At 44.5% G+C, this 57671-nt stretch carries 44 protein-coding genes (1 of these 44 running past the window's edge); 21 read left to right on the plus strand and 23 right to left on the minus strand.

Annotated features, from left to right (window positions below; all coding sequences use genetic code 11):
* Positions 1-128: 128 nt before the first annotated feature.
* From WS42_RS04765 to glpA, 7 genes are all read right to left on the minus strand, one after another.
* Positions 129-1097 carry a YncE family protein gene (locus WS42_RS04765; RefSeq protein ID WP_046450797.1) on the minus strand — a complete coding sequence of 323 codons (969 nt, stop codon included), beginning with the start codon at positions 1095-1097 and terminating at the stop codon, positions 129-131.
* A gap of 40 nt (positions 1098-1137) precedes the next feature.
* Positions 1138-2289, minus strand: coding sequence for a porin (locus tag WS42_RS04770; protein WP_041557022.1), 1152 nt, complete (start codon positions 2287-2289; stop codon positions 1138-1140).
* A 53-nt stretch (positions 2290-2342) separates the two neighbouring features.
* A complete protein-coding gene (locus WS42_RS04775) occupies positions 2343-3284 on the minus strand; it encodes an HAD family hydrolase (RefSeq protein ID WP_022160624.1) in 942 nt (313 codons plus the stop codon).
* Between the two features lie 8 nt (positions 3285-3292).
* Positions 3293-4633, minus strand: a complete 1341-nt coding sequence (gene glpT, locus WS42_RS04780; protein ID WP_022160623.1) for a glycerol-3-phosphate transporter — start codon at positions 4631-4633, stop codon at positions 3293-3295.
* Between the two features lie 354 nt (positions 4634-4987).
* Positions 4988-6208 (minus strand): anaerobic glycerol-3-phosphate dehydrogenase subunit GlpC, encoded by a 1221-nt coding sequence (glpC, locus tag WS42_RS04785; RefSeq protein WP_013613475.1) that lies wholly within the window; start codon positions 6206-6208, stop codon positions 4988-4990.
* Between the two features lie 8 nt (positions 6209-6216).
* A complete protein-coding gene (glpB, locus tag WS42_RS04790) occupies positions 6217-7473 on the minus strand; it encodes a glycerol-3-phosphate dehydrogenase subunit GlpB (protein WP_046450798.1) in 1257 nt (418 codons plus the stop codon).
* 1 nt (position 7474) lies between these two features.
* Positions 7475-9106, minus strand: coding sequence for an anaerobic glycerol-3-phosphate dehydrogenase subunit A (gene glpA, locus WS42_RS04795; protein WP_022160621.1), 1632 nt, complete (start codon positions 9104-9106; stop codon positions 7475-7477).
* Positions 9107-9337: 231 nt separating this feature from the next.
* On the opposite strand from glpA, the gene WS42_RS04800 reads away from it, so the two are divergent.
* The gene (locus tag WS42_RS04800; RefSeq protein WP_046450799.1) at positions 9338-10105 is read left to right on the plus strand and encodes a YaaA family protein; all 768 of its coding nucleotides are present in this window, start codon (positions 9338-9340) and stop codon (positions 10103-10105) included.
* A 35-nt stretch (positions 10106-10140) separates the two neighbouring features.
* Here WS42_RS04800 and WS42_RS04805 read toward each other — a convergent pair whose 3' ends face one another.
* The 4 genes from WS42_RS04805 to WS42_RS04820 form a co-directional block, all read right to left on the minus strand.
* Entirely contained in the window at positions 10141-10914 is a 774-nt protein-coding gene (locus WS42_RS04805; protein ID WP_013613471.1) for a DeoR/GlpR family DNA-binding transcription regulator, read from the minus strand.
* A 110-nt stretch (positions 10915-11024) separates the two neighbouring features.
* Entirely contained in the window at positions 11025-11762 is a 738-nt protein-coding gene (locus WS42_RS04810) for an MIP/aquaporin family protein (protein WP_022160619.1), read from the minus strand.
* Between the two features lie 17 nt (positions 11763-11779).
* On the minus strand, positions 11780-13267 hold the full coding sequence (glpK, locus tag WS42_RS04815; RefSeq protein ID WP_013613469.1) for a glycerol kinase GlpK: 1488 nt from the start codon (positions 13265-13267) through the stop codon (positions 11780-11782).
* 109 nt (positions 13268-13376) lie between these two features.
* Entirely contained in the window at positions 13377-14942 is a 1566-nt protein-coding gene (locus tag WS42_RS04820; protein WP_046450800.1) for a glycerol-3-phosphate dehydrogenase/oxidase, read from the minus strand.
* 209 nt (positions 14943-15151) lie between these two features.
* On the opposite strand from WS42_RS04820, the gene WS42_RS04825 reads away from it, so the two are divergent.
* Positions 15152-16096, plus strand: coding sequence for a 2-hydroxyacid dehydrogenase (locus WS42_RS04825; RefSeq protein WP_022160615.1), 945 nt, complete (start codon positions 15152-15154; stop codon positions 16094-16096).
* A 423-nt stretch (positions 16097-16519) separates the two neighbouring features.
* Here the strand turns inward: WS42_RS04825 and WS42_RS15330 are convergent, their stop codons facing one another.
* From WS42_RS15330 to cls, 3 genes are all read right to left on the minus strand, one after another.
* Complete coding sequence (locus tag WS42_RS15330; RefSeq protein ID WP_013613453.1) at positions 16520-17509, minus strand: hypothetical protein; 990 nt, start codon at positions 17507-17509, stop codon at positions 16520-16522.
* Between the two features lie 408 nt (positions 17510-17917).
* Positions 17918-20395 (minus strand): bifunctional UDP-N-acetylmuramoyl-tripeptide:D-alanyl-D-alanine ligase/alanine racemase, encoded by a 2478-nt coding sequence (locus tag WS42_RS04835; RefSeq protein ID WP_286728280.1) that lies wholly within the window; start codon positions 20393-20395, stop codon positions 17918-17920.
* A gap of 53 nt (positions 20396-20448) precedes the next feature.
* The gene (cls, locus tag WS42_RS04840; protein WP_013613451.1) at positions 20449-21903 is read right to left on the minus strand and encodes a cardiolipin synthase; all 1455 of its coding nucleotides are present in this window, start codon (positions 21901-21903) and stop codon (positions 20449-20451) included.
* Positions 21904-21966: 63 nt separating this feature from the next.
* On the opposite strand from cls, the gene prmC reads away from it, so the two are divergent.
* The 6 genes from prmC to WS42_RS04870 all read left to right on the plus strand — a co-directional run bounded on the left by prmC (position 21967) and on the right by WS42_RS04870 (position 28586).
* Positions 21967-22839 (plus strand): peptide chain release factor N(5)-glutamine methyltransferase, encoded by an 873-nt coding sequence (gene prmC, locus WS42_RS04845; RefSeq protein WP_022159842.1) that lies wholly within the window; start codon positions 21967-21969, stop codon positions 22837-22839.
* A 12-nt stretch (positions 22840-22851) separates the two neighbouring features.
* Complete coding sequence (locus WS42_RS04850) at positions 22852-23334, plus strand: regulatory protein RecX (RefSeq protein ID WP_046402322.1); 483 nt, start codon at positions 22852-22854, stop codon at positions 23332-23334.
* Positions 23335-23598: 264 nt separating this feature from the next.
* A complete protein-coding gene (locus WS42_RS04855) occupies positions 23599-24972 on the plus strand; it encodes a glycosyltransferase family 2 protein (RefSeq protein ID WP_046402323.1) in 1374 nt (457 codons plus the stop codon).
* Positions 24973-24993: 21 nt separating this feature from the next.
* Positions 24994-25932: a DUF4922 domain-containing protein gene (locus WS42_RS04860; RefSeq protein ID WP_022159846.1), complete on the plus strand. Its 939-nt coding sequence runs from the start codon at positions 24994-24996 to the stop codon at positions 25930-25932.
* Between the two features lie 13 nt (positions 25933-25945).
* A complete protein-coding gene (locus WS42_RS04865; protein WP_046402324.1) occupies positions 25946-27268 on the plus strand; it encodes a SpoIID/LytB domain-containing protein in 1323 nt (440 codons plus the stop codon).
* Entirely contained in the window at positions 27261-28586 is a 1326-nt protein-coding gene (locus WS42_RS04870) for an MFS transporter (protein ID WP_046402325.1), read from the plus strand. Before WS42_RS04865 ends, WS42_RS04870 begins: the two co-directional genes overlap by 8 nt.
* Here WS42_RS04870 and WS42_RS04875 read toward each other — a convergent pair.
* Positions 28551-29957 carry a NupC/NupG family nucleoside CNT transporter gene (locus WS42_RS04875; RefSeq protein WP_013613444.1) on the minus strand — a complete coding sequence of 469 codons (1407 nt, stop codon included), beginning with the start codon at positions 29955-29957 and terminating at the stop codon, positions 28551-28553. The two genes, WS42_RS04870 and WS42_RS04875, sit on opposite strands and share 36 nt — an antisense overlap.
* Before the next feature lie 122 nt (positions 29958-30079).
* Between WS42_RS04875 and WS42_RS04880 the strand changes: the two genes are divergently transcribed.
* The gene (locus tag WS42_RS04880) at positions 30080-31849 is read left to right on the plus strand and encodes a bifunctional metallophosphatase/5'-nucleotidase (protein ID WP_046402359.1); all 1770 of its coding nucleotides are present in this window, start codon (positions 30080-30082) and stop codon (positions 31847-31849) included.
* A gap of 84 nt (positions 31850-31933) precedes the next feature.
* On the opposite strand, the gene WS42_RS04885 is transcribed toward WS42_RS04880, so the two are convergent.
* Together WS42_RS04885 and WS42_RS04890 are read right to left on the minus strand one after the other, a co-directional pair.
* Positions 31934-33874 (minus strand): choice-of-anchor J domain-containing protein, encoded by a 1941-nt coding sequence (locus WS42_RS04885; protein ID WP_046450804.1) that lies wholly within the window; start codon positions 33872-33874, stop codon positions 31934-31936.
* Between the two features lie 32 nt (positions 33875-33906).
* Entirely contained in the window at positions 33907-36591 is a 2685-nt protein-coding gene (locus WS42_RS04890) for a TonB-dependent receptor (RefSeq protein WP_022159851.1), read from the minus strand.
* Positions 36592-37371: 780 nt separating this feature from the next.
* On the opposite strand from WS42_RS04890, the gene WS42_RS04895 reads away from it, so the two are divergent.
* The gene (locus tag WS42_RS04895; protein WP_046450802.1) at positions 37372-37980 is read left to right on the plus strand and encodes a hypothetical protein; all 609 of its coding nucleotides are present in this window, start codon (positions 37372-37374) and stop codon (positions 37978-37980) included.
* Between the two features lie 46 nt (positions 37981-38026).
* On the opposite strand, the gene metG is transcribed toward WS42_RS04895, so the two are convergent.
* Complete coding sequence (gene metG, locus WS42_RS04900; protein ID WP_046402326.1) at positions 38027-40057, minus strand: methionine--tRNA ligase; 2031 nt, start codon at positions 40055-40057, stop codon at positions 38027-38029.
* 180 nt (positions 40058-40237) lie between these two features.
* On the opposite strand from metG, the gene WS42_RS04905 reads away from it, so the two are divergent.
* From WS42_RS04905 to mnmA, 4 genes are read left to right on the plus strand one after another with little or no spacing between them, the layout of a single operon-like run.
* Positions 40238-41134: a S66 peptidase family protein gene (locus tag WS42_RS04905; protein WP_022159854.1), complete on the plus strand. Its 897-nt coding sequence runs from the start codon at positions 40238-40240 to the stop codon at positions 41132-41134.
* A 12-nt stretch (positions 41135-41146) separates the two neighbouring features.
* Positions 41147-41608 (plus strand): gliding motility lipoprotein GldH, encoded by a 462-nt coding sequence (locus WS42_RS04910; protein WP_013613438.1) that lies wholly within the window; start codon positions 41147-41149, stop codon positions 41606-41608.
* Between the two features lie 26 nt (positions 41609-41634).
* Entirely contained in the window at positions 41635-42411 is a 777-nt protein-coding gene (gene trmB / locus WS42_RS04915) for a tRNA (guanosine(46)-N7)-methyltransferase TrmB (RefSeq protein WP_022159855.1), read from the plus strand.
* 2 nt (positions 42412-42413) lie between these two features.
* Positions 42414-43508 carry a tRNA 2-thiouridine(34) synthase MnmA gene (mnmA, locus tag WS42_RS04920; protein ID WP_013613436.1) on the plus strand — a complete coding sequence of 365 codons (1095 nt, stop codon included), beginning with the start codon at positions 42414-42416 and terminating at the stop codon, positions 43506-43508.
* Between the two features lie 17 nt (positions 43509-43525).
* Here the strand turns inward: mnmA and WS42_RS04925 are convergent, their stop codons facing one another.
* The 5 genes from WS42_RS04925 to WS42_RS04940 all read right to left on the minus strand — a co-directional run bounded on the left by WS42_RS04925 (position 43526) and on the right by WS42_RS04940 (position 49071).
* Positions 43526-44506 carry a D-alanine--D-alanine ligase gene (locus tag WS42_RS04925; RefSeq protein ID WP_046402328.1) on the minus strand — a complete coding sequence of 327 codons (981 nt, stop codon included), beginning with the start codon at positions 44504-44506 and terminating at the stop codon, positions 43526-43528.
* Positions 44507-45215: 709 nt separating this feature from the next.
* The gene (locus WS42_RS15335) at positions 45216-45392 is read right to left on the minus strand and encodes a hypothetical protein (protein WP_162609965.1); all 177 of its coding nucleotides are present in this window, start codon (positions 45390-45392) and stop codon (positions 45216-45218) included.
* A gap of 425 nt (positions 45393-45817) precedes the next feature.
* Positions 45818-46309 (minus strand): hypothetical protein, encoded by a 492-nt coding sequence (locus WS42_RS04930; protein ID WP_140398506.1) that lies wholly within the window; start codon positions 46307-46309, stop codon positions 45818-45820.
* 101 nt (positions 46310-46410) lie between these two features.
* A complete protein-coding gene (locus WS42_RS04935) occupies positions 46411-47748 on the minus strand; it encodes an MATE family efflux transporter (RefSeq protein ID WP_022160017.1) in 1338 nt (445 codons plus the stop codon).
* Positions 47749-47868: 120 nt separating this feature from the next.
* Entirely contained in the window at positions 47869-49071 is a 1203-nt protein-coding gene (locus tag WS42_RS04940) for a pyridoxal phosphate-dependent aminotransferase (RefSeq protein ID WP_022160016.1), read from the minus strand.
* 309 nt (positions 49072-49380) lie between these two features.
* Between WS42_RS04940 and mdh the strand changes: the two genes are divergently transcribed.
* The 7 genes from mdh to WS42_RS04975 form a co-directional block, all read left to right on the plus strand.
* Positions 49381-50316 carry a malate dehydrogenase gene (gene mdh, locus WS42_RS04945; protein ID WP_013613431.1) on the plus strand — a complete coding sequence of 312 codons (936 nt, stop codon included), beginning with the start codon at positions 49381-49383 and terminating at the stop codon, positions 50314-50316.
* Positions 50317-50405: 89 nt separating this feature from the next.
* A complete protein-coding gene (locus WS42_RS04950) occupies positions 50406-50891 on the plus strand; it encodes a retropepsin-like aspartic protease (protein ID WP_046402329.1) in 486 nt (161 codons plus the stop codon).
* A gap of 118 nt (positions 50892-51009) precedes the next feature.
* The gene (secDF, locus tag WS42_RS04955) at positions 51010-54012 is read left to right on the plus strand and encodes a protein translocase subunit SecDF (protein ID WP_046402330.1); all 3003 of its coding nucleotides are present in this window, start codon (positions 51010-51012) and stop codon (positions 54010-54012) included.
* A 232-nt stretch (positions 54013-54244) separates the two neighbouring features.
* Positions 54245-54487, plus strand: coding sequence for a (2Fe-2S) ferredoxin domain-containing protein (locus WS42_RS04960; protein ID WP_013613428.1), 243 nt, complete (start codon positions 54245-54247; stop codon positions 54485-54487).
* A 48-nt stretch (positions 54488-54535) separates the two neighbouring features.
* Positions 54536-56254 carry a [Fe-Fe] hydrogenase large subunit C-terminal domain-containing protein gene (locus WS42_RS04965; RefSeq protein WP_229053317.1) on the plus strand — a complete coding sequence of 573 codons (1719 nt, stop codon included), beginning with the start codon at positions 54536-54538 and terminating at the stop codon, positions 56252-56254.
* A gap of 80 nt (positions 56255-56334) precedes the next feature.
* Entirely contained in the window at positions 56335-57513 is a 1179-nt protein-coding gene (locus tag WS42_RS04970) for a SpoIIE family protein phosphatase (protein ID WP_022160012.1), read from the plus strand.
* A 56-nt stretch (positions 57514-57569) separates the two neighbouring features.
* On the plus strand, positions 57570-57671 hold the 5' end (the start) of the coding sequence (locus tag WS42_RS04975) for an NAD(P)H-dependent oxidoreductase subunit E (RefSeq protein WP_256316269.1). The gene runs 165 nt beyond the window's last position; 102 of the gene's 267 nt are visible here — the first part of the coding sequence; it begins with the start codon at positions 57570-57572; the stop codon falls past the right edge of the window.

Genomic DNA, 57671 nt, shown 5'->3' on the forward strand with positions numbered 1-57671 from the left:
TTTTGCAACGGTAAGATAATTCTTTTTACCGAAATAAACAATAGCAAAAGGGGCTATCCGACTTTTTGGACAGCCCCATCTCATTTGAAAGTAATTGTTTTCAGATCATTCAGGATCTATCCCTACAATTATTTAATTTTCTCGTAGATATAAAGTTCATGAATTTCACCGGTATACCCTTCTTCAGCGAACGGACCCTGTGACATACCGAGAACGATCAGTGTACCACGGTTGTTCAATACAACGAGGTCGTCGTTTACCGGGTCAATAGAGAGTCCTTCGATTTCACCTGCACGGCGGAAATCACTCATTTCGCGGAATAATTCAACTCTTCCGGCTTTTGCACCACCTGCAATTTTACCTTTACGCATAACAGGTTTTCCCTTTTTATCGAGTTTTACGCTGAACGGAGTTTCTTTCACCACTTCAGTTCCGTCTTGTAAACCGGTAAAGTGTACTTCAGAGATGTCAGCCACATAGATATTATCAGGAATATTGTACAAAGCTTCGCCATCATCAGAGGTGAACAGCATTTTTCCATCAGCGATGAAAATACCTTGACACCAGTACGGAGTAGGACGGCATTGCATTTTGGTATAGTACTGTCCGGTTTCCAGGCTATAGCAATATACGTAACGGCTATCTACCCAGTCAGACATCCAAACCATATTTTTCTCCCGATCAACAGCAAGACCTGAAACCTCTACTTGTCCTGATTCAGGAGACCAAGGCAGATCGCGTTTCCATTTCAAAGTCTCTGCATCGTAAATCGATACGGCGATATTATAACCACGTCCGTATTCGAATTTTTCAATACCGCAGTAAATTTCTCCATTGTAGATATCGATATCACCGAAGTGGTTGGCAATTTCGGGATTTTGGAACGGCTGATCGTTCTTCATCACCAGATTTCCCTGTTTGTCGTATTTGTACAGTACTTTGGTGTCGGAAACATAGTAGTAATTGCTATCGATAGCAATTCCCTGACGTCCGGCAACCGGAATCACTTTTTTCAACCGGTATTCTGAACCGAGATGTTGTGCATTTACTGACATGCCTACAAAAAGCAGTGCCATTGCAAAAAATAATTTATTCATAATAAAGGAATTTAGGATATTAATAAAGGTAAATCAAATCTTAGAATTTAGCCAAAAGCATGATTTGCAAACTATTTCCGTTTCCTGTCCGCGTACCTGCATCTTTCACTTTATCGGTATAGATAGAGTGGATATAGTTAACCTGGAATTTCAGGTTCTTGATCAATTCGTAAGTACAACCCACCAGGTAAGCATCTCTGTTGTTGGCAGAGGTCTTGTTGGTTTTATCGCGGTACATATCGTAACGTACTACCGGCAGGAATTTTCCGAAGCGATAAGCGGCCAAAGCATAAAAACCGTCTTCTTCTACATTAGCTTCGCTACTTTTGATATGGCCGTATTCAGCACGCAGATCGAGACCGTTCGGGTCGAAATACCAGGCACCGGCAATCACCCGATTCATCGGAAGATATTTTTTAACATCGTCTCCGACTTTACCCTGGTATTCACCGTAGTTGTACGATCCCATAATACTCAACTGTTTTACAGGACGGAAAGTCAGACGACCGACGAAATCTTTACATCTGTTGTCATCGTTCAAAGTAGGCAAATAACCGTTGGTCAAAGATAAATTATAGCTCAAATAGCTGAATCCTTTTTCCTGATTCTGCAACAGATCACCGTAAGCCATCACACCGAGATCACGTCCATAGTCGATCAGATCGGCAGAAGAAATCGCATTCCGGCATACCATACGATAACAGATATTAGAGAAATCTACAGTCTCCAAAGTAGCCGGAGAAATATCGTAGTTCTCGAAACCCAGCGGCAGATAATATTGTCCTGCCCGGAAGTTGATGGCTTTGTTAATGTGAGCACTGACAAAAGCGTCCATCACAGTAATGACTTTCTTTTTGTAAGCCCCGCCATCGGTAGAACCGGAAAAACATTCGAACTGAGCCCGGAAATCAAACGTATTGGAGATCTTTTTGTCAAGAAGTACCCGCATACGCTTCAACTGGAAAGAAGATCTGTTATCCCCGTTCTTATCTCCATAATTATAACCGGTCTGAATATAACCGGATACTTTCGGTAACTTAGAAAGAATTTTGTTCAATAATTCTTCTTCATTGGCTGACACCGGTTCGCTTTTAGCAGCAGCTTCCCCGTCTTCAGTTTTTGCCCATGCTGATGTACCTACAAATAAAGCACAGCACAACATTACCACGTTTAATAGAAAATTTTTTTTCATAGTAACATCAAATAAATTATACGTAAAATCAATTATATAATTCTATTCCTGAATTATTCTTTCGGATTAGATACATTTTCGCGGATTCCCCATTCTTCTGTATGGAAACGCAGACCGGGTTCCCTGACATCATGACATTTCACGATCAAAGCCCCTTCTTTTTCCCAATAGCCTTTTACCGTATAACCGTTCATCGGCCCGTCTTCTTTCCCACGCACTGTTTTATCGTCCGGATTCACCACAATCTTCAATCCACAAGACTGATTGAGCATATCCATATCTCCCCGGCTATTCCCTCCGACAACCAAAGGACGGGTTTTAATAAAGGTCGGGATCACATTTGCTTTACCGTCATCCTGCGGAATCGGTAAGATGATATCATCTGTCAATTTACCGTCGACAACCACCGATTTTACCCCCAGGATATTGACCTCCGGGATACCGAGTTCTTCGGCCAGAAATTTCTGATATAAAAATTCCGGAGAAGCGGTCAAAATCCAAACCTCGAATCCATATTCCTTGAGATTGGCAATCAGTTGTTTCATTTCCGGATAGAACTTGTTCCGGTAAGAAGTCTGGTAACATGCATATCCCATTTCGAGAATTTCTTCGGGCGTCAGTCCTGCCAAAAAATGCACCCGATCCTCGACATAAGGTTTCCCCACATTATTTCCATCTTTTACCATCCGGTTCAGGATCGCCATTTTCTCTTTCGAAAACTTATCCGTTTTTCCTTTAAAATGTTCGTCGGCATATTGATATAAAGCTTCATCCGCCAAATAATGAGGTACCTGTCCCATAACCGTACCGTCACCATCGAAAACCGCCACTTTCCGAATCTTCATCGTAATGGTCGAATTCAGGAAATCTTCCAGCCGATCATTGACTTCTTTTGACCATCCTTTGATCTGCCGATAGGTTTGTGCAGAGACACAGGGGGTGATCAGTAGCATCATCACCAGGATGATACTACTCGTTAAATTCTTCTTAATCATGGATTTAATTAGTTTTTGTTTTTAACCAGATATTGTTCTTCTTTATAAGTAAATGCAATAAACAGGAAGGCTAAAGCACAAGCACCCAACAAAACGATAAAGTTCCAATTCCATCCCAAATGCTGCACGATATAACCTAAACCGATATTAGCGAACAGGGCCGTTCCAAAGAAATAGCCGAAGAACCCGGTAAATCCGGCAGCCGTACCGGCAGCCTTTTTAGGAGCCAGATCCAAAGCGTGTACCCCGATCAACATCACCGGTCCGTAAATCAAGAAACCGATAGCAATCAGACAAATACTATCCATCAGCGGAGTAGCACTGAACTGCCAGTAAACAAAGATCGAAACAGCGATCAAAACCATATAGATCATGGTCGTTAAAGCACGGCGTCCCTTGAACAATTTGTCACTCAACCATCCACATACGATCGTACCGGGAATAGCAGCAAATTCATAAGCAAAATAAGCCCAACCGATTTCTGTAATATCATATCCCTTCACCTCTTTCAGATAGGTGGGGGCCCAATCCAATACACCGTAACGGATCAGATAAATAAAAGCATTGGCCAGCGCGATAAACCACAAAGTCTTATTATTCAAAACATATTTGAAAAAGATCTCTTTAGCCGTCAGTTCAACCTCCGATTTAGCACTGTAATTTTTAGGGTAATCATTCCGATACTCTTCGATAGGAGGTAAACCACAAGATTGCGGAGTATCCCGGATCAACGAATAAGCGATAACCACAATAATCAAAGCCACCACCGCCGGAAACCAGAATGTACCGGCTTGCCAGGAACCGAACCATACCAAACCACCGGCAGCCATCGGACCGATCAAAGCACCACCTACATTGTGAGCACAATTCCAGATAGACATTTTCGTTCCTCTTTCGTTTTGTGAAAACCAATGCGTCATAACGCGGCCACACGGAGGCCATCCCATCCCCTGAAACCAACCGATCAGAAATTGCAAAATAAACATAGAGACGATGGAAGAAACTCCCACTTTCGTACCTAATAAAAGAGTAGCTAAAGCCGACAATGTCAACCCCAAGGGCAAGAATTTACGGGCACTACTACGGTCTGAAACCCCACCCATAATAAACTTAGACAATCCATAGGCAATAGCATTAGCTGAAATAGCAACCCCGAGAAGCCCTTTATCGAATCCCATATCCACCAGATAAGGCATAGCAAGAGAAAAATTCTTCCGAACTAAATAGTAGCCTGCATATCCAATAAAGATACCGATGAATACTTGCCAACGCAGACGCTTATACGTCGGATCAATCTTTTCTTTTGACAACAAGGGCCGATGAGGCTCTGGTTTTAAAAAACTCCACATAGCTATTAGTTTAAGATTCAAATTGTTTCTAAGAAAAACCTATCACTTTCGTTATTACAACGTTTTCGGCGCACATTATTTTGAAATGAAATAAAACATCTTCATTTCGAAACAAAAGTAGATAAAAACTCCATATATCCAAAAAAAATTATGAAAATTTTTGGTGAATTTATTTAAAAATATCCGGTGCGAATATTTCGCTTCGAAAAACACCCTTTCGAACTCAAAGTTCATCACGCACAAGATGTTTTATAACAAACAAATCCCCGATTTTTGAACACACTCCATGGTTTTTAAACCTAACCGACCGGGAAACAAGCCTCCGGCCGGTCAACTCCCAGAAAACTATTTCTTTCAATCCTGTAACATTTCCGCCAAGACCGAGATTGGATGTTTACAACATTTAGAAGTAGACATTTCGATCTGCCATTTACAAGTTTCACAATCAGTTACGACATAATCCACACCGGATTCCTCGATCTGTTTAAACAAGGAATTACCGATATCCTGCGAAGTCTTGTAATTTTCCTTTTTGAAACCGTAAGTCCCGGCAATTCCGCAACATTGCGAATCGAGCAATACCAGTTCCACATTCGGAATCGACTTCAATAATTCGATCGAATAATAAGCCCACCCCAGCTTTTCCATATGACAAGGAGTATGATAAGCCACCCGTAGTTTCTTATCTTTTCTGAACTCCAATTGTCCGGTTTCCTGACTCAGCAAGCGGTAAATATAGCGGGTAGCCAGCTCTACCTGCTCTCTCACATCTTCATTCTTCACGCCCAACAAATGCGGATATTCATCCCGAATCGTAAAAGTACAGGTAGAAGAGGTGGCAATAACAGGAATATTTTTATCCACGACCGATTTCCGAATCGAACCGATATTGATATCAGCCTGTTTCCGAGCTTGTTTGATAAAACCATTCGAAATCAGCGCCACCCCGCAACATTTTTCTTTTTCCAACAACCTCACCCCGATCCCGAGGGCATTCATAACCTTAACGAGATCTTTCCCCAACTGCGGGTAATTGTAATTCACATAACATCCATGGAAATAACTCACCTGTTTCGGAAAAGCAAGTTGTTCTTTCACTTGTTTCTTATACCAGCTTTCGAAAGTTCCGAAAGCATATTTCGGGAAAGTACGGCGATGATCGATTTTCAACACTCCATCCAAAATCGCTTTTACCGGTTTCAATCCCAGCGTTGCATTCACAACCGGCGCCACAGGAGTGGAGAGAGTCCCGACCAAATCGGTATTCGCCAGAATAAAATCCCGTACTCCCGGTTTCTTTTTACTGAATTTAATCCTTGCCGCCTGGATGATATCTCCGATCTTCACATTAGAAGGACAGGCCACTTCACACCGCTTGCAATTGATACAATATTTCAAGGTCTCGTCATAAAAACCGAACTTCTTCAGACGCAGGCGTTCTCCGTCAGGACCTGCCTGTTTAGGACCGGGATAATCCGGATTGACAGCCGCTACCGGACAATAAACCGTACAAACCGTACATTTGATGCACTGTTCGAAATTATTGTCACTAATATTATGTTGTTGAAGATTCATAACCTCTTTTATTTACTTAAAATTTGTTCAGCTACATACAAAGCACTCAAAACAGAAACCCCACCACCACATCCTTCTTTAATCGGATTAAATCCCTCCAGAACAGCTCCCGCCACATACAAATTTTCCAATACCTGCCCGTGCACCATCCCCCGGAAATCAGTTCCCGTCTTCACACCGAAACCTTCATACGGTTGCCGGTCGAATGCATTCCGGCCATACCACTGATTCCGATCTTCCGGATAAGTGACATCCAAATCAAAAACAGGTTCATACACCCGTTCGGAAGTAGCGATCAATCCCTGACTGAAATAACTGCCACTAGCCAGGATGATATGCTTTCCGACAAAAGGAATCTCTCCGTGATTATAAGAAAAGAGCCGGCTAATCCGATTCCCTTCCTGTTCTGCCCGCAAAACGGTATCCCCTAGCATATATACACCTCCGGCTTGCTGGAAACATTTGCGTAATTGCTGCTGTGTACGGATCCCCGGGACAGAAGGAGGCAGAGTAGGCAAGAGACAAATTTCTTTTCCAACCCTCTTTTGTAAATAATCCAAGGCTGTATCCTGATTCAAACCGAATACCGCCGGCAACACGATCGCCTCAACCTCACCAGCTTCCCTTTTCAACAAAGTGGCCAGTTCGTCCAGATTTTCCTGTTTCTCAAACATCCGGGCAATATTGACAGACCTCATCTCAGTAGGATTTTTACGCAAATATTCCAAAGCAGGGAAATTAAACGAATGAATCCTACTTTCAGTACCCATTTTCCGGAACTCATCCGCGATAAACTGAGTATAGAAATCCAAAAATCCCAGGACATTGAATATTGCTATTTTCTTCCAGGGTAAACGATCGGCAGCATCACAATCCGGATGATCTTTCAAAGTAAGCCAGGTAGGCTTCAGCGTCCCCATCGGAGTCACCCGATAATGATTCTTCAAGGCGCTTCCACTCATATGGATTCCGACTTCCTCAAAAAATCGCTCAGCCTCACCGGTCAGTCTTGAAAATACCTCCATCCCCATTTTTACATAAGGATGGGCAGGCGCCTGTTCCTGCAACTGTCCGATAGCTTTCAAAGGATGAGCCACCTCTGTCCCGTCGGGCAACACATTCAGCAAATCCAAAGAACCGGAAGAAAAATGCAGGGCACTTTGTCCTGAAGATATAATGACACAACGTTGTCCGTGTTTCGACAAACAAATACCGGCAACCAATCCTGCCAGTCCACCCCCGATTATAATCGTATCGAATTTCATATTACTCTTCTTGTTTTTGAGACATTTTCAAACCGCACACACTTTCATAAATCCAGGCTGTATACTCACTTTCCCGCAAAGTATCCCCCCAGGCGATAGGCGCCATCCCCTTCCATCTCTCATTCAAGAAAGAAGCCAGATCTTCTTTCGCCCGTTTAGTACAATATTTATGCATACTGCTCATCAATCCGGCAGCCCGGCATGCACAAAGTTCTCCCTGACAGGTACCCATTCCGACACGCGTCCTTCTTCTCAAATCCACCAGATTGTGCACTTCTAATTCATTCAAAGCATACTTTACCTCTCCGACAGAAACTTCCTCACACTCACATACTAAACTATTTTCCAGCACATCATTCCCGGAAAATCTTTCCGCCAGATCTCCATGCCGGTAAATAGAAGAATTTCGCTGAGCCAAGGGTACCGAGATAATCTTTTTCTCCACTTCTTCACGATCCTCCCTCGAACCGGGCAATTTTTCACTGGCGGTCGTACACGGGACGTTCACATTCAACTTTTTACAAATTAAATCGGTAGCCCACTCAGCCATCAGCCGGTAGGTCATCAGCTTCCCGCCGGTAATCGTAATAAATCCCTCAAGTCCATCCCGGACAGCATGATCCAGCAGCACAATTCCCCGACTCACATTCCGGCCACTCGGATCGTCGTCTGCCGCAACCAAAGGCCGTACACCCGCATAAGCCCGCAAAATACGGGTTTGTGCCAGGACCGGAGCCAATTTTTCCCCTTCGCGTAACAATAAATCCACCTCACCGGGAGTCACATACATCCGGTCGACTTCATCAAACGACACCTTGCTCGAAGTGGTTCCGATCAATGAAATCGTGTCACCCGGAACCAGAATATCGGCATCCGCAGGCTTGCGGCACCGGTTCAAAACAATATTATTCACCCGATGCCCGAAAATCAGCAGGGCACCTTTAGCAGGCAGCATATTCACCGTTATTCCCGCCATCTTAGCGATGTTGTGTCCCCAGATTCCTCCGGCATTTACGACAACGTTAGCATAATAATTTTTAGTCTCTTTCGTCCTATGATCCAGGGCTTTCACTCCGACGATACGATCCTGTTCACGGATTAATTCCGTCGCCTCGTGGTAAGTGAGAATTTCAGCCCCATGATTACGGGCATCGATGATATTCGAAGTAGTCAAACGGAAAGGATCGACAGCCCCATCGGGAACCCTTACCGCCCCGATAATAGCCGGATTGGCAGATGGCTCCAGCAACAGCGCTTCTTTCGGATCGATAATATCGGCCCGGATTCCGGCACGTCGACAAGCATCGACAAATTTTGCCTGATATTGAATGTCATCCTCCGGCAAACTCAGGAACAGACCGTCGGTCTCTTCCACACAATGACTGGCAATCCGCCGAAGAATCCTGTTTTCTTTAATACATTCCTCTGCCGATTCCTGATCAGTCACTGCATAGCGGGCACCACTATGCAACAAACCGTGATTTCGTCCCGTCGCTCCCGTCGATATATCGAATCGCTCGATCAAAAGCACACGAATCCCTCTACGGGCACAGTCTCTGGCAATTCCAGCACCGGTTGCGCCACCGCCGATTACAATCACATCAAATGGCTTGGTCATATCATTTTGTTTCATTTGTGCAGAAAATTATATTTTCACCTACAAAGAAACAAACAATTCAAAACATTTCAAAAGAAAAACGAAAGTATTTTCAATCAAAACGAAAACAAATGAAACACCATATCCCAATTACTCCCCGAAACGAAAAGCCATCTACCGAATGGCCTCACGTTGAAATACCCGGAAAAACAGCCTATTGTTTCCTGATTATTTTATTACTTTTGTATAAGTTCTAAAAACAAGACCATGCAGATATTACTCGCTTGTGCCAAAAACATGACGACAAGGCCTGAGCTTTCACCGTCAATCCTGACAAAGCCGAAGTTTCTGGAAGAAGCCGAACGCCATGCACTCCAATTAGCGGCCTTCACGGAAGCGGAATTGGGGAAAGCCCTGAAATGTAATCCACGCCTGGCTATCCTGAATAAACTACGTTATCTGTCTTTTTTCGATTCCGACGACAGCGGGCCTGCCGTGTTGTCATACAACGGCATAGTCTATCGCCACCTCCGCGCCTGGGAATTTACAGAAGCCGATTATGCCTACGCCAACAACCATCTGTGGATTTGCTCCTTTTTATATGGCTTGCTCCGGCCTATGGACCGGATCAAAAACTACCGTTTAGAGGGTAACGTAAAGTTACCGAACAACAACAACCGGAACATGTTCGATTTTTGGGAACCACGTTTGACCGATGTGCTGATCGATTCAGTAAAGCAGGACGATGGCCGCCTGGTGCATCTTGCCACAGAGGAAATGACCCGTCTGTTCGACTGGAAACGGGTCAGACGGGAAGTGAAAGTCCTGGAACCTCAATTTTTCATTCGTGAAGAAGACAAATTGAAAACCATTGTCGTATATGCCAAAATGTGTCGTGGTGCCATGACCCGCTATATCCTTCAAAATCGCCTGACGACTAAAGAAGAACTAACTGCTTTTTCCTACGAAGAATTCAATTACCGGCCCGAAATCGTCCACGCGAAAGCAGAGGCATTGCCGTTTGTATTGGAATAAATCACTTGTATCTTCGACATAAAAAATAAAGCTCCTTAGACGATCGACACCTTAATCCCCAACTCCTCTAATTCCCGGACCACTTTGGGAGATACGCCGGAATCGGTGATAATCTGGTCGACAGCATCCAGTTCGCAGATCTTTCCAAACCCCCGCCGGCCGAATTTAGAAGAGTCGGTCAGGACAATAATCTTTTGCGCCGCATCGATCATCGCACGATTTACACTGGCTTCCATAAAATTCGTGGTAGTCAGTCCATATTTTAAATCGATTCCATCTACCCCCAGAAAAAGCTTCGTCCCGGAAAAATTCTCCAACATCCGCAAAGCATATTCCCCGGTAACCGACGAAGAGGTATGCCGGACAATACCGCCCAACTGAATCACTTCCACCTGCTGACAATTCAAGAGAGCCATGGCAACGTTCATCGCAGAAGTCAGTACGGTCAGCTGAGCCTCCGGAGGTATACAGCGGGCAAAAGCCAATACCGTAGTACCGGAAGCAATAATGATAGCGTCATTGGGAGTCAGCATTTCGGCAGCCTTCATACCAATCCTTTTCTTTTCTTCCGGAAACTGTTTTTCTTTTTCCTGCACATGCCGGTTGGCTATATAGGGATCGATCTGAATAGCTCCTCCGTGTGAACGATATAGTAATTTCTTTTCTTCCAGTAATCCCAAGTCTTTCCGGATCGTCACCGAAGAAACATTCAATTGCCGGCTAAGACTATTTACTGAAACGATTCCGTTTACTTTTAATAATTCTAAAATCTTTTGATGTCTTTCAGACAATGACATTATCTTTTCCATTCCAGTTTTTAAATTCGTATAAAAGGGCTGAACATTCAGACACTTCACCTTATATTACACCAAATGAGCTAACAAAGGTAAAAATAATTACTCAGAATAGGATTTGGAAGTCAAGGAAAAATTATTTTATAACACCCGGCAGCCAGACAGGCCCCCAGGATAGGACCCAAAACCGGGACCCAACTATATCCCCATCCACTACTCCCTTTACCCCGGATCGGTAAAACAAAATGAGCGAAACGGGGAGGCAAATCCCGGGCCGGATTGATAGCATAACCGGTAGCTCCTCCTAAAGACATACCGATAGCGACAATCAGGAAAGTCACCGGAAACAATCCCACAGATCCCAATCCGACCTCAGGCGTATTCCCATCGATAGCCAGACACAAAATGACAAAAACCAACACAAAAGTACCGATGACCTCACAGATCAGATTACGGGGGATATTCCTGATTGCAGGCATCGTACAGAAAGTACCTAATTTCACATCGGGATCTTCTGTTGCATCGTAATGATCTTTATAGAAAACATAGACCAGAACAGCTCCCAAAAATCCACCGGCCAATTGCGCTATAATATAGGCAGGTACATAAGCCCAGGGAAAAGTATGAGCCAACGCCAAACCGATAGACAAAGCCGGATTCAGGTGAGCTCCCGAGTAGGGAGCGGCCACAAATGCCCCGCACATGACGGCAAATCCCCAGGCAAAAGTAATCACCACCCAGCCTCCGCCGAAACCTTTGGAATGCTTCAGTAATGAACTGGCCACCACTCCGTCTCCCAGCAGGATCAGCAAAGCAGTACCGATAAATTCGAACAGACATTTTGTGAATAAAGAAATCGTCATAGCAAGCCAATATACAATTATCGTTCAAGCACCCGATCGACAGCATCTCTCCATCCCTCTTTCAGTTCTTCCATTTTCTGTTGTTCTCCGGAAGGAATAAATTCCTTTTCTTTATGCCAATGTTGACGGATTTCATGAATATCGCTCCAATAACCTACCGCCAAACCGGCCAGATAAGCAGCCCCCAGGGCTGTGGTCTCGATGATCTTGGGTCGTATGACCGTGGTATTCAAAATATCGGCCTGAAACTGCATCAACACATTATTCGCAGCAGCTCCTCCATCCACCCGCAATTCTTTCAATTCGATACCGGCATCCCGGATCATGGCATTGACCACATCCATGGTTTGAAAAGCGATTCCCTCCAAGGCAGCCCTGGCAATATGGGCGGCTGTCGTTCCACGGCTAATACCCGAAATAGCTCCCCGGACATCCTGATTCCAATAGGGAGCGGCCAAGCCTGTCAATGCCGGTACAAAATAAACCCCACCGGCATCCGGTACACTATGTGCCAAAGTCTCCACCTCGCCCGAAGAGCGGATAATCCCTAAACCATCCCTCAACCACTGAACGATCGCCCCGCCGACAAAAATGCTTCCTTCGAGGGCATAAGTCACTTCTTCTCCGATTTTCCAGGCAATGGTCGCCAGCAGATTATTCTTCGAGACAACCGGTTTATCACCACTATTCATCAAGAGGAAACACCCCGTTCCATAAGTATTCTTTACCATTCCGGGTTCGGTACACATCTGACCGAACAAGGCTGCCTGCTGATCCCCGGCAATGCCTGCAATCGGTATTTTATGGGCAAAGAGGGTCGTTTTCGTGTGTCCATATATTTCGCTGGAAGTCTTGACTTCAGGTAACATCGCGGCAGGAATACCGAACAGTTCCAATAATTCCGGATCCCAGGCCAGCCGATGGATATTATAAAGCATCGTACGGGAAGCATTGGTGACGTCCGTAATATGCACTTCCCCACGGGTCAATTTCCAGACCAGCCAGGAATCCACCGTTCCAAAAATAAGCTTTCCGGCTTCGGCTTTTTCCCTTGCCCCCTCGACATGATCCAGAATCCATTTGACTTTAGTGGCACTGAAATAAGCGTCTATGATCAATCCGGTCTTCTCCCGGATAAATTCGGTTTTCCCCTCAGCCTTCAAAGCATCACAGTATGAAGCCGTACGGCGGTCTTGCCAGACGATAGCATTATAAACCGGTTGTCCGGTCTCCCGATCCCATACAATCGTCGTCTCCCGCTGATTTGTAATCCCGATGGCAGCGATGTCCAATCCGTTAATACCGGCCGAAGCAATAGCCCCGGCAATCACAGAAGCCTGGGAGGTCCAGATTTCCTGCGGATGATGTTCCACCCATCCCGGCTGAGGAAATATCTGCCGGAATTCTTGCTGAGCCACAGCTTTGATTTCACCATCGTGGTCGAAAACAATTGCCCGGGAACTACTGGTTCCCTGATCGAGCGATAAAATATACTGTTCTGACATTCCTGAATAATTAAAATATACTTTTTTCAGTTACAAGGGTTACAGCGGTTAACTTAACTCCTGAACCCCTTGCCGCCTTTAAAACCGCTGTAACTTTTAAATATACGTTTTACTCTAAAATATAGCGTCCGGCCAAATCGGTAAACTCTTTTACCTGCCCATCGATCCAGGCCTGATCGTATCCCAATTCTTTGGCAACGATCCGGGCCACTTTAGGGGCAACTTCGGCAGCCACCCGGGCATCCAGGAACAATAACCTGACACGCCTGGCCAGTATATCCTCAACATTCAATGCCATCTCTTCCCGAACCGCCCATACCACCTCGGCCACAGTGTAATCATATTTGGGATGCAGTTTTTCGGCCATAGCCGGATCGGACTGCATCAAGGTTTTGATCGCCTGAATATCCGAGCCATAAATATACAAATGATTATTGAGATCCGGATTTAATTGATAACCATGAATCCGGAATTTTTTTGTCACACATGCTTTCTTTTCCAGCAGATTCAATTCGATCGCCTTATCCACCGTATCTTCTGCCATTCTCCGATAGGTGGTCCATTTCCCTCCGGTGATGGTAATCAGCTTATTTTCAGAAACAAAAATCTTATGACTCCGGGAAATTTCTTTCGTACTTTTACCTTCCTTTTTGGGAGCCGCTAATGGACGTAATCCGGCAAATACCGAAAGGACATCGCTCCGTTGAGGTTTACGAGTCAGGTAACGTCCGGCCGTATTCAGGATAAATTCGATTTCCGACTCCAGAGCTTGTGGCTCCAATTCCGGATGTTCCCGTAAAGTATCGGTCGTTCCGACAACCACTTTGTCATGCCAGGGCACGGCAAACAATACCCGGCCATCGTCGGTCTTGGGGATCATGATAGCGTAATCACTTTGCAGAAACGACTTATCCAGGACCAAATGTACCCCTTGGCTCGGTTTCACCATATGCTCGTGAGTCGGCACATCCATTTCCATAATGCTATCCACAAAGATGCCGGTCGCATTAATCACCGCTTTGGCTTTCACTTCATATTCCTGCCCGTTCATCAAATCCTGAACCTTCACCCCTCTTGCCCGGCCATCGGATCCGTGTAATATCGCCGTTACTTTCATACGGTTGATCGGACATCCGCCATTTTCGACACAGGACTGAGCCAGATTGACTGCCAGGCGGGAATCGTCGAATTGACCGTCATGATAGACTACCCCTCCCTTCAAACCATCCACCCGGACCGTCGGTAAATAAGACGTAGTCTTCTTTTTGGATACATATTTAGAACGCCCCAGACTAAGACGGCCGGCGAGGATATCGTATATCGTCAGTCCGACTGTATAAAGAAAGTTATCCCAATAACGATAATTCGGAATCAGAAAAGATTGATTTTTTACCAGATGCGGAGCATTCTGTTGGAGTAATCCCCTTTCGTACAAAGCCTCCAATACCAATGAAACATCTCCCTGAGCCAAATACCGGACTCCTCCATGCACCAACTTGGTACTACGACTGGAAGTTGCTTTTGCAAAATCTTCCCATTCGAATAAAGCGACACTATACCCTCTTGTAACTGCATCTACGGCAACTCCCAAACCGGTTGCACCTCCTCCGATAACGACAACATCCCAGACTTTGGACGGATCAGAGATTTTGGATAATAAATCTTCTCGTTTCATAGTTATTTTATCTGATTTATAACCTTGTACGAAAAATAAATTAAAAAGTATCTCTTTCTGTCAGAAAAATACAGGGTCTTCCTGGTTTTCAAAATAAAACGATCCGTGTACTTTATCAAAATATTCACTATTTTAGAGGCTCCAAAACACCTGGGATAAACACGTTGTAGTTTTACCCGGAAAGAACACAGCATTAAAAGTATGTAAGTATGAATATCGTATTTGTCGAATCGTTAGGAATGTGCGAATGCACGATAAACAAAAGTCTGGCTACTCTGAAAAACCAGGGACATACAGTCACTTTTTATCACGACCGGAATGAGAATGAAGAGGTATTGATCGAAAGGGCCCAAAATGCCGAAGTTGTCGTAGTCAGCAATATTCCGTTGCGGAAACATTTCTTTGAAAATTGTCCGAAGCTCCGGATGCTCTCTGTAGCCTTTACCGGAGTGGACCATATCGATCTGGAAGAATGTAAAAAACGGGGTATCACGGTTTGTAATGCCGCCGGTTACTCTACAGAAGCAGTAGCCGAATTAACGATCGGAATGATGATCGCCGTGTACCGAAAAATGGTAGGCGGAGATGCCATTCTCCGTATCGGCGGAGACCGGCAGGGAGTCCTGGGAAGCGAACTTCACGGAAAAACAGTAGGTATCGTCGGGCTCGGAGCCATTGGCCAACGGGTAGCTCTGTTAGCCAACGCTTTCGGATGCAAGGTTTTAGGCTATAACCGCAGCCCCAAGGCCCTTCCTCATATCACCCAGGTGGACAAAGATACCCTTCTGCGTCAATCGGATATCATTACGGTACATCTTCCCTTGAACCCGGAAACCAAAGCATTTATCGGGACAAACGAATTTGCACTCATGCAACCACATGCTGTCCTGATCAACACTGCCCGGGGCCCCATCGTCAGCCAGGAAGCGCTTTACAATGCCCTGAAAAAAGGACAAATAGCCGGAGCAGCCGTCGATGTCTACGATCAGGAACCTCCGCTTCCTCTGAACCTGGAATTATTTAATGCACCTAATCTACTGATGTTGCCGCATATGGGCTACGCCACCCGGGAAGCTTTTGAAACCCGGCTGAATATCGTAATCAGGAATATCGAAATGTGGCTGAACAATACCCCACAAAATCAGGTTCTTTAAATCGATAAGTGTATGTTAAAATTATTTATCGTCTTTTTTTGTCTTTTGCCATTTACCGGATGGAGCAAAGATTATCGGGTCAGATTAAAGTGAACGGTTCTATAACGGAACACTATCGGCCTTAGATATCTTAGCTATACGCTCACAAAATACATTTGGAATGGGTAAATATCACAGAAGGCAGTTTTGACAGTGGAATTGCAACCGACTATAATCTTTTTCACTACTCCTTCGATGTTTTTGATTGACGAAAATCACAAAATGACAACAACCGGGGGGAAACCGGAAAAATATAAGGGAACTGAAGGAAAAAGAGGGTGTCCAAAAAGGCAAAATACCCCCTTGTAGAATCGGATATTTGATTTCAGTCTCCAATAGGGATACGAATAAATCGAGGGTGCCAAATACTTTTTGGACACCCTCCTAAGGAACAAACTTATAGGCGATGTCATCAAATAAAACATAGCCGGCATTGTCCTTGGTGAATGTTATTACGTGAGGACGGGATCTTGGCATGGGAGGAGTTTCTTCCCACTCATCTTTCAGGTAATTGTACCGGCAGCAATACCAATAGGGCGGAGCAACACTTAGTCCTAATTCGCCTCCTGCAATGTAAGCGTACTCCTGTCCGTCGACAGTTAAAACGAACGAAGATGCATACGAACGTGTAATTCCCGGATACTTATCAGGTAAAAGAGAATTTAACGGTATAAAACGAAACTCTTCCGGATTGAATTTATAAACGTCCCGGCTATCTTCGTGGCTGTTGTGTCCGAAACAAAGATAAACGGTTCCGTCGAGTTGAAATGTAGTGGCTCCTGCTTTCGGCAATACCATATTGGCTTTCCCTCCCCAACCGTATTGAGGATCGAATTGATAAAATTCACCGGAATATAGTCCATTGGCTTTTAAACCGGTTCCGACATATCCCATGCCGTTTAAAGAGAAAGCCACAGCATCCACCACAGCATCTCCCGGAAATTCAAATGTCAGGGAATCCCAACTATTGCTTATGGCATCATACACCCAAAAATCTTTATAGTATGTCTTTTCATCAGTGATAGACTTGCCCAGACCGATATATGCCTTGTCTTTTATTGTAAATGCAACTGCCCCGGTCCGGGGAGTACCCGGAAAATCTTTCATTGCCTCCCAACCGACAAAATTTATTGTTTCCATATACCGCCATAACTTGGTGGGCGAACTATAGGAAGATGGAAAGGGAATTCCTAAGCCCATATACAAAGAATCTCCTATGGTAAAACTGATACCTTTGTCACTAGTGTAGCATGGGAAAAGATGAAAGTTTGTCAATTCCCATTCCCCGTCCAAAGAAGGAATTACCTTCTCTTCATCGTCGTCGCACGAGATCAAGAAAAGACAAAAAATCAAAATATAGAAAATTACTTTCATTTAGGTAGTATTTCGGTTAATCTAAGTGCTCCATCAAGGGGAGTATAGTAAAATGTACCTGAAAGGGGTTGTTGTCTTTTTCCTTTGAAATTAGTTTTATTTTTTGCAGAAAGTTTTATGTAATGAAAAAAATTGATTTCATTTTGCAAAAATGAATAATATATTACATATTTGTCAAATAATATTTAGTACATGTGATATGAGAATAAAAATCATTAAAAATGGTCAGACATTAACAACAGCTTTTAATAGCGGAATTCAAACCTAAATAATTAGAGTCCATATAATTTTACCATGAACCATTTTTACCGGACAACAATAAAAGACAGTATACTAATCAGATACAGCAAATGAATCAGCCATTCCTAGAATCAATATCTAACCCTGGGGACGGTTGATTCGTTTGCTTTAATCTTTAAAATAGATTCGTTTCACGCGGAGAGACACGCTGGTCAATATTTCATAGGGGATCGTACCTAATTTATCGGAAAGCTCGGTCACCGAAATATGTTTTCCGAATATTTCCACCTCATCCCCGACCTGTGCGTCCGTATCGGTGATATCCACCATACAGGCATCCATGCAGATATTCCCGACAATGGGAACTCTTTGTCCTCCGATCCATACTTCACCGACTCCGCAGCTCAGGTGGCGGTCGAGCCCATCCGCATAGCCGACAGGAATAACGGCAATACGGGTATCCCGGCCCAATACACCCTTCCGTCCGTATCCTACCGTCTGATCTCCCTTCACCTGACGAACTGCCGCAATATAGGTCTTAAAGCTACTGACAGGCCATAACGGTGCCCCCACGGCACTGATCCCATGTAATCCGATACCCAAACGGACCATATCGAAAGCATACTGTCCGAACCGTTCTATTCCGGCGGAGTTGAGAATATGCCGGATAATCGGATAATCGAAACGGGCCTGGACTTCTTTCGTCATTTCAATAAAACGGTTGATCTGGAACAACGTATACTCATCGTGTCGGGCTTCGTCACTCCCGGCCAAATGTGAAAACATGGAACGGATTATGACTTTCCGTTTCGTTTCGAAAAACTTCAGCAAAGCGGGCAGATCTTCCGGATCCAAGCCGGAACGATTCATCCCGGTATTCAATTTCAAATGTACAGGATATTTTTCTATGCCATGTTTGGTCAGGGCCCGGTCGAAAGCCTCCAGTAATTCGAGAGAATAAATCTCCGGTTCCAGATTAAATTCGATCATATGATCGAAAGCCTCCGGTTCAGGATTCATGACACCGATAGGTATGGTTATTCCGGCAGCTCTTAACTCTACTCCTTCATCTGCAAAAGCCACCATCAGGTAATTTACCCCCTGATATTGTAACAAACTCGCTACTTCCCCGGCTCCGCTCCCATAAGAAAAAGCTTTGACCATAACAGCGATCATCGTCTTCCGGGGCAACAAAGAACGGAAATAATTCAGGTTATGCACCATTGCATCGAAATCAACTTCGAGCACGGTAGCGTGGGACTGTTTCTGTAAAAAACCGGCGATGTATTCGAAACGGAACTTACGGGCACCTTTAATCAGAATCACCTGATCTTTAAACTGCTCCCTGTTCTCTTGGCGCAGGAAACTATCCGTATCCTTGTAGAAACGACAGCGGGGGACCAAAAAATAAGGTTTATACCGGCTTAACTTTTCCCCGATACCTATAAATAAAGAAACCTTCGCCTTTCGCAACAACAACGCTACCTCCCGGTACAACTCTCTCTCACCGGTTCCTGTATCCACGAAATCAGACAAAATCACGACTTTCTCACGCCCGGCATCCTGCATAGCCAGGGTATTCAATGCCAACTGAAACGAAGCGGCATCCGAATTATAGTAGTCATTGATCAATACACAACGATTTATACCATCTTTTATTTCCATCCGCATCGCCAAAGGCTGCAAACGGGCTACCCGTTCGGCGATGAAAGCCGGAGAAATCCCTTCCAGCAATAAAACACATACGGCATTCATACAATTTTCAAAAGAAGCTTCATCCGGGAACGGTATAGACAAAGTAAACGCAACATGCTCATATCCGACGGCTACCAGGCGTTCATGGGCAGTGCTCCCTTTCTCTTCAACCCGGACAGTTGCATTTTTCCCACTTCCCCAGATCATTTTTTTTACATCCGGTCGAAGCCGGCTAGCTATATAGTCCAAAGCCTCCCCTTCTCTTCCGATAATACAACGGCAATCCCGAAACAATATGGCTTTCTCCGCTAATTTCTGTTGTCTGGATTCAAAATTCTCTCCATGCGCATCTCCCAAATGCGTAAAAATCCCGATCTCAGGCCGGATCATTGCCTGCAACTTACCCATCTCTCCCGGCAGAGAGATTCCGGCTTCAATGATGGCCAAACGGGTAGAAACATCCATACCCAACAAAGACAAAGGGACTCCGACCTGTGAATTATAACTACGGGGACTGCGATAAATACCCGGTTCATCCGATAATAACTGATATAACCATTCTTTGACGATCGTTTTTCCATTACTCCCGGTGATACCGACCACTTCAGCCTTCATTTGACCGCGATACCAGGCTGCCAATTGCTGAAGTGCCGGTAAAACCTCATCGACGACAAAAAAATTAGCCCCGGACAAAGGAAGAAAATCCGCTCTCAGCTCGGTTACCACAAAATTCCTTACCCCCTGTTCATACAATTTTTCTACATAATCATGTCCATCATGATTAATTCCTTTTAAAGCAAAAAATAAAGTCGACTCGGGTTTATTCACCGACCGGCTATCCACGCTTACTTCTGTAATCTCAAAGTCCTTTACCTCACAGGCTTTGCAATCCAAGATCCTTAAAATTTCTTTACTACTAAACATACACTTCGTTTCATTCACTCTGAACATATAATATCTCCTCTTTTCCCCCCTCCCACTTATACTTATAGCCTTTTACTTTTTTAAAGTACCGGTGCAAACAAACGCGCCACCGATTCACACACTTTTTCCCGTTTCGTCCTGAATTTCCATCTTTGTATCGCTCCCTCAGTACTGACTTTCAAATCTTTCATAAAATCTACCGCTAATTTTTTCACCACTTCGCGGTCGTAAATGATCAGGCTTACTTCGAAATTCTGCTCAAAACTTCTCAAATCCATATTAGCCGTCCCGACGCTGGCCACACTGCCGTCAACAATAATTACTTTACTATGATTGATCCCTTTCTGGTACCAATAAATCTTTACACCGGCTTCCAACAATTCTTCGACATACGAACGGGTACACCAATGTGTCAGCCAGGAATCGGACTTATGAGGCAACAGCAATCTGACATCCACCCCGCTCATCGCAGCTGTCTTCAAGGAATTCAATGTCGTCTCTCCGGGCATAAAATAAGGTGTCGAAATAAAAACATATCGTTTCGCCATATTGATCAGCGTAAAATAAGACTGCTGAATGGAAGCCCAGTCACTATCCGGTCCCGAAGTAACCGTCTGCACGATAACATTATTATCGGCCTGATGGTAGGGCAAGTATTCATTCTTATCCAACAACAATTCCTGCCGGACAAAATACCAGTCGATCAGGAAAATCACCTGCAACGAAGTCACGACTTCCCCGGTCACTTTCAGGTGGGTATCTCTCCAAATGCCTATTCCGGGTACTCCGTCCATATAACGATCGGCGATATTCAGCCCCCCGACAAATCCCACTTCTCCATCCACGACGGCAATTTTCCGATGGTTCCGGTAATTGGCTTTATTCGCCAAATGGTGGAAACGTACCGGCAAAAAGGGATAAATCTGTATATCGGATTTCCTCAATTCCCGGATAAACTCCTTGGACAAGCTCCATGATCCCACATCATCGTAGATGATCCGGATTTCGACTCCTTCGGCAGCTTTTTGAAGTAAAATCTCCTTCAGTTCAGTAGCCAATCTCCCTTCTCCGATAATATAGTACTCCAAATGGATAAACTTTTTGGCATTTTTCAAAGCCCCGAATAAAGCCGGAAATGTCTCTTCGCCATTATTCAAAATTTCGACCTGATTATAACGGGTCAATAAAGCTTTGCTATTATTCAACAATAAAGTCATCAGCTTCCGCACTTCTACCGTCTCCCGCTTTTTCAAAAACTCCGATTTCCGGATCAGCTGTTTCTGATCTTCGCTCATATACTGGAGCCATTTCATATCGCCCAGGCCTTTCATCGAAAACATCTTATTTTTCCGGTAATTCACACCGAAATAGAGATAGAAAAGGAAACCGACCAACGGAACGGTCACCAGGACGATAATCCATGCCAAGGTTCGCACCGGATTCCGGTTTTCAAGAATCACATTAAAAACCACACTGGCCACAGTAAGGATATACAGGGCGATTAAAACATATATGATAATTTGCAACCAGGACATAAAAAATATAAAAAATGGAAAAGTTTTCAGTTTTCAATTTTCAAATAATTTTATCTTTGTATTATGAATACAATCCATCATTTATCCCAATACGCTTTGCAGGAACTAAAAGATTCATATTCCGAACATGAAATCGAATGTATCTGCAAGATCATTTACATGGATGTTTTGCATTATACAAATATAGACATCCATCTTAGAAAAAACGAAATTTTAGACGAAAGCTTTATAAATAAATTTATCGGAATCGTTCGCTTATTGAAATCCGGTTCTCCGATACAGTATATCCTCGGAGAAACCGAGTTTGCCGGTTTAAGATTCAAACTGTCCCCCTCGACTTTAATCCCACGTCCGGAAACCGAAGAATTGGTCAGATGGGTGGGAGAATGGCTCAAGCCGGGCAACCGCCTGCTCGACGTCGGGAGTGGAAGCGGTTGTATCGGAATTTCCCTGGCCCGGTTGTGTCAAGGAGCTCACGTTACAGGGGTCGATATTTCTCCGGAAGCGATTGAGCTGGCCCGGGAAAATGCAATACTGAACGGCGTTAAAGCGGAATTCCTTCTCCGCGACATCCTACACCCCCAAACCGCCTCCTGGGACACTTACGATCTGATCGTCAGTAATCCCCCCTATATCCGGGAAAGCGAAAAAGGAACGATGGAAGCCAAAGTACTCGATCATGAACCTCATCAGGCTTTATTTGTCCCCGACGAAGATCCACTCCTGTTTTACCGGGCCATAGCAGAATTCGGACTGACCCACTTACACCCTCAAGGACTTTTATTTTTCGAAATCAACGAAGCCTTCGGCCAGGAAACGATAGCCCTGCTGACCCGATATGGCTACCGGAATATCGAATTACGAAAAGATTTTTATGGAAAAGAACGAATGGTGAAAAGTGAAAAGCCGGCACAAACAGGAAATCGGCATAACTAATATCGGATAGAGATGAATAAAGAGAAAGCCTTAAGCTTAGCGGCCGCTATCTGCAGTAAAAAAGAACATTGCAGTTGGGAAATCCAGGAAAAACTGGTCAAATGGGAAATACCTGAAAAAGAAATCGACCGGATTATGACTTTTCTGCATCAGCATCGATTCATCGACGATGCCCGTTATGCCCAAGCCTATGCCGAAGATAAGTTCCGGTTCAACCATTGGGGAAAACAGAAAATAGCCCTTATGCTCCATCGTAAAAAAATCGATCCGGACCTCATTTCCCAAGTATTAGAAGCGTTGGATACCGATACCTATCAGGAAGCCTGTCTCACTCTGTTAAAACAAAAAATGAAATCCCTGGCCGGCGAAGAGCCTTATAAACGAAAAGCCAAACTGATCCGCTTCGGATTAAGCCGCGGATTCGACTATGAGGTGATCGACCGATGCCTCCAACGCTTACCCGGTCATACAGACGAAGAGGCAGAAAATTCGTAGAAATCAGTTCATAAAGCCGATGGCCCCTGCGATATTTTTTTACAACTACTTCAGCGGCCGAACGGGCCACTCCGGTTCCGTCAAGAAGGCGCCCCCGCAAGAAGGGTACTGACTTCTATGAACCATTCCTGAGAACAATGGAGGAAACAGAGCAAACTTCAATTCTCCGTTTCTTCCAATTTATAGTGGATTTACTTTTTTGTCTCACCGGATATTAGTTTTGATTTTTATTTTTTATAGTTTTGAACGAAAAATTCCGGAAATATGTATTCAATTCATACCTTCTTACTGCAAAAAGAACTTTTTCGAAGTTCCGAACCAGTAAAAACGAGTGTCGTATCTTCTTTTACCGACACCCCTGCTTTACAACAAATAGCCAGGCAGGCAGATTCGGATTATATCCTTTTCTATACCGGTACTTCTCCCATCGAGCTGCATCCTTATGCAATCGGGCGCATGTACCAGATAGCCGAAAGTAATGACGGAGCACTGTTTTACAGTGATTACCAGGAAATCCGGCAAGGCAAAAAAATACACCATCCCACCTTGGAATATCAAACCGGAAGTATACGGAACGATTTTGATTTCGGGCAACTATTATTATTCCGTAACGACAGTTTTCAGCAAGTAGTCGCTCAAATGAATACCGATTACCGTTTTGCAGCTCTCTACGAATTAAGGTTAAGTATTTCGCGTTTAGGAAAAATCGTACATATACCGGAAACCCTTTATACCGTACAGCCCACCGATCTGCGGTTATCCGGTGAAAAACAGTTCGATTATGTCGATCCGGCCAACCGGGAAGTGCAGTTGGAGATGGAAGCCGTTTGTACAGCCCACCTCCAGGCGATCGGAGCCTGGTTAGCTCCCGAATTTCAGCGTATAGACTTCGGACAGGAGAATTTCGCCCGGGAAGCCTCTGTGATTATTCCCGTCAGAAACCGCAAACGTACCATTGCGGAAGCTGTAGAATCGGCCTTGCAGCAACAAACTGATTTTTCTTTTAATGTCATTGTAGTAGATAATCACTCTACGGACGGCACCGGTCAGATTCTGACAGAATTGTCCCGGCGGTACCCCAATCTGATTCATCACATCCCCGCTTCCACCGAATTAGGCATCGGAGGATGCTGGACGGAAGCGATCCTATTACCGGAATGCGGTAAATTCGCCATACAACTCGACAGCGACGATCTGTATAAGGACTGTCATGTATTACAACGTATCGTCGACACCTTCTATCAGGAGAATTGTGCCATGGTGATCGGTAGCTATCAGATGGTCGATTTCAAGTTGGAAGAAATTCCGCCAGGGCTTATCGCCCACCGGGAATGGACTCCAGACAACGGGCGTAATAATGCCCTGCGCATAAACGGGCTCGGCGCACCACGGGCATTCTACACTCCCGTGTTAAGGCAAATCAAATTTCCGAATGTGAGCTACGGCGAAGACTATGCAACCGCCCTGGCCATTTCACGAAAATACCTCATCGCCCGTATTTACGATCCCCTGTATTTATGCCGGCGTTGGGAAGAAAATTCAGATCACGATCTGGACATACAGCAACTGAACAACTATAATTTTTATAAAGACAAAATCAGGACCCTGGAAATCCAGGCCCGAATTTCCGGGAAATAACCGGAATAAATTTTTAATTTCATGAATAGTAAAGATTTACTTCAACTCTATAACGGCCAACTTCAGGAATTCGAACTGGCTAAAAAAAATTATACCGATCTGCAACAAGCCGTCTACCGGGATATTCCATTCGATCTTTTTCGTCTCCGGATCCAGTATAATCCAGCCAGAATGATTTCTACCAATGCCAGAATAGATGTCCGGACATTACAGAACCGGAAATGTTTTCTATGCCGGGAGCATATGCCGGAAGCGCAAAAAGGAATCCGTTACAACGATCGTTATTCTATTTTTATAAATCCCTATCCCATTTTCGAACGTCATTTTACGGTACCTTCCCGCCACCATGAACCTCAATGCATCGGGGGACGATTTGAAGACCTGCTGGATCTCACTTTCGATTTTCAGGGGTATACCTTATTTTATAACGGTCCCACTTGCGGCGCTTCTGCCCCGGACCATTTTCACTTTCAAATGTGCCCGCGGCATCTTATGCCTTTGGAAGAAGATGCCGCCAATGAAGAGCTCCGCCGTTATCTGGTAAAAAAAGACTACTATTCGGTTTCTATATTAAAGGACTATCTCCGCGAAGTGATCCTTTTACAAGCTTCCGACTCCCATCTCCTTTCGGTTCTCTTTCGGCAGACCATGGAAATCATCGGCCGATCCATTCCGTTCGAAGAAGAACCGATGATCAACCTGCTCGGCTGGTTCGACAACTGTCAATGGACCGTTTGTCTTTTTCCCCGCCGCACACGCCGTCCCCGGCAATTTTATGCAGAGGGAACGGAGAAAATATTGTTCAGTCCGGGATGTGTCGATATGGCCGGCCTGATCATTTCTCCCCGGGAAGAAGATTTCCGGAAATATTCAGCCGGTTTATTGACCGATATGTTCAGTCAGGTAACCGCCGGCCCGGATAGCTGGGAAGCGATACAAAAAGAATTAATCCGATTATAAGTTAACCTTGCCTATGCAGAAATATTCACACCTCCCACAACTGGAAGTCGGTATCCTGTTTTCACCGGAAATCTGTTTCCGGCTGAACGGAATTTTCACCTGCCGGACTACAGGAAAAAAATATACCGGAGCATATAACATCCGGCAAACAGAGGACGGTTACCTGTTAAGTCAGGCAGATCATCGGGAACCGGTTTCTTTACCTCTGACGTTCGAACCGGAAGATGACACGACTTCCGACTTCGATTTAACCGATGTCGTCATCGGTATTCAATTTCATTGGGAACGTAAGGAAAATCAAAAGTTTAAGGGGAAGCTAAAAATCATCGACGAACAAAAACACCTGACAGCGATAAATATCCTTTCTCTGGAAGACTATCTACTCAGTGTGATATCTTCTGAAATGCGTGCCACCTCGTCAGCTGAATTTCTGAAAGCCCACGCCGTTATTTCCCGGAGTTGGCTGCTCGCTCAGATCGATAAAGCCAAAACAGTACGGGGCACATACAGCTCTTACCGGGTGGATCAGGATGAATACATTCGCTGGTACGACCGGGAAGACCATGCCCATTTCGATGTCTGCGCCGACGATCATTGTCAACGTTATCAAGGGATCAGTAAAGCCTATACCCCTGCTGTCCGGGAAGCGCTGGAAGCTACCCGGGGAGAAGTACTTACCTACGAAGGAACCATTTGTGACGCCCGCTTTTCAAAATGCTGCGGAGGAGCCACCGAACGCTTCGACAATACCTGGGAACCGGTAGTACATCCTTATCTGGATAAGATCACAGACGCACCCGAAGATTTGGAAACCGGAGACTTACGGAATGAACAGACAGCCCGGAAGTGGATCCTTTCTTTCCCGCCTGCTTTCTGCCATACAACCGACCGGCAAATATTGTCACAGGTATTGAACGACTATGACCAGGAAACCCAGCATTTTTTCCGTTGGCAAGTCAGCTATCCGGCCGAACAATTATCGGAATTGGTCTATCGGAAAATCGGTATCGATTTCGGTACGATCCGGGATATTCAGCCCATCGAGCGAGGTGTATCGGGCAGATTGATCCGTGTAAAAATCACCGGAGACAAAAAGACGCTGGTCATAGGTAAAGAATTGATCATCCGGAAAGCTTTCTCAGAATCCCATCTATATAGTTCGGCATTTATCGTCGAAAAGCAGGATGGAATATTCACTTTCCACGGTGCAGGCTGGGGGCATGGAGTCGGGCTTTGTCAGATAGGAGCCGCAGTGATGGGAGCCCGGGGCTATAATTATAAGGCCATTTTACAACATTATTTCAAAGGGTGTGAGTTAATAAAAATGTATGAATAAGAAAACAGAAAACAAAGCGGTTTCTCCCTGGCAATGGGTGCCTTCTCTATACTTTGCCCAAGGTCTTCCCTACGTCGTCGTCATGAGCGTTGCAGTCATTCTATTCAAACGCATGGGCATGTCGAATACCGATATCGCCCTTTATACCAGTGGTTTGAATCTTCCCTGGGTGATAAAGCCATTGTGGAGCCCTTTGGTCGATCTGCTGAAAACCAAACGCTGGTGGATCGTGGTCATGCAAATCTTGGTCGGTGCAGGATTGGCAGGAATCGCCTTGACGATCCAAGGCCCCCTGGCTTTCCGGTATTGCCTGGCTTTCATGTGGTTGCTGGCATTCAGTTCGGCCACCCACGATATTGCTGCCGACGGATTTTATATGTTAGGGTTAAATGAAAAAAAACAAGCTTATTTCGTCGGTATCCGCAGTACTTTTTATCGTTTTGCGGTTATTTTCGGCCAGGGTATACTGGTAATGTTCGCCGGCTGGCTCGAACAACGCTACGCCAGGGAGATGCCGGAAACCGCAGCCATCCCCCAAGCCTGGTCGCTGACTTTTTACCTGCTGACAATCCTGTTTGCCCTTCTGTTCGTTTATCACTATTTGTTTTTACCCCACCCCCGGCGGGATACTTGTACCCTTCCACCTCAACAAGCCTCTGCCGGAAGAGTGTTCAAAGAATTTCTAGGTACTTTCACCTCTTTCTTCCAAAAGAAACACATCGTCAGTGCCCTGATCTTCATCCTGCTCTATCGGTTCGCCGAAGCGCAGTTGGTGAAAATCACTTCTCCCTTCCTGCTGGATACTCCGGCTACCGGAGGGCTTGCCCTATCTACGGCAGAAGTCGGCTTTATCTATGGTACGATCGGCGTCATCGCCCTGACGATCGGAGGAATTGTCGGAGGAATCGCTATGGCACGGCGGGGATTGAAGTCCTGCCTATGGACCATGACCATTGCCATGAACCTGCCCAATATCGTGTATCTGTATCTCTCTTTCGCCCGACCGGAAAGTATAGGAATCATATCGGGCTGCGTCGCCATCGAACAATTCGGTTATGGTTTCGGATTCACTTCCCTCACCTATTTTATGATGCTATTCAGCAACGGCAAACACCAAACCGCCCATTATGCGATCTGTACCGGTTTCATGGCTTTAGGCCTGATGCTCCCCGGTATGATATCGGGTTGGATCGAAGAATCGATCGGTTACCGGGCTTTTTTCGTCTGGATCATGCTGTGTACGATACCCAGTTTCTGGGCTACCCATCTGGTCAGAAAAAACTTAACCGATAATCATTCCGACAACAGTAGCCGATAATAAAGAAGCGAGTGTGCCTGCTAACAATGCCCGCATTCCGAACTGAGCCAGCAGAGGTTTATTTTTGGGAGTTAAACCACCGATTCCGCCGATTTGGATACCGATCGAAGCAAAGTTTGCGAATCCACAAAGGAAGTAGGTACACATAATGACCGACTTTGTCTGAGCAAAAGCTCCGGCAGCTTTGAGGTTGGCCAAATCGACATATCCGATAAATTCGGTCATAATGATCTTCTGCCCCAACAGGCTACCGGCATGGATCATATCCTGAGGAGCGATACCGATCAGCCACATCAACGGAGAAATCGCATATCCCAGAATAAATTGTAAGTTCAGTTCTTTGCTTCGTCCGTCAGTAACCTGAGCAATCCACTCGTTTACTCCTGTCAGGCTACCGAATTTTGTAAACAGATAATTGGCAAAAGCGATAAAAGCCACAAATACCAACAACATGCCGGCAACATTGACAGCCAATTTCACCCCTTCGGCCGCCCCATTGGATATGGCATCCAAAATATTCTTACCGACCTTATTTTTAGAAATCTGAATATTATTATTCACCTGCCGGGTCTGGGGTACCAACATTTTAGCGAAAACCACAGCCCCCGGAGCAGCCATCACTGAAGCAGCAAGTAAATGTTTGGCAAAAATCAACCGTTGTACCGGATCTTCCCCACCTAAAAAACTGATATAGGCAGCCAATACTCCTCCGGCTATCGTCGCCATTCCTCCGGTCATCACCAGAAAAATCTCGGAAGGGCTCATATCGTCGAGATATTCTTTAATCATCAGCGGAGCTTCGGTCTGTCCCAAAAAGATATTTCCGGCCACAGACAACGATTCCATCCCTGAGATATTCATGAGCTTAGTCATCACCCAAGCCATGGCATAAACCACTTTCTGAATAATGCCCAGATAAAACAATAAGGAGGTCAGAGCCGAAAAGAATATAATCGTAGGCAACACCTGAAAAGCAAAGATATATCCCGCTTTGGTGGTATCCATCAGATCCCCCAACAAGAAAATACTTCCATCCCGCGTAAAGTCGAGAATACGGATAAAGATCTTACCGAAAAATTCAAAGATAGCCTGTACAGCCGGGACATAAAGAATTCCGACAGCCAATACCAACTGCATCGCCAAACCGATCCCCACCACTTTCCAGGAAATAGCTTTCCGGTCTTTACTGAACAACCAGGCGATCGCTAACAAAGAAACAATCCCCAGTAATCCCCGGAATACCGACATGAAAGAGATATGACTTTCAATATTAGCAGCCGATTGTATACCACCACCTTGCTGAGCCAACACAGGGCTCACCACAAACAATACAGGCAAAAGCCAGCAAGCTTTCTTTAACACACCACTCATAACTCAGATTTTAGAGCTGCAATTTAGCCCTAAAAAATGAATAAAAAAGGGGGGAGTATAACTTTTTTTTATACATTGCCATGTTTTTTATCCATATCATTAATATCAAATCCGATTTATACATGAAACGTTTATTTCTCATTCTGTGGTGTATCTGTTCGGTCGTCTGTTTTTTTATTTCTTGTACCCGGAAGCCGGACAAAGCGACACTCACCATTTACTGTACTACCGACGTACACGGTAGTCTTTTTGACTTCGATTTAAAGCAAAACCGCCCTACTTTATACAGTCTGGCCGGGGTAGCCGGTTATCTCTCGGAAGAGCGTAAAGCGGGTGACAGGGAGTATATTCTATTAGACGGGGGTGATATCCTTCAAGGACAACCTTCCAACTATTATTTCAATTATATCGATACCCTTCAGACCAATATTACCGCCCAGGTCCTGAACGATCTGGGTTACGATGCCGCTGCCGTAGGCAATCACGATATCGAGGCAGGCCATCCGGTCTATGATAAAGTGGCCGGAGAATTTCACTTTCCCTGGCTAGCAGCGAATGCAATAGATACCCGAACCGGAGCACCTTACTTCAAACCTTACACCGTACTCCACCGCAAGGGACTCAAAATAGCCGTTTTAGGAATGATCACCCCGGGTATTCCCAAATGGCTTCCCCAGCATTTGTGGGACGGTATCGAATTCGAAGATATGATCGGGACGGCCCGGAAATGGGTACCTCTGATTCAGGAAAAAGAACACCCCGACCTGCTGATCGGCCTGTTTCATGCCGGTTACAATTACAACTATGCCGGTGAAAACAAAGACACTCCCCGCAATGAAAATGCCACGATGTTAGTGGCCCGGCAAGTAGAGGGTTTCGATATCATCGTCTCGGGCCATGATCATCAGGAAAAGGTAGAAGAAATCACAAACGACGCGGGACATAAAGTGTTGATCGTGGATGCCCGTTCGCATGCCCGGGCTTTAGGCAAGATCACCGTCAGCCTGACCCGGCATGCCGGACATTACGACAAGACCTATACCGCCGAATTGATCGATCCGGCGAAAGCCCCACGGGATACGGCTTATCTCCGGAAATTCACACCGGCCCTGAATCAGGTGAAAGCCTATATCGACACTCCCATCGGCGAATTTACCGAAACATTATCGGGGCGGGAAGGCCTGTTCGGTCCTTCGGCTTTTACCGACTTCATACATAATGCCCAACTCCGGGAAACCCGGGCAGACGTTTCGTTCAGTACTGTCCTGCAAATGGACGCTAAAATCGCCCAAGGTGAGATTACCATCCGGGACATGTTCAATCTCTATAAATATGAAAACGGACTTTACCTGATGAAATTCACCGGACAGGAAATCGACCGTTACCTGGAATATGCTTATCAACTGCAATATAACACCATGACTTCTGCCCAAGATCATTTGTTGAATTTCAAAAAGGATGAACAGGGAAATATCGTTCGCAACCCCAAAGGTCACTATGTATTAGCCGCCGACTATTTCAACTATTCATGCGCAGCCGGAATCAAATACACAGTAGACGTCAGCCGGCAACCCGGCAACCGGGTAGAAATCCATTCCCTGAGCGACGGCCGCCCTTTCCATGCCGACAGCACTTACACCGTTGCAATCAATTCCTACCGGGGAAACGGAGGAGGCGGGCATCTTACCCAAGGAGTAGGATGGACAAAAACGGATATCAATCAACGGATACTAAAAATCTGGGACAAAGATGTGCGTTACTATATCACGGAATACATTAAAGAAAAGAAAGTATTGACTCCGCGTTGCCGCAACGATTGGAAAGTCATTCCGGAGGCCTGGTTTCAGGCAGGCAAAAAACAGGATTATAAAATCATATACGAAAGCCATTGAGTTACTTCATCACTCCGCAGAATGAATCACAAAAGACGGGGCTCATCGCTGAGTCCCGTCTTTTATGATTGAAAGTGCCATGCTCTACCCGATTGCTTTCAAAGAATCTTCGACATATTCGAATTCAGCTTTACCGGTCACCACATATTTGACGGTATACACCGTCGTATCTTTCGTACCATTGATCCCATAGATCGAGAAGTTGACGGTATAGGTCACTTCGACGCCCGTCACCACATCGGCATCACTGTAAATAGCTTCCAAACCGATCCGAACCGCTTCCGGCAGACGTTCGAACATCAGTGCAGTCAGCTCTTCATCCGAAAGATGCTGATACGCGGCAGCTCCGGCCTTATTACTTTCCCTCCAAGAATAAGGATAAAAACTAAAGTTATTCTGATAAGAAGAAGCTCCGTAATAAAATTCGGCATTCGTATAGCCCGTCTGATAGTAATCGGAACCGAAAGTCTTTCCGACATAATCTACGATAGCCTGATAGAAAGCAGCCGACTCTGCATTTCCTTTGACAGCTTCCAGCGTGATTGTCATACTCGGATCAAACTTCCAGACACCACCGGCAAAGACATACTGTTGTGTGAGGTCGACAATCCGGGTATTCAGCGTCCATCTGCCAGTCGCAGCGGAATAGGTATATTCATCGCTATAATTCTTCACCTCTTTGCCATTGTTGTAGCGATAAACCACCACACGGTTTTCCTGATCTACCGGATAAGCGATTACCTTTGCCAAATAATTCGGCAAATAATCCGCAGCAGAAACTTTTTCGGAGAAACAATACTGGTTTTGTCCCATTTCTTTATAGTCCTGTACCGACAAAACAAGTACATTCTTATCCGCATTATTCCATTTCTTTCCGTCGAACACCTTCAAATCGAAGGCCACGTCTGCTTTCAATCCCTCTCCTTCCGGAATTTTCGAACCGATCATCACGTTGTCGATCTGATAAGTTGTAGTCTTTTTGTTCACTCCGTCGCCTAAATATTTAAAAGCAACGAACACCTTTTTACCACCGTATTGTGCCAGGGGAAAAGTACCGGCAGAAGCGAAACTACCGTATCCTTTTGCGGGTGCACTCGGAATAGTAAAATGAGAAGTAATATCAGTCCAGGTTGCCTTTTTTACGTCCTTGCCGTCAAAATCTTCCGAAATCCATACCGTAAGACAATCGGCATTCCAGTTTCCGACACAAACATCAAAACTCAGTTTATCGTCAGCACCGACCGTCATTTCCGGCGTAACCATCCAAGCCTCGCACTCTCCTTCCGTCTTATAAGCAGAATACTGTATGTATTGATTGTTGTTATAAGCAGTCACCTTCCACTGTGTGCCTCCTGTAGAGCTGACGAACCAATCTTTTTCAGATCCCCAATCTTTCAGCCGGGTCAAATTACCCGTCCCGAGATCTTCAAAATTCTCCCAAAGTTGTGGGGCCTCCAAAGTATTGTTACTTTGTGCATTATATCTATATTCGACTAAAACAACATCTCCCTCTTCGGGCTCTTCATACCCGTTGATCAATAGATCGGCCACTTTATTTTTTGTATTCTCATTGAGGTAAGGCACGAACTTTGCATTTCCGTATGCTGCCCGATAATCCTTATTCCCAGCCTTATAGGATTTTATCGAAGAATAGGCTGAAAGTAATTCGGACTTATTTTCCCGGTAACTATAAGTTACTTTCACACTCGAACCTTCATCGGCAGTAAAATACTTAGCCGCCAAAAATGCCGGCAGATAAGTCGGGCCGGGAACCGTTTCATTAAGGTACAAATCGGTTTTCACTGCAGCTAACGCCTTATCGGTACCTTCTTTTTTAGCGATACTCTTATTCGTACTATTGTCACTGATAGCCGCATAATCCGCTTCAACCAAGGTATATTTCTCTTTTACCACATTCGCAGGCTTCACGATATCATCCAGGCCATCGAAATTCTTATCATTATAATCGCATGCCCCCACGATGAAAGCCATCCATATTGTACTGAGGATATATATTTTCTTCATCATTTTTCCAATTATAAACTTCATTACTATCTTTAAAAAGTTATTTTGAAACGTACGGAATAAGTACGGCCAAATCCATAATATACCTGTGCTGTCGTCCAATCGTGTGTCGTACCGTCCTCTGCGTCGGAAATATATTCCTGATCCAATACGTTATTTACATTAGCCGAAATGATTCCCCAAACTTTTCCGAGCGGGAAACGGTAACTCATATTCACATCCATACTTCCGGCAGACGGAATTTTCCAAGGAGTATCATATTTCATCGTTTTACCCAATTCCTTGGATAAATCACTTCCCTGCAGCTTGAATTTGGCATAATTACGAGCCCAATGGGTATAATCGGCTCCCAATCTCAAACCTTTCAACACCTGATAATTGGCTCCGAAAGCAAAAGTCGTCTGTGCCGAGTTGCCGACTTTCACATCTTTCAAATCGACATCCACTTTCGCATGTTCTTTACTCTTTTCTGTCGTCACTACCCCATCTTTGGTCAAAGGTATTCCCTGGTCATTATATAGATAACCGGTAGCCCTGCTATTCCAGCGCCAATCGGCTAATGACAGCATACCTGTCAGCTCCAGATTACGCACAGGTTTCACCGTTACCTCGAGCTCTACTCCCTGATGTAAAGCGTCTACCCCCGTCATATTGATCCGTCCCCGTTCGTCAGAATCCTGGAAAGTGACACTGGCTCCCATACTCTTATCCATCCAGGCCGTACGATAGAGGTTCAGGTTAGCGGTGAATACCGGAGAACGGAAACCATATCCCAATTCTACAGAGAAGATCTTTTCATTCACAGCATCCTTATTCAGCTCGTTGCTATTTTCCTTATTCAGGAACACGGCATATTCGAAGAAAGGAGCTTTTGAAATAAAACCGATATTGGCAAATACATTGTTGTGTTCATCCAGATTATAATTGGCACCTCCTTTGACCGTTCCACTCCAGAAATCGGCTTTGCCTGATTTTGCATGTGCTTTGTCGTAATAGAAACGGTCATAACGCCAATACATCGTATTGGATACCGAACCGGCAATAAATGTAGCCAGGGCATTCCGGTTGAATTCTACTTGTCCGAATACTCCTTCCTGCGTAACAAAACCATCGTAGTTCCGGTATACGACATCACCGACTTTCAACTTCTCGTTCTTCCAGTTCGCATCTTGTGCCAACGCATTATTTTCAGCTTTTACATTTTTACGGCTTTCCGAATCGACATAATAATCGCCTCCATAAAGATCCACCAGGACAGCTTTGTGGGTTCCTTTATAATACCGCAGGTCGAGACCGCCGTATACATTAAAATACTGACCGAGCTGAGTGGTGTAAGTCGATAACAAACCGTACCATTCATGGTTGTTGATATTATTGGACATCGCCATCTGCGAACCGTTCTCGCTCTTCATATTCAAATCATAAATGGCTGCATAATCGAATGTCCCGTCAGCAGCCCGGAATTGCGTATTCAACGTTCCGTCCAAAGCCGTAGCATACCAGCTATTTTTATAAGTGCTGTTTCCTTGTCCGCGATAACCGCCTCCCCGACCGATAGACACATATAAGGCTGTCGACAAACTGGATTTTTCATTGATTGTCCAGTAATGGTTCAAAGAAATCTGAGGTTTATGGAATTTATTATATCCGGCCACTTTCCGCTGTCCGTTCAGTCCGAATCCATAAACAGCATTGAATTTATATTTATTAGCATGTTTCTGCCATTCTGAAATCAACAGATTGTCATTTCGCTGATTATGCCATTGAGGAGCCCCCAATACGGTCAGCGAGATCATGTGTTTGTCATTGATCTGCTTGGATACATTTCCGAAATAGCTGTACGCTTCGAACTCGGTCCCTTGTACATAACCGTTTCCCCAGCTCTTAGCACCTAATATCGAAATCGCCCACCCGTTACGCAAACCGGTAGAAACATTGAATGCGATCTTATTAAATCCGTCGTTTCCCACAGCGTAAGAGATACCTCCTCCGGCTTTGACGTCGGTCGTATTGGTCACGATATTGATAGAACCTCCTACCGAAGGGGCAGCCACCTTAGCCGCACCGAGTCCGCGTTGTACCTGCATCGAACGGGTAACATCCGAAAGTCCGGCCCAATTCGACCAGTAGATTTTACCGCTTTCCATTTCGTTCATCGGCACTCCATTGACCATAACGGCCACATTTTCACTTTCGAAGCCACGTACATTTACCCGGGAATCACCGAATCCTCCGCCTTGTTTCGTAGCATATATACTAGGTGTAGATTTTAAAATTTCAGGAAACTCCTGAGTGGAGAGTTTATTTTCTATGGCTACCGGATCGATCACAGCCACAGCTACAGGAGTCTTCCGGCTAACAGCTACCGAAGCAGTAACCGTCACATCACCCAAACCGATGGATTCGGTTTCCAAAGCAATGGTTCCTAAATTCAGTTCTTTTCCCAAGGTCACCTCTTTTTTCAATTCTTTGTAACCGACACAACGGAAAGTTAAAGTTTGCTTGCCTGTCTGACCGGTCTTCAACGTAAAACTACCATCCAGATCGGCAGCTACGCCTTCCGAAGTACCCTCCAGCATCACTGTCGCCCCAACCAAAGGTTCTTTCGTTTGAGAATCAACAATTTTTCCTTTAATCGTCCCTTGAGCCACCGTCATAAACGACATGAGGCACAAAGAGAGCATAAGTAATAAAGCCTTAGTAAATAAACTTTTCATACAATAACATCTCTTAATATTAATAAATGATTTAACCCTATTTTTCACACCACCAACGCTCTTTAAAAACAAACGTATAATTTTATATATAAAAATGGAATTACATTAAATATTTAACACAAACATATAAAAGTCAAAACTTTTTATAATAATAACCGTTTTGACGCCGTAAAAATATAGAATTAATATTACAAAATAGCTATATCGATTCTTTTAAGACAAAAAAAGAGAAAAGCCAAACTATCCGGTTTATTTTTTCGTTAGCAACCGGCATATAAAACATTAACAAACAAATGATTATAAAAATAATCACATTTCATTCAAAAAAAATCCGGCATTTTGTAACTCTTTCTCATTTTTCGGCGTATAACTCCATGATTTAGCACACACCACGGGGAGAGGAAGTTTATAAAACAAGCTGATTTCCAAAGCAGTTCTTTAAAATGACGAAAAGGTATACCACGGGATATTTACACCACGCACACACCACACAGACGCACATATAATAATTTCTTTTCAAAAATCCCTGCCTGTTTCAATTTTAAAGTCTCAAGGAAATGTCTCCCTAAAAAACACAGAAGACGCAATTAGTTGCGCCTTCTTGTTTTTTACAAACCGTATTGTAAACAAAATAGAGTGTCTTTCGACGATTTACTACCTGAAAATTGAAAAGTCTGCCGAATTTGAATAAATTTGTACGAGTGCCCGTAAAACCATAAAAAACAGGCGTCTTCCTTTGTATCGAATAAAAGATGAATCACCATTAATTGGCTATAATTTATGAAAAAGACCATTATGACCTCTCTGTTCCTTTTATTTTCTTTTGGCATTTTTGCACAAAATCAGGTCAGAATCAGTTATGTATCCCCCGATTCTATTCCGTCGGCCACTCTGGATTTGATGGATTTTTTAGATATAAAATACATGAAAATGAAAATTCATGGAGACATCAAAGGGAAAAAATGGCAACTATGGGTGAACGAATCCCATGAAGGTAAAATTACGTCTAAATCCTTATTTCCTTATGCATTTGAATTTTCCGACACTCTGGCCACTTTCGTTTTCATCGCACAAGATCAAAACGACACACTGACTCTTGTTTGTAAAACCCCCCGATACAGTATGCCTAAGACAAAATATGCCATTGACACGAAGAACGGTACTGCTCCGCCGACACCTTATATTTTAATGGAAACCCTTCCGCCGACACCTTACACGACTAGCGACGAAATAAATCTGGTAGCCTATACAACCGGTATCAAACGCATTCATCAAGGTATGGATGCTTATGATTTTTGCGGTCTCCGGTATGCAAAAACAGATCCGAAGCAATGGCAGGAAAAGTTCAAACTGCCCCGTTTTGTCTATTTCTCCCTTCGACTGGAATAGATATATCATCCGGGAACAATAGAGTACTTTGTCCCCGGATGATTCTTTAACGGATTTCGGAACCGTTCTTCACCTCTTTGTCAGGACGGACAAAAGCCAGGGAACCATCGGCATTTTCAGCCATCAGAATCATACCCTGCGACTCGATGCCTTTGAGCGCTTTAGGCTCCAGATTCACCAGGATACTCACTTGCTGCCCGATCACTTCTTCAGGTGTATAATACTCAGCGATTCCGGATACGACCGTGCGGGTATCTATACCGGTATCGATCGTCAGCTTCATTAATTTCTTCGTCTTCGCCACCTTTTCGGCAGCAATGATTTTTCCGGCACGTATATCCAGTTTAGCAAAATCATCGAACGAAATATTTTCTTTCGCCGGCTTTACTTGTGCATTAGCCATCTCATTGGCCTTTTTAGTAGCCAGCAATTTATCGATTTGTCGCTGAATCTGCTCATCTTCGATCTTCTCGAACAACAATCCCGGTTCATTCAGCCGATGCCCTGCCGGCACCACCTCATCTCCCATCCGGTTCCAGGCGATCGGAGCTATATTCAGGAAATCCCTCAATTTCGACGCACTGAACGGAATAAACGGTTCGGTCAAAGTAGACAGGTCCCCTGCAATCTGTAAACAGATATTCAAAATAGTCTTCACCCGGGCTTCATCGGTCTTGATTAATTTCCAGGGTTCCGTGTCGGCCAGGTATTTATTTCCCAAACGGGCCAGATTCATACATTCTTTGAGTCCTTCCCGGAAGTGAAAATTATCCAGATTTTTCTCTACCCGGCTGATAATCTCAGGAATTTCAGCCAATACTTCTTTATCATAATCCGCCAGTTCTCCGCGCTCAGGCACTATACCGCCGAAATATTTCTGCGTCAGCACCAATGCGCGGTTGATGAAGTTGCCGTAAATAGCCACCAGCTCACTGTTATTCCGGGCTTGAAAATCCTTCCAGGTAAAATCGTTGTCTTTGGTTTCGGGAGCATTGGCTGTCAACACATACCGCAACACATCCTGTTTACCTTCGAAGTCACGCAAATATTCATGCAACCATACGGCCCAATTCCGGGAAGTCGAAATCTTGTCTCCTTCCAGATTCAAAAACTCATTGGCCGGCACATTATCGGGCAATATATAACTACCTTCTGCTTTCAACATCGCAGGGAAAATAATACAATGGAATACAATATTATCTTTCCCGATAAAATGGATCATCCGGGTTTCGGGATCCTTCCAATATTTTTCCCATTCCGGAGTCAGATCTTTCGTTGCAGAAATGTATCCGATAGGAGCATCGAACCAGACATAGAGCACCTTTCCTTTCGCTTCATCGAGCGGTACGGGCACCCCCCAATCCAAATCGCGGGTCACGGCACGGGGCTGTAAACCATTATCCAACCACGATTTACATTGTCCGTAAACATTACTTTTCCACTCTTTATGGCCTTCCAAAATCCATTCTTTCAACCAATCCTCATAGCGATCCAAAGGTAAATACCAGTGTTTCGTCTCTTTAAGTTCCGGTTTGTTACCGGTAACCGCCGATACAGGATCGATCAGATCGGTAGCATTCAGGCTGGTACCACAAGCCTCACACTGATCGCCATAAGCCCGTTCATTCCCACAATGAGGACATTTCCCTACAATATAGCGGTCAGCCAAAAACTGTCCGGCTTTCTCATCATAGAACTGCATAGAAGTTTTCTCGATGAATTTTCCTTCGTCATATAACTTCTTAAAGAAAGCCGAAGACAATTCATGATGTGTTTTCGAACTTGTGCGGGAATAGATATCGAAAGAGATACCGAACTCTTCGAAAGAATCTTTGATGATTTGATGATAACGGTCAACAATATCCTGAGGAGTCACTCCCTCTTTTTGAGCCTTGATGGTAATGGGCACTCCATGCTCATCCGAACCACCGATAAATACTACTTCTTCTCCTTTTTGCCGCAGATAGCGCACATAAATATCGGCCGGAACATAAACACCGGCCAGATGACCGATATGCACAGGCCCGTTAGCATAAGGTAATGCCGTCGTGATCAGATTCCTTTTGAACTTAGCCATATCTCTTCTTGTTATTTCAGTTTCAAAATCTTAAATTGCAGTGTGCAAAGGTAAGAAATAATTGAAAATTGAAAATTGAAAATTGAAAATTACTTATCTTCGCACCCGAAAAGCCTTATCGCTTTCTGCCTATAGCTTATAGCTTTTAGCCTATAGCTTATTACTTTTTAATTTTACTGTATGTTCAGACCACCATATCTTCAATCCGGCGATAAAGTCGCCCTGGTTTCTCCGGCAGGTATCATCGATCCGCTATCGATACATGATGCGGTAGAAGTGTTACGTTCCTGGGAACTGAATCCTATCGTAGGCCCGAACGCGGCAGCTACCTACGGCTATTTTGCAGGCCGGGACGAACAACGCCTGCAGGATATGCAATGGGCGCTCGATGACGAAGACATCCGGGCCATATTTTGTACCCGTGGCGGATATGGCAGTTTACGCATTGTCGAACAACTGGATTATTCTATTTTTCAAGGTTCCCCGAAATGGCTTATCGGATTCAGCGATATTACCGTTTTCCATTCGAAGCTCAACACGCTGGGCATTGAAAGCATGCACGCCCCTATGCCTAAAAGTTTTCGCACAACAAATCCGGCAGCCTTATTACGACTGAAAGAATTTTTATTCGGGAAAATATCTTCTTACCGGCTTCCTCCCCATCCGTTCAACCGAGAAGGGATCGTACAGGCCGAACTGACGGGTGGAAATCTGACTCTTTTACATTGTCTGCGTTCTTCGGTATTGGAATGTAAACACCAAAGTTCTATTCTATTTATGGAAGATGTAGGGGAAAATCTATATTCGATCGACCGCATGCTACAAAGCCTGAAGCTAACGGATAAGTTTTCAAAACTTCAGGGACTTATTGTCGGAGACTTTACAGAAATGAAAGGGCTCAATTTCGGGAAAGATGCTTATGAAATCATACAAGAAGTATTCGCCGACTATGCCTATCCGATCTGTTTCGGTTTTCCGGCCGGACATGCAGAGAACAATTTTCCTCTGATCATCGGTTCGACGATCGAAATGGAGATCAGTGCTACCGGAACTACCATCCATTTTCAAAATGATTAAACAAGCTTGTAAATGAGAAAATACATCTTTTTCCTATCGGTTATTTTAATGGGAGCTTGCCAATCACCGGCAGTCTTCGAAAAATATGAAGAACAACCCGACGAAGTCTGGAACCGGTATCATATCGTCGAATTTACAGCCGACATCCCGGACAGTGGACAATATATAGTGAAACTCTGTTTGCGGCATACCACCGATTACGAGATGGCCAATCTTTGGTGTTTCGTCTCTACCCGCAGTCACGGACAAGAGCAATTATCCGATACGGTAAACCTGAAAATAGCAGAACCCGACGGCCGTTGGTTGGGAAAAGGCAACAGCATTAAAACATTGGAACAACCGATCAATCGTAATCCGGTGACTCTTCCCCAAGGAAATGTAATCTTCCGGATCGAACAAGGCATGCGGATGGAAGAAATGGCCGGAGTAAAAGATGTAGGGATAAAGATCGAGAAAGTGCAAACTCAGGGATAAGGATTAATCAGATTCATAGAAAAAAGATGGCAAAGAAAAAACTGGCACGATTTGCAGAAATGGAAGTATTACCCAATGTGTTCCAGCCCAAGCATGAAGAGGTGTTTCGTACGGATTACCCCCTGAAGGGAAAATGGAATGAGGAGGTCTTTCATAACGATCATCCCATCATTCTGGAAATCGGGTGCGGCAAAGGAGAATATACGGTCGAACTGGGAAAATTGTATCCCGAAAAAAATTTTATCGGACTGGATATCAAGGGTGCCCGTATGTGGAAAGGGGCTAAAACAGCTGTAGAAGACGGAATGAATAATGTAGCTTTCCTGCGTATGTATGCCGAAATGCTCGAATCGGTTTTCGCTCCGGGAGAAATTGCAGAACTCTGGATTACCTTCCCTGATCCTCAAATGGCTAAAGCCCGTAAACGCCTTAGCGGGACCCGCTTTTTGAGTCTCTACCGGAAAATACTGGCCCCACAAGCTGTGATCCATCTGAAAACGGACAGCCTGTTTTTATACCGATACACCTCGGCTCTGATCGAACTCAACCACTTACCGGTAGAAGTCCGAACCGAAGACCTGTACGGCTGCGGCTGGGAAGATAAAATTTTGAGCATTAAAACATTTTATGAAAAACAGTGGCTATCGAGAGGGAAACAGATCAAATATCTCCGTTTTTCTTTAGGAGAAGACATCCCTCTGACCGAGCCCGACGTAGAAATAGAAAAAGACGATTATCACAGCGAAACACGCTATATGAACAGTCACCTTGTTCACGGAAATAAAGCAATCAGGAATAATTGAAAATGGAAAAGAAGAGAGTATTGATGGCTATGAGCGGAGGTATCGACAGTACGGTCGCCGCCATGTTATTACTAGAGCAAGGATACGAATTGGTAGGCGTAACTTACCGTACTTTCGACAATATATCCCGGGGATGTATGGAGAAAGAAAAGGGATGTTGCAGCGTCGATTCTCTGTTCGAAGCGAAACGTATGGCTCAGGAACTGGGATTCGAACACCATATTCTGGATATCCGGCAAGAATTTAAAGATACGGTGATCACCAATTTTATCGGAGAATATCTGCAAGGACGCACTCCCAACCCTTGTGTCATCTGCAATTCGACGATCAAATGGGGGAAATTGATCGAGACGGCCAACGAAATGAGATGCGATTATATCGCTACCGGCCATTATGCCCGCATCGGTCATCAGGATGGACGCCGGTATCTGCGGAAAGGAGCAGACCTCTCGAAAGATCAAACGTATTTTCTTTGGACCCTGACTCAAGAAAATCTATCCCGTACGCTTTTCCCACTGGGCGAACTGACCAAACCCGAAGTGCGGCAGATCGCTTTTGATCACGGATATGAAAAACTGTCTAAAAAAGGGGAAAGTCAGGAGATTTGTTTCATTCCCGGCAATGACTACCGGACTTTTCTGGCCGAACAGGTCGAAAACTATACGGAAAAATACGGTCCGGGGAACTTCGTCGATACCAGTGGTAAACGCCTGGGCGAACACAAGGGATACCCCAACTATACGATAGGACAGCGGAAAGGACTGGGTATCGCTTTAGGCCAGCCGATGTTTGTCATAGCCATTCATCCCGAAGATAATACGGTCGTACTAGGCACAAAGGAAGAATTGCAAGGAAAATCTTTCTTTGCCAAAGAGATCAACCTCATGAAATACGCAAAAATCCCCGACGGGCTGGAAGTCACCGCCAAGATCCGCTACCGGAATGAAGGGAAGAAAGCTTCTTTATATCCGGAAGACAACCGCCTGCGCGTCGTCTTTCATGAAACCATGGATTCCATCACCCCCGGCCAAAGCGCCGTATTCTATGAAGGAGAAGACGTTGTGGGGGGAGGGGTGATAGAAGGTAAAAGGCTATAAGCTAAAAGCCTTTAGCTTCATAGCCTTTTCAGCTTCTCTTCAATGATCCCGGTGATCACATCCCGTAAAGGGAAACCCATGACACGGACCATTTTGGGGACGAAACTGTTGGCGGTCATACCGGGCGTGGTATTGACTTCCAACATGATGATTTCTTCCCCCCGGACAAAACCGTCGATACGGACGATTCCTTCACACCGCAGGATGTCATATACCTCGGAAGCCATATCCTGAATCCGGCCGGTAATCTCTGCAGAAAAACGTCCGGGAATAATCTCATCCGACATTTTTGCATCGTATTTAGCCTCGTAATCGAAAAATTCTTTTTTGGGAATGACCTCGGCGACAGGCATAACCACTTTTTTATCTCCTACTTTGTATAAACCGCAGGTAAACTCAATCCCATCGATAAAGCTCTCGACCAAAATCTCTCTGCACATCTTGAAAGCCCCCTCGACCGCAGCATCGAAATCGGCAGCTGTCTTCACTTTAGACACACCGAAACTCGAGCCTTCGGCATTGGGCTTTACAAAACAAGGTAAACCGACAGCCTTCAGCACCGCTTCTTTATCGAAAGCCTTTCCTCTGACCAGCATGATCGGATGAGTCGTATTGATACCAAAAGCATTCAAATAATTCGTACAGGTATATTTATCGAAAGTAATGGCTTCCACCAAAGTATTACAGGTTGAATAAGGCACTCCCATCATATCGAGATAACCTTGCAACATCCCGTTTTCACCGGGATTACCATGAATGGTGATATAGGCGAAATCAAAAACAACTTTCTTCCCCTGGTATTCAAATGAAAAATCATTTTTATCTACCGGAAATTTCTGATCTCCGATCTCCACCATCCAATCTCTGCCCCGTAAGATCATCAGGTATTTATTGTATTTTTCTCCGTCTACTTCTGAAAAGATATGATTCCCGGATTTTATAGATACTTCATATTCAGAAGAATTTCCTCCTGCAATCACCACTACATTTTTTTTCATGATCTAAAAGTTATATTTTCAATTCCTATCGTGCAAAATTAACTTTCAAATTACAAATATCAATTTTTGCTGAACAATATTTCCATCCCAACTTTCGATATTTAAGAAGTACGATCAGTTTACCTGCATTCAACCCGATTCAGATTTTGTCATAAAAATCACTATATCTTTCCCGTCTCCAGCATATAATACCCGTTCCGCTTCTACCGGATAAAGGTTGTTATATTTTTTCTTTTTATTCCGATTCCGGGTTTTATACCGTCAGACCGGAGCGTCTGAAACGGTCCTGTTCCAATGGTCTCCTATGCGTTCAGAAACATACCCGCTCCCTGAAGAAATTACCTTTGCCATGATGTTTATATTTAGTTCTGAAGTTGATAATATAATAAAAAAAGTTTAAATCTCCAATTTATTTTCAATTTAATGCCAATTTTAATTGGTGTTAAAATGGAGATTAATTGGAATTGAATTGGAGTTGATACATATTAACTATATGGTAACTACCTATTTACTATATGGCAAAGAACTACCTTCCTCAGGCTTTTACTTGAAGCAGAAGGTAAAATGAATATTACTCTTCAATAAAACTCTTTTTGAAAGCAGGATAAATAAACTGAATCTTTATTGATGGATCCTTTCGAAAGTATTCAATCAATACCGCTCTCCAAATACGAATACCGAAGACGAATAAGTACAAAAAATGCTAGGTTTATTTCGTTACCAATTCGTCTCCGGTGATCGGAATTGGCGACCCGGTCGCTTCTGTCGGTCGTCTACCTTTTTCTTTCACTGACCGGCGGAACTCCTCACTACGTTCGTCAGACACCACCGGTCGGGCGTTCAGAAAAAGCAAAACGACACTCGCCAGAGCTCCAATGGTCGCCAATCCCGATCACCTTCGACTTACGTTATCACTGAATTGCAGACCGGTCTTGATTTGAGAAATAACATTCTACCTAGAAATAATCCGGACGGTCCGGCTTCCTGCTGCTGCTAATTTCTGGTTGTATTTTCTTTGCCGGTTAGCTCTGCCGTGAGATGCAGGGTTTTATGGCGGAAGACCATTGGAGCAGGAACGAGTGTCCGGTTAGGTTTTCCGAACGCCCGACCGGTGGTGTTTGACGAACGTAGTGAGGAGTTCCGCCGGTCAGAGAAGGAAAGCCTTAACGGACCGGTCCTGGCGAACCGGTCTGACGGTATAAAACCCGGAATCGGAATAGAAAGAAAAAAATAAACCTAGAATTATTTAGATATGTTTTTATCTTCTTCAGCTAAATCCTTCCATTTGGTAATGAAGCCATTGCTTCAATCTCAGGGCCGGATATAGAAAAGCAGCCATTTATGGACTGGAATAATAGCGATATAGTAAGAAAAACATTTCTTACAAGGCATACCGTCTGCTAAATAATGGATCAATCCCAGAGAAAATTCATGAATAGGGGGAAGGGTATCCAGTAAATTGCCGTATGTGTCTTCCTGTTGAGAGAGGGTCATTTTTTTATATTGTTCCTCGCATAAGACAGGAAATTCACTCAAACGATAAACGAGACAATCCGAATTTTTTAAGATACGAATATCGAGTTCGATACCGACAGGAATCACAAGTAATTGTTTATTATGGATGATGAGATGGGGAAAATGTAAGCCGTCGATCCGGATCTCTCCCTGAAGTAGGAAAAGAATACTATTTTGTTTAAAATGATATTGTTGATAGGAATAACCTTCTAAAAAACGGAGATAATAAAACATATCCCCTCCACAAGAAGGGCAATCAGAGCAATTTATGTGTTCGTTACAAGGCATAGCACTAACTTTTTGCTTGTTGCACACACATAAATTTTCTTCCTGGACAAACATATGGATTTTTCCTGGAAGGAACTAATTTGAAAGACAATAATCTGAAATTATTTTAGCTTGCGTTGAAAATGCAGAAACCAAAGTGGAAGAACAGAGCCTTTCAAAATACTCGAAATCGTGATACTCCACCAAATTCCCGTCAACCCTAATTGGGGGAAGGAGGTCAGAAAATAGGCCATCGGAATACGTGCTCCGGTGAAAATAATCCCGGTCAGTGCCGGAGGAGTCGTATGTCCGGTACCATTGAATGCTCCGGCAGTAACGGATTCGGTTACCATGAAAAGTTGTGATAAAGCCAAAATCTTCAGGTAATTACCGCCGGCTTCAATGGCTTCCGGTTCGTTTACAAAAAGCCCGAAGATCTCGTGGTTTAATACAAAGAAGAGAATTCCGGCTCCCAAACCGATACTCCCGGCTATTCCTAATGTCAGGCGATAACCTTTACGGATACGTTCATAATTTCCGGCGCCGTAATTCTGTCCGGTAAAGGCAGCCAAGGCGGTAGAAAAACCGGCAGCAGTCATCCAGGAGATGGCTTCGATCTGTGCTCCGATACTTTGAGCAGCGACCCCTACTGCTCCCCAACGTGCGGCTAGGGTAGCCAAGGTCAAGGAAAACATGGAAAAGAGGGCATTTTGTATACTGACCGGCAAACCCAATAAAATGATACGTCGTGCATAATCTTGTTTCAATCGGCTGAGCAGGTGCATACGCCCTAACGGAAACCGGTCACTGAAGATCCGGCGTGCAAAGATGCCGTAAACCACTAATTGTGCTAATGCAGTGGCAACGGCAGCCCCTGCGGTACCCCAGGCCGGAAAGGGACCGATGCCGTAAATCAGCAAGGGATCGAGGATAATATTGACGATAAGTCCTACGGCAGAAGTACGGAAAGGAGTCCGGCTATCTCCCTGACCATTGTAAAGACCGCTGAACGTATTGTTATTGAATTGGAAAAATAACCCGGGAGCGACCAGACGCATATAATCGATCGCCTGGGTCGAAATAGAGGTTTCAAAACGGAACAAGCCCATCAGTAAAGGGGCTGCCAGGATGATGATACAGGCATAGATAAATCCGATTGTAGTCGATAAGGTAATGGCCTGACTGGCATAATGAGCTGCCCGGCGATAATCTTTCGAACCGACAGATTGGGAAACCGTAATCTCAGCCCCGATTTTAGTCATAAAGGACAAAGCGTTGCAAAGCCAGGTAAAAAAACCGGCAGCTCCGGCTGCAGCGACAGCATCACTTCCCAAATGACCGAGCCACAACATATCTGTCATGCTATAAGCCATTTGGATAAAAGAGGCCGAGATCAAGGGCACAGCCATGATCCACAAGCTTTTAAAAATACTGCCCTGTGTCAGGTCGGTTGTCTTCATCGATCTATCTACTATAATATGTCTTCCCCCTACTTCCTTTTTTCCTCTTTTCCCTTTTCTTTTCTCCCTTCGATCCTCTCCCCCCTCCTCTTCCGCTTTTAGCCTTTAGCTTATAGCCTTTTACTTTTTACCTTTTTTATTATAAGTTTCCAGTGCTTTTTCCAAAACCACCAAAGCCTTTGCCAAGTCTTCTTTCTTTAAGACATAAGCCAGGCGGACTTCGTTTTTACCTAATCCCGGAGTAGTATAAAACCCCGAAGCCGGAGCCATAAAGATGGTCTGACCCTCGTAATCGAATTCTTCCAGACACCAGGCACAGAACTTATCGGCATCGTCTATCGGAAGACGGGCCACTGTATAAAACGCTCCCATAGGTATAGGAGAATAACAGCCAGGGATCCGGTTAAGCCCGTCGATCAGGAATTTCCGGCGTTCGACATATTCATCATACACGTCGCGCATATATTCTTCGGGAGTATCCAGTGAAGCTTCGGCCATGATCTGTCCTATCAAAGGAGGACTTAAGCGAGCCTGACACCATTTCATCACATTCTCCCGGACTTGTTTGTTTTTAGTAATCAGAGCCCCGATCCGGATACCGCATTCACTGTAGCGTTTGGAGACAGAATCGACCAGAATGACGTTGTTTTCGATACCTTCGAGGTGAAAAGCCGAGATATAGGGTGCACCGGTGTAACAAAATTCCCGGTATACTTCGTCGGAAAACAGGAACAGGTCGTATTTCCTGACTAAATCCCGGATCTGGTTCATTTCTTTTCGGGTATACAGATAGCCGGTCGGATTGTTGGGATTACAAATCAGGATTGCTTTGGTACGCGGCGTGATCAAAGCTTCGAATTTTTCTACCGAAGGGAGAGCGAAGCCCTCGTCTATAGTAGAAGAAATCGTCTTGATCACTGCTCCGCAGGAAATCGCGAAAGCCATGTAATTGGCATAAGCCGGTTCGGGTACGATGATCTCATCTCCCGGATCGAGACAGGCCATAAATGAAAAAAATACAGCTTCCGATCCTCCGGTAGTGATGATGATATCGTCCGTACAGACATCTATATTGAATTTGTGGTAGTATTCTACCAGTTTTTTCCTAAAACTCAGAATGCCTTCACTGGGAGAGTATTCCAGCACTTCCCGGTCCAGATGGTGCGCCGCTCGTAATGCCACTTCCGGGGTCGCCAAATCCGGCTGACCGATATTGAGGTGGTAAACGACGGTTCCCTTGGCTTTGGCTCGATTAGCCAATGGGACCAATTTCCGGATAGGAGATGCGGGCATATCTATACCGCGTTGAGAAATGGTTGGCATTCGTTGAATATTTATTGTTTTTGTGTAATTGAGGGGCAAAGATAATAATAAATTCCAGGAACTTCAATTCAAAATCACAGCCAAACCCGGCAACTCTACATTGTATCCAAAACTTAACCCCTAACTTTAAATTACAGGGAAAAGGTTAGCGGGATATTTTATTGTATACCTAATTAAATTATCCTCAAAATTAAAGAATTTTTTCTCTAATATTTTGCTTTAGATCAAAAAAGGAGTAAATTTGACGTCGGAATAAAAACTCCGAAAAAGCTAATATATGATTAAGTATAACAATAAAATTATTACGAAATGAAAGTAACAGTTGTTGGAGCAGGTAACGTTGGTGCAACGTGCGCAAACTGCATTGCAGAAAAAGACATCGTAAACGAAGTGGTTCTTTTGGATATCAAGGAAGGTGTTTCCGAAGGGAAATCGCTGGATATGTGGCAGACTGCCCCGATCAATTTGTATGACACCCGTATTAAAGGTGTAACCAATGATTATGCAGCGACTGATAATTCTGAAGTAGTGGTGATCACTTCCGGTCTTCCCCGTAAACCGGGCATGAGCCGTGACGATTTGATTTCAACCAATGCCGGAATTGTAAAATCTGTTACTGAAAATGTAATCAAACATTCTCCGAATGCTAAGATCATCATTGTATCCAACCCCTTGGATGTGATGTGTTATTGTGCTTTCTTAGCTGCTAAAGTCGATTCATCTAAAGTATTCGGTATGGCCGGTGTATTGGATACTGCCCGTTACCGTGCTTTCTTAGCCGAAGCACTGAACGTATCTCCGAAAGATATTCAGGCACTGTTATTAGGTGGACATGGAGATACAATGGTTCCGCTGCCACGTTACACTTCTGTAGGTGGTATTCCTGTAACCGAATTGATCGACGCCGATAAATTGCAGGCAATCATCGAACGTACCAAAGTCGGTGGCGGCGAATTAGTTAAACTGATGGGAACTTCTGCCTGGTATGCTCCGGGTGCAGCTGCAGCTCAAATGGTCGAAGCGATCATCCGCGATCAGAAACGGGTATTCCCGGTTTGCGCTATGCTGAACGGCGAATATGGTATGAAAGACATCTATCTGGGCGTTCCGGTTGTATTGGGTAAAAACGGTATCGAAAAGATCATCGAAGTAAAACTCGACGATCAGGAAAAGGAACTGTTAGCAACTTCTGCAAAAGCTGTTAAATCGGTGATGACCGTATTGGACGACATGAAAATGTTCTAAAAACAGCCTAAAGGTTAAAAATAAAGAAACCGCCCCGAAAATCAGGACGGTTTCTTATTTTTGCGCCTCAACTATCAAGCAAGAGGGAAATGAAGAGGAAAAAAAATAAAAAGGCTTGCCATTTTACGACTCCATATCATCCTTATATCAATAGCCGGATTCAGACAGTAGCCGTTGAAATAGTCGGTTTGGAAGACAACAGCTACCACCTGATCGTACCGGTAGAAATCAATGGTATACAAGGAGATATGATTATCGATACCGGCGCATCGGTCACCGTCGTCGACAGACAGGTGTTCCCGGAAGACCTGCCCGAAGAAGCAGACGTTCAGATGACATCGGGTAGCGTCACCGGTCAGATCCACGACGTACATTTAGTAAAAGCAGCTAAATTTAAAATCGGGAAACGTACGATCAAAGAGATGCCGTTGGCTGCTATCGATTTAAAATATGTAAACGAAATGTACGACAAACATCTCAACCGGAAAATTATCGGATTATTGGGGTGTGACTTTTGTGTCAGGTATCAGGTGGCTATCGATTACCGGAAAAAGGAATTTACCATGTATTTTTAATAATCTACCATCTAAAAATCAGAATTATCTGTTTTTTTAGAAAAAATATTATACTTTTGCGCATTAATCGTGCTTAAAGAATTAGCAAAAATTAAGTCATATAATAATTTATTGTAAAATGCAGAATAAAGGAGCGATCACATTACTTGCTATTGCATTAGCGTTAGTGAGTCTTTACCAGTTATCTTTTACCTGGAAAACCAATCGGGTGGAAAAAGCTGCGAGGGAATATGCGCAGGGAGATCCCGTAAAGGAAAAAGTTTATCTGGATTCTATTGCAAACAAGGAAGTTTACAATTTCCTGGGAATTGCACAATACACTTACAAAGAGTGTAAAGAGTTGGAATTAAATCTGGGTCTTGACCTGCGTGGAGGTATGAACGTAACCATGGAAGTCGACGTGGTCGACGTGGTCCGCAGTCTGGCCAACTACAGTCAGGATGAAGCTTTCAATCAGGCTTTACAAGAAGCGGTGAAGATGCGTACATCCAGCCCGAAAGACTTTGTAACCCTGTTCGGCGAAGCATTCGAGAGAATTGCCCCGAATGCACAGCTGGCCTCTCCGAATATTTTCGGAACCGTAGAACTGAAAGATAAAATCAAAATCGGAGCCAGTAACAAGGAAGTTTTAGACGTTATCCGTCAGGAAGCCGAAGGAGCCATCGACAATACATTCAATATTCTGCGTACACGTATCGACCGTTTCGGTGTAGCACAGCCTAATATCCGTAAAGCAGATATCTCCGGTCGTATCGTGATCGAACTTCCGGGTATCAAAGATGCTCAACGGGTAAGAAAATTGTTGCAAGGAACAGCAGCGTTGGAGTTCTATGAAACCTTCGATAACGGAGATTTCTTTCCTTATCTGCAAGCAGCCAATGAAAAAGCCCGTACTATCGTTGAAGCTGAAGAGATACTGACTACTGAAAATGCAGCCAATGCAACGGCAGAACAACCGGAAACAGCCAAAGCGGATACAACTGCCAACAGCCTGATTTCTCAGGCCGCAGCACAAGATTCTACCAATAATCTGCTGGCCGATGAAGCTGCTTTCAAAAAAGCGAATCCTCTTTTCTCCGTTCTGACACCTAATATCGACCGTCAAAGCGGCCAGATCATCCCGACAGGTTCTTTAATAGGTTATTCTCATGTAAAAGATACGGCAGCGGTAAATGAAATCCTGGCTATGCCACAAGTAAAAGCGACTCTTCCCCGTAATGCCCGTCTGCTGTGGGAAATGAAACCCAATGGGGAGGTTATTGCTTTACATGCGATCAAAATCACGACCCGTGACGGCAAAGCTCCCCTGGATGGAGGTGCTGTCGTCGATGCCCGTCAGGAATACGAACACAACAGTGGACGCCCTGTGGTATCCATGAATATGAATGGAGAAGGAGCTAAAGTCTGGGCCCGGCTGACCAAAGAAAATGTGGGCCATAGCATCGCTATCGTATTGGATGGTTATGTTTGTTCTTCACCGAACGTGAACGATGAAATCAAAGGGGGTAGCTCACAGATTTCCGGTCAGTTCGACGTAAAAGAAGCCCAGGACTTAGCCAATATCCTGAAATCCGGTAAATTACCTGCTCCGGCACGTATCATTGCCGATGAGATCGTAGGACCGTCCTTAGGTAGCGAATCTATCCAATCCGGTATGTGGTCGTTCGTGATCGCTTTCGGTTTGGTTCTGATATACATGCTATTCTTCTATAGCAAAGGAGCAGGTCTGGCAGCAGACATCGCTTTGTTTACCAACTTATTCTTCTTATTCGGTGTACTTGCTTCTATCGGAGCGGTATTGACCCTACCGGGTATTGCCGGTATCGTCCTGACAATGGGTATGTCGGTTGATGCCAACGTATTGATCTATGAACGTATCCAGGAAGAATTGAGAGCAGGTAAAGGGTTGAGATTAGCCATCAAAGAAGGTTACAAACAAGCTTATTCCGCCATCATCGACGGTAACGTAACAACCTTATTGACCGGTTTCATCCTTTACTATTTTGGAGAAGGCCCGATCAAAGGTTTCGCAACCACATTGATCATCGGTATCTTCACTTCATTGTTCTGTGCGATCTTCATTACCCGGATCATTCTCGACAATGCATCCAAGAAAAATGATAACGTCAGATTTACCACTCCATTTACAGCCAACTGGTTGCAGGACGTACACTTCCCATTCCTCGAAAGACGGAAAGTGGGTTATACGGTATCCGGTATTATCACCGTTGTTTGTCTGGTATCTATGTTCACCCGCGGATTCGATAAAGGCATCGACTTCGTCGGAGGTAGAACTTATACGGTTGCTTTCGACCAGCCGGTAGAAGTGGAAAAAGTAGCAGAAAGTCTGGCTGCTGTGTATGGAAGTGCTCCTGAAGTAAAAACTTTCGGCGGAGACAATCAGGTCAGAATAACCACCAAGTATAAAATCGAAGATGAAGGAACGGAAGCTGACGACGAAGTAGAGGCCTTATTGTATGAAGGGTTGAAAAGCTACTTACCCGACGGTACCAGCAAAGAAGTATTCCTGAGCGACTATCGTCAAATGTCGCAGAAAGTGGGACCGGCAGTGGCGGAAGATGTCACCCGGGCTGCAATCTGGTCGGTAATCTTTGCCTTATTAGTGATCTTCGTTTACATTATGGTACGGTTCAGCAAATGGCAATATGGTGCCGGTGCCGTCCTCGGATTGGCTCACAATACCATTGTCGTATTAGGTTTGTTCTCCCTGTTGGCCGGATTCCTGCCTTTCTCTCTGGAGATCGACCAGGCCTTTATTGCAGCCATCCTGACCGTAGTGGGTTATTCGATCAACGACACGGTGGTTGTATTCGACCGTATCCGTGAATACCATCATCTGTACCCGAAACGCGACGATCTGGAAGTAACCGACTCTGCATTGAACTCTACATTACGCCGTACGTTCAGTACTTCTTTGTCGACCTTAGTGGTATTGTTAGCGATCTTCATCTTCGGTGGTACTTCTATCAAAGGTTTCGTATTCGCTCTGTTGATCGGTATCATCGTAGGAACCTATTCTTCTCTGTTCGTGGCCACACCGTTAGCTTACGAATTCAGAAAGAGATTCGGTAAAAAAGAAACGACTGTCGTGAAGAAATAAACAGTTCTCACTCTCATAAGAAAACGCCTTGCAAAAGGCGTTTTTTTTGTACTTTATTGGTATAATACAGGATGCGGCTCGGCCATGCCAAATTTGAAAACAAAGTTTTCATTTGTCATTGCTCCCGCCTTTCACTATATTTGTATAATATAGGATGCGGCTTGGCAAAATCAATCAAACCAGTTTGTTGTTTTTGCTCTCGCCTTTCACTATATTTGCCTAAAAATGTCCTATGCGTCAAATTAAAATATGTTTGGGCAGTTCGTGTTATTCCCGGGGAAACAATGTCCATCTCGAAGTGATCAAGAAATACATAGCAGAAAATCACCTGGAAGCCGAGATTTCATTCTCCGGTCATCTGTGCGAAGAATTATGCAGTAGCGGTCCGATCCTCCGAATCGACGAGAAAGTCTACAAAGAGGTCAATCTCTCGGGTTTATACAAAATACTTCAGGAAGAATTTCCGATAAAATAATAACAGGCGAAAGGCAACCTCACCCATAACACAGTTTACCCAGCAACCATGAACAGATCTATGGATTTAAAACCGATCTATACCGAACCGGAAAATTGTCAGGACTGTTATAAATGTGTCCGTGAATGTCCGGTAAAAGCGATTCAGATCGAAGACAATAAGGCCTACATCATAGAAGAACGATGTATCTACTGTGGCCACTGTACCCAAGTTTGCCCTACCGGTGCAAAAAAGATCCGGGACGGGGTCAGCCGTACCCGTCTTATCTTGCAGAATTATCCCCGGGTAATCTTATCCCTCGCCCCCTCCTGGGCCTGTGAATTCGAAGATTTATCCATCGGACAACTTATCGCAGCCATCCGCAAACTTGGTTTTTCAGGAGTATCCGAGACTGCGATCGGTGCAGAATTGGTCTCTTCACGGGTATCGGATTATCTACAGCAATCGCAACCGGGAGTGTATATCTCTTCCGCCTGTCCGGTAGTGGTCGAATACATCCGGAAATACTCCACCGAGCATACTCCGGCCATCACGCCGATGCTCTCCCCTATGTTAGCCCATGCCAGAATTTTAAAAGACTATTACGGAAACGATTTAAAAGTCATCTTTGCAGGCCCATGTATCTGTAAGAAACTGGAAGCGGATCATTTTAAAGACCTGGTGGAAGTGGCTATCACTTTTAAAGACCTGAAAAACTGGTTTGAAAAAGAAAATATTCATCCCGAACAATTAGCTCCGGCTGCAGAGGATCACTTTATCCCCTGGCAGGCCGGAATCGGTTCTCTGTATCCTGTCGAAGGAGGCATGCTTCCGGGTATCGACGGTGAAAGCAAAAAGATTGTAAAAATGGCTTTCTCCGATTTGAGTAATATCAAAGATGTCATCAAAAACCTGGATACACGCCGGGAAAAAGATACGATTTTTCTGGAACTGCTGGCTTGTAAAGGAGGCTGCATCAATGGTCCGGCCAAACTCAGCCAGACCTCTCTGGCCATCAAAAGATACAATATTCAGCAACACCGGGCCGCACACCCCGAAAGTACCGTTCCCGATCTCGGGCATATCGATCTGACCACGACATTCAAGGCTTACGACTGTTCGGCAGCCCGGCATACAGAAGAAGAGATCAAGCAAGCCTTATCTGCTGTCGGTAAAAACAGTCCTGAAGACGAGCTCAACTGTAGCGGGTGTGGTTATGACTCCTGCCGTGATTTTGCAGTAGCCCTGGTCGAAGGCCGGGCAGAAGAAAACATGTGCGTATCCTATATGCGACGGGTGGCCCACGACAAAGCGACCGTCTTGTTACAAAAAATACCGGCAGGCGTATTACTGGTCGATAATGATCTGAAAATCTCCGATATGAACAGCTGTTGTGCCAACCTGCTGGGAGAGGATGTCGTCATGGTCTACGAAGCTTCGCCCGGATTACAAGGCGTTGAATTAGACAAAATCTGTAGCTTCACCGACCTCTTCCGCACGGTATTGAACACAGGTAAAGAGATCACGGAAAGGCAAATCCGGGAAGGCGATAAAATCTGGCTGCTCTCTATTTATAATATCCAACCCCACCGCCTGGTATTCGGAATCTTACAGGATCTTCGGGAACCTTATGTCCGTAAAGAATGGATGCTGGAAAAAACCCAGGAAGTGGTACGCAAATATATGGCTACAGTACAGGAAGTGGCTTGCCTGCTAGGTGAAAATGCAGCTTTTACCGATGCTACCCTACGGTCGATTATGGAGGCAGGGGAAAAGGTAAAAAGCTAAAGGCCAGAAGCAAGAGGGGAGGGAGAAAAAAGGTTGGAGGGGGAAAAGATGGGGGAACGAGTTTATAAGAAAAAGGAAGAATGAAAGAATCGGATATATTTATAGAAGTAGACTGTTTCCAAAAAAATAAAGCAGGCAATATCGTCTGTGGAGACAGTTACATGTCCCAGAAGTTAAAAGAGGAAGACCGGATCATCAGTGTATTATCGGACGGTTTAGGGAGTGGCATCAAAGCCAGTGTTTTATCGGCGATGACCGCTACCATGGCCATGAATTACACAGCCATGAACGAAAGTATTCTCCAAACCGCTCTCTCGATTATCCATACCCTGCCTAAGGATATGGTCCGTAAAATCAGTTATTCCACCTTTTGTATCTTCGACATCGATTGTTTCGGGAATACCCGGATTGTGGAATACGAAAGCCCGGCGGTCTATCTGTTTCGTCGCGGACAGGCAGTGGAAATCCGGAAAAAAAAGATCCCGATCGAACGGGAAGATCTGGAAAATACCTATCTGTGGATATCGGAGTTCAAGCTGGAAAAAGAAGACCGCCTGATTTGTTTTTCCGACGGAGTCAGCCAATCGGGAATGGGTAGCAGTAATATGCCTTTCGGTTGGGACGAAGGAGTCGGTATCTATATCGCAGAAACCTTAAGCCAGCACCCCGGTATATCGGCGAAAGAATTAGCCCGCAAGATCGTTTTAAGGGCCGAACGCAACGATAACTATCGTTTGCTGGACGACACCAGTTGTTGTGTCATTTACCGGCGAACGCCGCGCAATCTGCTCATCTGTACGGGCCCGCCTTACGATGAAAAAAAAGACCGGTATCTGGCAGAAAAAGTCAGGGATTTCAAAGGTAAAAAAGTACTCTGCGGAGGAACGACAGCCACGATTATTTCGCGGGAACTTCAATTCCCCCTGCAGGTCAGTATGGATATCACCGATAAAGAACTCCCCCCACTCTCCTATATGGAAGGAATCGACCTAATCACGGAAGGGATTCTGACCTTAAGTAAGGTGGAGCGGCTTTTAACCCAAGGGGTCCCCGAAAAATCACAGGGTCCGGCCAACGACCTGGTTAATCTGATACAAAACAGTGATAAAATCACCTTTATCGTCGGTACCCGGATCAATGTGGCACATCAGGATCCCAACCTACCCGTAGAACTGGAAATCCGGCGTAATGTGGTAAAAAAAATTAAATATTTATTAGAAACGAAATTCCTGAAAGATGTAGAAATTACCTATCTTTGACCCCTCAAAATGACACACATCAAAGACTACACATTAACAGGAAAGAAATTTTAAATTTGAATCCTATGGACAAAATCAAGCTGAGATTATGTGCAGGAACCATGTGTTATGTCATGGGCGGAGCCCAATTAATGGAAATAGAAGAATTGCTGTCTGAA

This window comes from Odoribacter sp. N54.MGS-14 (genome assembly GCF_000980295.1).
Taxonomy (GTDB): domain Bacteria; phylum Bacteroidota; class Bacteroidia; order Bacteroidales; family Marinifilaceae; genus Odoribacter; species Odoribacter splanchnicus.

Excerpts from the sequence above, each read along its gene's own strand:
- WS42_RS04765 (WP_046450797.1), bottom strand. The coding sequence starts at position 1,097 with ATGAATAAATTATTTTTTGCAATGGCACTGCTTTTTGTAGGCATGTCA.
- WS42_RS04770 (WP_041557022.1), bottom strand. The coding sequence starts at position 2,289 with ATGAAAAAAAATTTTCTATTAAACGTGGTAATGTTGTGCTGTGCTTTA.
- WS42_RS04775 (WP_022160624.1), bottom strand. The coding sequence starts at position 3,284 with ATGATTAAGAAGAATTTAACGAGTAGTATCATCCTGGTGATGATGCTA.
- glpT (WP_022160623.1), bottom strand. The coding sequence starts at position 4,633 with ATGTGGAGTTTTTTAAAACCAGAGCCTCATCGGCCCTTGTTGTCAAAA.
- glpC (WP_013613475.1), bottom strand. The coding sequence starts at position 6,208 with ATGAATCTTCAACAACATAATATTAGTGACAATAATTTCGAACAGTGC.
- glpB (WP_046450798.1), bottom strand. The coding sequence starts at position 7,473 with ATGAAATTCGATACGATTATAATCGGGGGTGGACTGGCAGGATTGGTT.
- glpA (WP_022160621.1), bottom strand. The coding sequence starts at position 9,106 with ATGAAACAAAATGATATGACCAAGCCATTTGATGTGATTGTAATCGGC.
- WS42_RS04800 (WP_046450799.1), top strand. The coding sequence starts at position 9,338 with ATGCAGATATTACTCGCTTGTGCCAAAAACATGACGACAAGGCCTGAG.
- WS42_RS04805 (WP_013613471.1), bottom strand. The coding sequence starts at position 10,914 with ATGGAAAAGATAATGTCATTGTCTGAAAGACATCAAAAGATTTTAGAA.
- WS42_RS04810 (WP_022160619.1), bottom strand. The coding sequence starts at position 11,762 with ATGACGATTTCTTTATTCACAAAATGTCTGTTCGAATTTATCGGTACT.
- glpK (WP_013613469.1), bottom strand. The coding sequence starts at position 13,267 with ATGTCAGAACAGTATATTTTATCGCTCGATCAGGGAACCAGTAGTTCC.
- WS42_RS04820 (WP_046450800.1), bottom strand. The coding sequence starts at position 14,942 with ATGAAACGAGAAGATTTATTATCCAAAATCTCTGATCCGTCCAAAGTC.
- WS42_RS04825 (WP_022160615.1), top strand. The coding sequence starts at position 15,152 with ATGAATATCGTATTTGTCGAATCGTTAGGAATGTGCGAATGCACGATA.
- WS42_RS15330 (WP_013613453.1), bottom strand. The coding sequence starts at position 17,509 with ATGAAAGTAATTTTCTATATTTTGATTTTTTGTCTTTTCTTGATCTCG.
- WS42_RS04835 (WP_286728280.1), bottom strand. The coding sequence starts at position 20,395 with ATGTTCAGAGTGAATGAAACGAAGTGTATGTTTAGTAGTAAAGAAATT.
- cls (WP_013613451.1), bottom strand. The coding sequence starts at position 21,903 with ATGTCCTGGTTGCAAATTATCATATATGTTTTAATCGCCCTGTATATC.
- prmC (WP_022159842.1), top strand. The coding sequence starts at position 21,967 with ATGAATACAATCCATCATTTATCCCAATACGCTTTGCAGGAACTAAAA.
- WS42_RS04850 (WP_046402322.1), top strand. The coding sequence starts at position 22,852 with ATGAATAAAGAGAAAGCCTTAAGCTTAGCGGCCGCTATCTGCAGTAAA.
- WS42_RS04855 (WP_046402323.1), top strand. The coding sequence starts at position 23,599 with ATGTATTCAATTCATACCTTCTTACTGCAAAAAGAACTTTTTCGAAGT.
- WS42_RS04860 (WP_022159846.1), top strand. The coding sequence starts at position 24,994 with ATGAATAGTAAAGATTTACTTCAACTCTATAACGGCCAACTTCAGGAA.
- WS42_RS04865 (WP_046402324.1), top strand. The coding sequence starts at position 25,946 with ATGCAGAAATATTCACACCTCCCACAACTGGAAGTCGGTATCCTGTTT.
- WS42_RS04870 (WP_046402325.1), top strand. The coding sequence starts at position 27,261 with ATGAATAAGAAAACAGAAAACAAAGCGGTTTCTCCCTGGCAATGGGTG.
- WS42_RS04875 (WP_013613444.1), bottom strand. The coding sequence starts at position 29,957 with ATGAGTGGTGTGTTAAAGAAAGCTTGCTGGCTTTTGCCTGTATTGTTT.
- WS42_RS04880 (WP_046402359.1), top strand. The coding sequence starts at position 30,080 with ATGAAACGTTTATTTCTCATTCTGTGGTGTATCTGTTCGGTCGTCTGT.
- WS42_RS04885 (WP_046450804.1), bottom strand. The coding sequence starts at position 33,874 with ATGAAGAAAATATATATCCTCAGTACAATATGGATGGCTTTCATCGTG.
- WS42_RS04890 (WP_022159851.1), bottom strand. The coding sequence starts at position 36,591 with ATGAAAAGTTTATTTACTAAGGCTTTATTACTTATGCTCTCTTTGTGC.
- WS42_RS04895 (WP_046450802.1), top strand. The coding sequence starts at position 37,372 with ATGAAAAAGACCATTATGACCTCTCTGTTCCTTTTATTTTCTTTTGGC.
- metG (WP_046402326.1), bottom strand. The coding sequence starts at position 40,057 with ATGGCTAAGTTCAAAAGGAATCTGATCACGACGGCATTACCTTATGCT.
- WS42_RS04905 (WP_022159854.1), top strand. The coding sequence starts at position 40,238 with ATGTTCAGACCACCATATCTTCAATCCGGCGATAAAGTCGCCCTGGTT.
- WS42_RS04910 (WP_013613438.1), top strand. The coding sequence starts at position 41,147 with ATGAGAAAATACATCTTTTTCCTATCGGTTATTTTAATGGGAGCTTGC.
- trmB (WP_022159855.1), top strand. The coding sequence starts at position 41,635 with ATGGCAAAGAAAAAACTGGCACGATTTGCAGAAATGGAAGTATTACCC.
- mnmA (WP_013613436.1), top strand. The coding sequence starts at position 42,414 with ATGGAAAAGAAGAGAGTATTGATGGCTATGAGCGGAGGTATCGACAGT.
- WS42_RS04925 (WP_046402328.1), bottom strand. The coding sequence starts at position 44,506 with ATGAAAAAAAATGTAGTGGTGATTGCAGGAGGAAATTCTTCTGAATAT.
- WS42_RS04930 (WP_140398506.1), bottom strand. The coding sequence starts at position 46,309 with ATGCCTTGTAACGAACACATAAATTGCTCTGATTGCCCTTCTTGTGGA.
- WS42_RS04935 (WP_022160017.1), bottom strand. The coding sequence starts at position 47,748 with ATGAAGACAACCGACCTGACACAGGGCAGTATTTTTAAAAGCTTGTGG.
- WS42_RS04940 (WP_022160016.1), bottom strand. The coding sequence starts at position 49,071 with ATGCCAACCATTTCTCAACGCGGTATAGATATGCCCGCATCTCCTATC.
- mdh (WP_013613431.1), top strand. The coding sequence starts at position 49,381 with ATGAAAGTAACAGTTGTTGGAGCAGGTAACGTTGGTGCAACGTGCGCA.
- WS42_RS04950 (WP_046402329.1), top strand. The coding sequence starts at position 50,406 with ATGAAGAGGAAAAAAAATAAAAAGGCTTGCCATTTTACGACTCCATAT.
- secDF (WP_046402330.1), top strand. The coding sequence starts at position 51,010 with ATGCAGAATAAAGGAGCGATCACATTACTTGCTATTGCATTAGCGTTA.
- WS42_RS04960 (WP_013613428.1), top strand. The coding sequence starts at position 54,245 with ATGCGTCAAATTAAAATATGTTTGGGCAGTTCGTGTTATTCCCGGGGA.
- WS42_RS04965 (WP_229053317.1), top strand. The coding sequence starts at position 54,536 with ATGAACAGATCTATGGATTTAAAACCGATCTATACCGAACCGGAAAAT.
- WS42_RS04970 (WP_022160012.1), top strand. The coding sequence starts at position 56,335 with ATGAAAGAATCGGATATATTTATAGAAGTAGACTGTTTCCAAAAAAAT.